At 43.1% G+C, this 54058-nt stretch carries 57 protein-coding genes and 1 other RNA gene (1 of these 58 running past the window's edge); 39 read left to right on the top strand and 19 right to left on the bottom strand.

The genetic code is table 11. The annotated features are described in order from the left end of the window. Positions 1 to 764: rhomboid family intramembrane serine protease (locus BB427_RS07180; protein WP_254663596.1), on the top strand; the 764-nt coding region annotated here is incomplete at its 5' end. A 50-nt stretch (positions 765 to 814) separates the two neighbouring features. On the opposite strand, the gene BB427_RS07175 is transcribed toward BB427_RS07180, so the two are convergent. Further along, positions 815 to 2890, bottom strand: a complete 2076-nt coding sequence (locus BB427_RS07175; protein WP_069019932.1) for a M13 family metallopeptidase — start codon at positions 2888 to 2890, stop codon at positions 815 to 817. Positions 2891 to 3161: 271 nt separating this feature from the next. On the opposite strand from BB427_RS07175, the gene recR reads away from it, so the two are divergent. Both recR and htpG read left to right on the top strand, forming a co-directional pair. Beyond that, on the top strand, positions 3162 to 3761 hold the full coding sequence (gene recR / locus BB427_RS07170) for a recombination mediator RecR (protein ID WP_069019930.1): 600 nt from the start codon (positions 3162 to 3164) through the stop codon (positions 3759 to 3761). 165 nt (positions 3762 to 3926) lie between these two features. After that, the gene (gene htpG / locus BB427_RS07165) at positions 3927 to 5840 is read left to right on the top strand and encodes a molecular chaperone HtpG (protein WP_069019928.1); all 1914 of its coding nucleotides are present in this window, start codon (positions 3927 to 3929) and stop codon (positions 5838 to 5840) included. A 98-nt stretch (positions 5841 to 5938) separates the two neighbouring features. Here htpG and tpx read toward each other — a convergent pair whose 3' ends face one another. Continuing rightward, positions 5939 to 6520 (bottom strand): thiol peroxidase, encoded by a 582-nt coding sequence (gene tpx, locus BB427_RS07160; RefSeq protein ID WP_017217995.1) that lies wholly within the window; start codon positions 6518 to 6520, stop codon positions 5939 to 5941. A gap of 201 nt (positions 6521 to 6721) precedes the next feature. Here tpx and BB427_RS07155 point away from each other — a divergent pair, with 201 nt between their 5' ends. Beyond that, on the top strand, positions 6722 to 7726 hold the full coding sequence (locus BB427_RS07155; RefSeq protein WP_010375391.1) for a response regulator: 1005 nt from the start codon (positions 6722 to 6724) through the stop codon (positions 7724 to 7726). Between the two features lie 2 nt (positions 7727 to 7728). Beyond that, positions 7729 to 8703, top strand: coding sequence for a sensor domain-containing diguanylate cyclase (locus BB427_RS07150; RefSeq protein ID WP_010606425.1), 975 nt, complete (start codon positions 7729 to 7731; stop codon positions 8701 to 8703). A gap of 149 nt (positions 8704 to 8852) precedes the next feature. On the opposite strand, the gene BB427_RS07145 is transcribed toward BB427_RS07150, so the two are convergent. Further along, positions 8853 to 9338 carry a DUF2269 family protein gene (locus BB427_RS07145; RefSeq protein WP_039492454.1) on the bottom strand — a complete coding sequence of 162 codons (486 nt, stop codon included), beginning with the start codon at positions 9336 to 9338 and terminating at the stop codon, positions 8853 to 8855. After that, the gene (locus BB427_RS07140; RefSeq protein ID WP_069019926.1) at positions 9320 to 9979 is read right to left on the bottom strand and encodes a hypothetical protein; all 660 of its coding nucleotides are present in this window, start codon (positions 9977 to 9979) and stop codon (positions 9320 to 9322) included. Before BB427_RS07140 ends, BB427_RS07145 begins: the two co-directional genes overlap by 19 nt. 388 nt (positions 9980 to 10367) lie before the next feature. Here BB427_RS07140 and BB427_RS07135 point away from each other — a divergent pair, with 388 nt between their 5' ends. Continuing rightward, a complete protein-coding gene (locus BB427_RS07135) occupies positions 10368 to 10727 on the top strand; it encodes a DUF4870 domain-containing protein (protein WP_039492452.1) in 360 nt (119 codons plus the stop codon). 166 nt (positions 10728 to 10893) lie between these two features. Here the strand turns inward: BB427_RS07135 and BB427_RS07130 are convergent, their stop codons facing one another. From BB427_RS07130 to BB427_RS07115, 4 genes are all read right to left on the bottom strand, one after another. Next, entirely contained in the window at positions 10894 to 12399 is a 1506-nt protein-coding gene (locus BB427_RS07130; protein ID WP_010606429.1) for a SpoVR family protein, read from the bottom strand. 18 nt (positions 12400 to 12417) lie between these two features. Further along, complete coding sequence (locus BB427_RS07125; RefSeq protein ID WP_010606430.1) at positions 12418 to 13701, bottom strand: YeaH/YhbH family protein; 1284 nt, start codon at positions 13699 to 13701, stop codon at positions 12418 to 12420. A 25-nt stretch (positions 13702 to 13726) separates the two neighbouring features. After that, positions 13727 to 15649, bottom strand: coding sequence for a PrkA family serine protein kinase (locus BB427_RS07120; RefSeq protein ID WP_017217990.1), 1923 nt, complete (start codon positions 15647 to 15649; stop codon positions 13727 to 13729). A gap of 185 nt (positions 15650 to 15834) precedes the next feature. Beyond that, positions 15835 to 16416: a Fe-Mn family superoxide dismutase gene (locus BB427_RS07115; RefSeq protein ID WP_069019933.1), complete on the bottom strand. Its 582-nt coding sequence runs from the start codon at positions 16414 to 16416 to the stop codon at positions 15835 to 15837. A gap of 386 nt (positions 16417 to 16802) precedes the next feature. On the opposite strand from BB427_RS07115, the gene BB427_RS07110 reads away from it, so the two are divergent. The 5 genes from BB427_RS07110 (at position 16803) to BB427_RS07090 (ending at position 25383) form a co-directional block, all read left to right on the top strand. Continuing rightward, positions 16803 to 17147, top strand: a complete 345-nt coding sequence (locus BB427_RS07110) for a Grx4 family monothiol glutaredoxin (protein ID WP_010375406.1) — start codon at positions 16803 to 16805, stop codon at positions 17145 to 17147. A 614-nt stretch (positions 17148 to 17761) separates the two neighbouring features. After that, entirely contained in the window at positions 17762 to 22219 is a 4458-nt protein-coding gene (gltB, locus tag BB427_RS07105) for a glutamate synthase large subunit (RefSeq protein ID WP_069019924.1), read from the top strand. A gap of 9 nt (positions 22220 to 22228) precedes the next feature. Further along, on the top strand, positions 22229 to 23644 hold the full coding sequence (locus BB427_RS07100; protein WP_039492449.1) for an FAD-dependent oxidoreductase: 1416 nt from the start codon (positions 22229 to 22231) through the stop codon (positions 23642 to 23644). A gap of 392 nt (positions 23645 to 24036) precedes the next feature. Then, positions 24037 to 24432: a DUF1801 domain-containing protein gene (locus BB427_RS07095; protein WP_069019922.1), complete on the top strand. Its 396-nt coding sequence runs from the start codon at positions 24037 to 24039 to the stop codon at positions 24430 to 24432. A gap of 159 nt (positions 24433 to 24591) precedes the next feature. Beyond that, a complete protein-coding gene (locus tag BB427_RS07090) occupies positions 24592 to 25383 on the top strand; it encodes an MBL fold metallo-hydrolase (RefSeq protein WP_069019920.1) in 792 nt (263 codons plus the stop codon). A 65-nt stretch (positions 25384 to 25448) separates the two neighbouring features. Here the strand turns inward: BB427_RS07090 and recN are convergent, their stop codons facing one another. The 3 genes from recN to nadK all read right to left on the bottom strand — a co-directional run bounded on the left by recN (position 25449) and on the right by nadK (position 28746). After that, positions 25449 to 27125: a DNA repair protein RecN gene (gene recN, locus BB427_RS07085; RefSeq protein WP_069019917.1), complete on the bottom strand. Its 1677-nt coding sequence runs from the start codon at positions 27123 to 27125 to the stop codon at positions 25449 to 25451. A gap of 95 nt (positions 27126 to 27220) precedes the next feature. Next, positions 27221 to 27799, bottom strand: a complete 579-nt coding sequence (locus BB427_RS07080) for a hypothetical protein (RefSeq protein WP_069019915.1) — start codon at positions 27797 to 27799, stop codon at positions 27221 to 27223. 62 nt (positions 27800 to 27861) lie between these two features. Beyond that, entirely contained in the window at positions 27862 to 28746 is an 885-nt protein-coding gene (nadK, locus tag BB427_RS07075; protein ID WP_017217984.1) for an NAD(+) kinase, read from the bottom strand. A gap of 54 nt (positions 28747 to 28800) precedes the next feature. On the opposite strand from nadK, the gene BB427_RS07070 reads away from it, so the two are divergent. Next, positions 28801 to 29772 carry an HrcA family transcriptional regulator gene (locus BB427_RS07070; protein WP_010375423.1) on the top strand — a complete coding sequence of 324 codons (972 nt, stop codon included), beginning with the start codon at positions 28801 to 28803 and terminating at the stop codon, positions 29770 to 29772. Positions 29773 to 29837: 65 nt separating this feature from the next. Further along, the gene (gene grpE / locus BB427_RS07065) at positions 29838 to 30449 is read left to right on the top strand and encodes a nucleotide exchange factor GrpE (RefSeq protein ID WP_010375425.1); all 612 of its coding nucleotides are present in this window, start codon (positions 29838 to 29840) and stop codon (positions 30447 to 30449) included. Positions 30450 to 30515: 66 nt separating this feature from the next. On the opposite strand, the gene BB427_RS07060 is transcribed toward grpE, so the two are convergent. Together BB427_RS07060 and BB427_RS07055 are read right to left on the bottom strand one after the other, a co-directional pair. Next, positions 30516 to 31556, bottom strand: coding sequence for a tetratricopeptide repeat protein (locus BB427_RS07060; protein ID WP_069019913.1), 1041 nt, complete (start codon positions 31554 to 31556; stop codon positions 30516 to 30518). 177 nt (positions 31557 to 31733) lie between these two features. Beyond that, positions 31734 to 34442, bottom strand: a complete 2709-nt coding sequence (locus BB427_RS07055; protein ID WP_069019911.1) for a CHASE domain-containing protein — start codon at positions 34440 to 34442, stop codon at positions 31734 to 31736. A gap of 696 nt (positions 34443 to 35138) precedes the next feature. Between BB427_RS07055 and BB427_RS07050 the strand changes: the two genes are divergently transcribed. Together BB427_RS07050 and BB427_RS07045 are read left to right on the top strand one after the other, a co-directional pair. Beyond that, entirely contained in the window at positions 35139 to 35501 is a 363-nt protein-coding gene (locus BB427_RS07050; protein WP_069019909.1) for a helix-turn-helix domain-containing protein, read from the top strand. A 10-nt stretch (positions 35502 to 35511) separates the two neighbouring features. After that, positions 35512 to 36063: an ImmA/IrrE family metallo-endopeptidase gene (locus BB427_RS07045; protein WP_069019908.1), complete on the top strand. Its 552-nt coding sequence runs from the start codon at positions 35512 to 35514 to the stop codon at positions 36061 to 36063. Positions 36064 to 36517: 454 nt separating this feature from the next. On the opposite strand, the gene BB427_RS07040 is transcribed toward BB427_RS07045, so the two are convergent. Next, entirely contained in the window at positions 36518 to 37696 is a 1179-nt protein-coding gene (locus tag BB427_RS07040) for a site-specific integrase (RefSeq protein WP_069019906.1), read from the bottom strand. Further along, positions 37648 to 37878 carry a hypothetical protein gene (locus tag BB427_RS24120; protein WP_139119030.1) on the bottom strand — a complete coding sequence of 77 codons (231 nt, stop codon included), beginning with the start codon at positions 37876 to 37878 and terminating at the stop codon, positions 37648 to 37650. Before BB427_RS24120 ends, BB427_RS07040 begins: the two co-directional genes overlap by 49 nt. A gap of 171 nt (positions 37879 to 38049) precedes the next feature. On the opposite strand from BB427_RS24120, the gene BB427_RS24410 reads away from it, so the two are divergent. Further along, on the top strand, positions 38050 to 38193 hold the full coding sequence (locus BB427_RS24410; protein WP_175401253.1) for a hypothetical protein: 144 nt from the start codon (positions 38050 to 38052) through the stop codon (positions 38191 to 38193). Between the two features lie 815 nt (positions 38194 to 39008). After that, positions 39009 to 39179 carry a hypothetical protein gene (locus BB427_RS24405; RefSeq protein ID WP_175401252.1) on the top strand — a complete coding sequence of 57 codons (171 nt, stop codon included), beginning with the start codon at positions 39009 to 39011 and terminating at the stop codon, positions 39177 to 39179. A 39-nt stretch (positions 39180 to 39218) separates the two neighbouring features. On the opposite strand, the gene BB427_RS07025 is transcribed toward BB427_RS24405, so the two are convergent. Next, positions 39219 to 39566, bottom strand: a complete 348-nt coding sequence (locus BB427_RS07025) for a helix-turn-helix domain-containing protein (RefSeq protein WP_069019898.1) — start codon at positions 39564 to 39566, stop codon at positions 39219 to 39221. A gap of 10 nt (positions 39567 to 39576) precedes the next feature. Further along, entirely contained in the window at positions 39577 to 40041 is a 465-nt protein-coding gene (locus BB427_RS07020; protein ID WP_069019896.1) for a helix-turn-helix transcriptional regulator, read from the bottom strand. 145 nt (positions 40042 to 40186) lie between these two features. Between BB427_RS07020 and BB427_RS07015 the strand changes: the two genes are divergently transcribed. Genes BB427_RS07015 through BB427_RS06975 form a run of 9 tightly spaced genes read left to right on the top strand, consistent with a single transcriptional unit; the run spans position 40187 to position 45114 of the window. Beyond that, complete coding sequence (locus tag BB427_RS07015) at positions 40187 to 40390, top strand: transcriptional regulator (RefSeq protein WP_069019887.1); 204 nt, start codon at positions 40187 to 40189, stop codon at positions 40388 to 40390. Between the two features lie 3 nt (positions 40391 to 40393). After that, the gene (locus tag BB427_RS07010; protein ID WP_069019886.1) at positions 40394 to 40630 is read left to right on the top strand and encodes a hypothetical protein; all 237 of its coding nucleotides are present in this window, start codon (positions 40394 to 40396) and stop codon (positions 40628 to 40630) included. Further along, entirely contained in the window at positions 40627 to 40842 is a 216-nt protein-coding gene (locus BB427_RS07005; RefSeq protein WP_069019884.1) for a hypothetical protein, read from the top strand. Before BB427_RS07010 ends, BB427_RS07005 begins: the two co-directional genes overlap by 4 nt. After that, a complete protein-coding gene (locus BB427_RS07000) occupies positions 40826 to 41074 on the top strand; it encodes a hypothetical protein (protein WP_069019882.1) in 249 nt (82 codons plus the stop codon). The genes BB427_RS07005 and BB427_RS07000 overlap by 17 nt, the downstream gene beginning before the upstream one ends. Beyond that, positions 41071 to 43128, top strand: coding sequence for a hypothetical protein (locus BB427_RS06995; RefSeq protein WP_069019880.1), 2058 nt, complete (start codon positions 41071 to 41073; stop codon positions 43126 to 43128). Before BB427_RS07000 ends, BB427_RS06995 begins: the two co-directional genes overlap by 4 nt. Beyond that, entirely contained in the window at positions 43119 to 43310 is a 192-nt protein-coding gene (locus BB427_RS06990) for a hypothetical protein (protein WP_010606451.1), read from the top strand. The genes BB427_RS06995 and BB427_RS06990 overlap by 10 nt, the downstream gene beginning before the upstream one ends. Continuing rightward, on the top strand, positions 43307 to 43876 hold the full coding sequence (locus BB427_RS06985; RefSeq protein WP_069019878.1) for a hypothetical protein: 570 nt from the start codon (positions 43307 to 43309) through the stop codon (positions 43874 to 43876). The genes BB427_RS06990 and BB427_RS06985 overlap by 4 nt, the downstream gene beginning before the upstream one ends. Before the next feature lie 25 nt (positions 43877 to 43901). Further along, a complete protein-coding gene (locus BB427_RS06980) occupies positions 43902 to 44456 on the top strand; it encodes a hypothetical protein (RefSeq protein ID WP_069019873.1) in 555 nt (184 codons plus the stop codon). Further along, entirely contained in the window at positions 44443 to 45114 is a 672-nt protein-coding gene (locus BB427_RS06975) for a hypothetical protein (protein WP_069019871.1), read from the top strand. The genes BB427_RS06980 and BB427_RS06975 overlap by 14 nt, the downstream gene beginning before the upstream one ends. 7 nt (positions 45115 to 45121) lie before the next feature. On the opposite strand, the gene BB427_RS06970 is transcribed toward BB427_RS06975, so the two are convergent. Next, the gene (locus BB427_RS06970; protein ID WP_069019868.1) at positions 45122 to 46093 is read right to left on the bottom strand and encodes a hypothetical protein; all 972 of its coding nucleotides are present in this window, start codon (positions 46091 to 46093) and stop codon (positions 45122 to 45124) included. A gap of 357 nt (positions 46094 to 46450) precedes the next feature. On the opposite strand from BB427_RS06970, the gene BB427_RS06965 reads away from it, so the two are divergent. The 12 genes from BB427_RS06965 (at position 46451) to BB427_RS24775 (ending at position 52060) form a co-directional block, all read left to right on the top strand. Then, the gene (locus BB427_RS06965) at positions 46451 to 47293 is read left to right on the top strand and encodes a major capsid protein P2 (RefSeq protein WP_069019865.1); all 843 of its coding nucleotides are present in this window, start codon (positions 46451 to 46453) and stop codon (positions 47291 to 47293) included. Then, positions 47293 to 47598: a hypothetical protein gene (locus BB427_RS06960; RefSeq protein WP_069019862.1), complete on the top strand. Its 306-nt coding sequence runs from the start codon at positions 47293 to 47295 to the stop codon at positions 47596 to 47598. The genes BB427_RS06965 and BB427_RS06960 overlap by 1 nt, the downstream gene beginning before the upstream one ends. A gap of 2 nt (positions 47599 to 47600) precedes the next feature. Continuing rightward, the gene (locus BB427_RS24400) at positions 47601 to 47747 is read left to right on the top strand and encodes a hypothetical protein (protein ID WP_175401251.1); all 147 of its coding nucleotides are present in this window, start codon (positions 47601 to 47603) and stop codon (positions 47745 to 47747) included. Beyond that, positions 47747 to 47950 (top strand): hypothetical protein, encoded by a 204-nt coding sequence (locus BB427_RS06955; protein ID WP_069019859.1) that lies wholly within the window; start codon positions 47747 to 47749, stop codon positions 47948 to 47950. The genes BB427_RS24400 and BB427_RS06955 overlap by 1 nt, the downstream gene beginning before the upstream one ends. Next, on the top strand, positions 47919 to 48311 hold the full coding sequence (locus BB427_RS06950) for a hypothetical protein (RefSeq protein WP_254663595.1): 393 nt from the start codon (positions 47919 to 47921) through the stop codon (positions 48309 to 48311). The genes BB427_RS06955 and BB427_RS06950 overlap by 32 nt, the downstream gene beginning before the upstream one ends. Next, the gene (locus BB427_RS06945) at positions 48301 to 49248 is read left to right on the top strand and encodes a hypothetical protein (protein ID WP_069019843.1); all 948 of its coding nucleotides are present in this window, start codon (positions 48301 to 48303) and stop codon (positions 49246 to 49248) included. The genes BB427_RS06950 and BB427_RS06945 overlap by 11 nt, the downstream gene beginning before the upstream one ends. Further along, positions 49248 to 49844 carry a hypothetical protein gene (locus BB427_RS06940; RefSeq protein ID WP_069019840.1) on the top strand — a complete coding sequence of 199 codons (597 nt, stop codon included), beginning with the start codon at positions 49248 to 49250 and terminating at the stop codon, positions 49842 to 49844. Before BB427_RS06945 ends, BB427_RS06940 begins: the two co-directional genes overlap by 1 nt. Then, positions 49841 to 50161, top strand: coding sequence for a hypothetical protein (locus BB427_RS06935; protein WP_010606462.1), 321 nt, complete (start codon positions 49841 to 49843; stop codon positions 50159 to 50161). The genes BB427_RS06940 and BB427_RS06935 overlap by 4 nt, the downstream gene beginning before the upstream one ends. Beyond that, positions 50158 to 51066, top strand: a complete 909-nt coding sequence (locus BB427_RS06930; protein WP_069019838.1) for a hypothetical protein — start codon at positions 50158 to 50160, stop codon at positions 51064 to 51066. The genes BB427_RS06935 and BB427_RS06930 overlap by 4 nt, the downstream gene beginning before the upstream one ends. Positions 51067 to 51068: 2 nt before the next feature. Then, on the top strand, positions 51069 to 51335 hold the full coding sequence (locus BB427_RS06925; protein WP_069019835.1) for a hypothetical protein: 267 nt from the start codon (positions 51069 to 51071) through the stop codon (positions 51333 to 51335). 9 nt (positions 51336 to 51344) lie between these two features. Then, positions 51345 to 51812 (top strand): hypothetical protein, encoded by a 468-nt coding sequence (locus BB427_RS06920; protein WP_254663594.1) that lies wholly within the window; start codon positions 51345 to 51347, stop codon positions 51810 to 51812. 113 nt (positions 51813 to 51925) lie between these two features. Then, on the top strand, positions 51926 to 52060 hold the full coding sequence (locus tag BB427_RS24775; protein ID WP_274517155.1) for a hypothetical protein: 135 nt from the start codon (positions 51926 to 51928) through the stop codon (positions 52058 to 52060). A 175-nt stretch (positions 52061 to 52235) separates the two neighbouring features. On the opposite strand, the gene ssrA is transcribed toward BB427_RS24775, so the two are convergent. Continuing rightward, positions 52236 to 52592, bottom strand: a transfer-messenger RNA (tmRNA) gene (ssrA, locus tag BB427_RS06915). A gap of 689 nt (positions 52593 to 53281) precedes the next feature. Here ssrA and BB427_RS06905 point away from each other — a divergent pair. Beyond that, positions 53282 to 54058, top strand: the 5' portion of a protein-coding gene (locus BB427_RS06905) for a DUF342 domain-containing protein (RefSeq protein WP_069019829.1). The gene runs 876 nt beyond the window's last position; only the first 777 of its 1653 coding nucleotides appear in the window; the start codon lies at positions 53282 to 53284; its stop codon lies off the right edge, out of view.

Below are 54058 nucleotides of genomic sequence, written 5' to 3'. Positions count from 1 at the left end.
GCCTTGTTTTCCCTAAATCTTGCTGGCTAGACAAGGAAAAAACTAAGTTGTGCTTTAGCAACAATGAGTTGGAACATTCCTTATCCAAACCTCAGGTTAAGTATGTAAAGTTCACGTGGACTGAGTTTGCAAATCTATTCGAAATAGCGCTTAATAAGGCGCTATTTTTGTCTGTATACGGAAGTAAGATGAGTAAACGTGCACTGGTTTTTCCGCCCAATTTTAAGTTGGTTTTGTACGCGATGGCGGTGATGTGTCTCGTACAGGTGTTAGGTGGTATTTTTGGCTTACCCGTCTACCGTTTTGGGATTGTACCGCATAATGTACATCATTTGAGTGGTGTGTTAACCGCGCCTTTTATACATGGTAGCTGGGGACATTTGCTGAGTAATTTGCTCGGCTTAAGTATTAGTGGCTATTTGGCAGCCCGATTACCGAGGTTTAAGCGAGCAACTTTTTTTATTGTGGTTGCTACAGGACTGTTGGTGTGGCTGTTTTCTGGACATGCAAACCACATTGGTGCATCAGGCATTGTAATGGGTTACTTTGGCTTACTGCTGGGTGCTGCGCTATTCAATCGCGATGTGCTTGGCATTGTTAGTTTTGTAGCTCTGCTAGTTTTGACTTACTATGCCAATATTAGCTTTTTAGCGACATTATTTGATTTTTCGGCGCAAACGAGTAGTTCAAGCCATATTTTTGGGTTTTTAAGCGGATTATGCGGGGCATACTTAACCAAGCAAAAGCGTATTGCTCGGCGTTAAAGCAGCACAACCTACCAGTAACGGCAGGTTATGCTTTGGGATTTAAGTTATTACCAAATACGCACGCGCTCTTCAGGTGCTAGGTAAAGTTTGTCACCCGGTTTTACGTCAAACGCTTTGTACCATGCATCATGGTTGCGAGGCGCAAGCGCTCTAAATTGCCCCGGTGCATGTGTACCTGCGCGTAGCTGGTTTAGCATGCTTTGCTCAGTACGCTTTTCTTTCCACACTTGTGCCCAAGCAAGGAAGAAACGTTGGTCGCCAGTCAAGCCATCAATCACCGGTGCTTCTTTGCCGTTTAGGCTCAGTTTATATGCATGGTAAGCCATCGCAAGGCCGCCTACGTCACCGATGTTTTCGCCAAGGCTGTTGCGACCGTTTACGAAGTTACCCTCGATAGGCTCATATTTGTTGTATTGTGCCGCGAGCTTGTCTGCCTTTTCTTCGAAAGCAGCGCGGTCGGCATCGGTCCACCAATTACGTTGAATCCCGTTGGCATCTGATTTAGAGCCTTGGTCGTCAAAGCCGTGGCCCATTTCGTGGCCTATCACTGCGCCAATACCGCCGTAGTTTACTGCAGGATCTGCATTAGGGTCGAAGAATGGCGGTTGTAAAATTGCCGCAGGGAAAACGATTTCATTAAACGAGCTGTTGTAATAGGCGTTTACGCGTTGCGGTGTCATACCCCAGCGGTTACGGTCGGTTTTTTCAAGCTCTTTGGCGATGCTGTCGTTGCGGAAAAACTCACGTAGATTTTTCACATTCGTCATTAAGTTATCGCGGGTTAAGGTTAACCCATCAAATGATTGCCATTTATCAGGGTAGCCAATCTTAGGCGTAAATGCGGCAAGTTTTGCCTGAGCATTTACTTTCGTTTCTTCACCCATCCAGTCTAAGCTTTCAATCCTTTCACCAAGCGCGGTGCGTAGGTTTTCAACCAATTCTGACATTTGTTTTTTAGAAGACTCAGGGAAATAACGGGCAACGTAAACTTTACCAATTGCAAATCCAAGCGAAGTAGTGCCAGACATTTCGCTGATTGCACGTTTCCAACGAGCACGAGGCTCTTGCTGACCACTTAAATGTTTGCCATAAAATTCAAAGTTAGTATTGAAGATATCTTCAGACAACAGCGACGCATTGCCGCTAATTGCGTGATAAGTTAAGTAGTCTTTCCAAACGGCCAAGTCTTCAGAGTTGATAAGCGCAATCATCGCTTTGATCGGCTCTGGCTGAGACATATTTAGCTGAGGCACTTTATAGCCCGTTTCAGCAAAATATAAATCCCAATTAAAGCCTGGGTACTGTGTTGCTAGCTCGTCACGTTTGACTTGATTTAATGTCAGGTCGCGATTTCTGCGCTTTTCACGTGGCCAGTGGCCTTCAGCAATTTTAGTTTCAAGTGCAAGAATGGCTTCTGCGCGCTCAGTCGGCTTGTCTTTACCCGCAAATTTAAGCATATCTGCAATATGTGCAACGTATGCTTCGCGAGTTTTAGCAAAACGCTCAGCTTGTTCTAAATAGTAAGAGCGATCTGGTAGTCCAAGTCCACCAGCACCCATCGACATTTCGTATTTATTTGGGTCTAGGCGGTTAAACCACATCCCGCCGCCGATCGGCGCATTGACGCCAGTTAACCAAGATTGTCCAAACGCTTTGGTGAGGCCGTCAGTGTTGTTAATGGCGTCAATGTCAGCAAGTAGTGGTTGAATAGGTTTAATGCCAAGCTTATTTAGGGTTTCAACATCCATATAAGCATTGTAAAAATCGGCAATTAGCTGCTCTTCGGCGTTTAGGTTTTCACCGTTAGCTATCTCTTCGATAATGGTTTTTACTTGTTCTTCACTGCGTTCAGCAAGTGCTGAGAATGCACCAAAACGCGTTTTGTCTGCTGGCATTTCGTAGTTTTTGTACCAAGTGCCGCTGGCATACATAAAGAAATCATCGCCAGGTTTTACACTTTCATCGCGTGCACTGAGGTCAACACCAAAACTACCAAGTTCTGCCTTACCTGTAGTTACTACCGCATTTTCTGCTTGTTTGGTTTCACTTGTTGTGACTTGCGGCTCAGAGCAAGCCGTCAGCATGATAGCTGTAAGTGCACTCGCTATTATCGTTTTTTTCATTATGTAGTCTCTATCTAGTTCGAGAAGTGGGCCCGACAGTTGCGTTATTGTACTTACTATCGGGAATGGAGCCATTGTCGAGCGAATACGCTCTTGCTGCAAGCATTTGAGTCGAATTGTTGGGAAATTCGCGATGAATGCATTTTTAAACTGAGAAATGAGTCGAAGGGTATTGAAATAGGATCAAGCTTTAAATCAACAACAATATCCCTTATCATTTCGGCATTGTTATCAGTGTTTTTTCACTGCATGGACCACAAGAAACGAATTTATGCAATTATCACCAAGTTTAACGGCGCTTATTGAAGCGCTGCGTTGTTTACCTGGCATTGGACCTAAGTCCGCGCAGCGTATAGCCTTTCATTTATTAGAGCGAGACAGAGAGGGCGGCAGTCAACTAGGGCACAGCCTAACGCATTCAATGCAAGCCATTGGTCATTGTTCAAGCTGCCGAACATTTAGTGAGGTTGAAGTGTGTGATATTTGCCAAAGTATCAAGCGCCAAGACACAGGGCTGCTTTGTGTGGTTGAATCACCAACGGATGTATTGGCGATAGAGCAAACGGGCCAATTTAATGGCTTGTATTTTGTGCTGATGGGGCATTTATCGCCTCTGGATGGAATTGGCCCTAATGAAATCGGCCTTGATGTTCTTGAGCGCAAGCTAAGTGCTGGCAATATTAACGAAGTTATCTTAGCGACAAACCCAACGGTAGAAGGCGAGGCAACGGCACACTATATTTCTGAGTTATGTCATAAATATCAAGTTGAAGCGTCTCGCATCGCTCACGGTATGCCTGTTGGCGGTGAGCTTGATCTGGTAGACGGTATGACGTTGATGCATGCGTTTAGTGGGCGCAAGAAGCTTTAATCTCACTTTTACTGATGAAAGCCCTGTTTTATTGAGCAATTTATCCAAAAAACAGGGCGATTTGTTAAAAATTTTGTTCAGTCTCTTGAAAGTTTTTTCTCCTCCCCCATATACCTAGCATATTGATAAAGAACACTGCATTAATTGCTTATATTGGAGAGAACAATGTCCGCAGCTCAAAAAGAAACATTAGGCTTTCAAACAGAAGTCAAACAATTATTAAACCTAATGATCCACTCTTTGTACTCAAATAAAGAGATCTTTTTACGCGAATTAGTATCTAACGCTTCAGACGCGGCTGACAAACTACGTTATTTAGCTTTGCAAAATGGTGACCTTTACGAAGGTGACGCAGAGCTACGTGTCCGCTTAAGCGTAAACAAAGATGCAAAAACCATCACCATTTCTGACAATGGTATTGGTATGACGCGTGACGAAGTGATCAGCTCATTAGGTACCATCGCAAAATCTGGTACAGCTGATTTCTTTAAAAACCTAACCGGTGACCAAGCGAAAGATTCACAGCTGATTGGTCAGTTCGGTGTTGGTTTCTATTCCGCATTCATTGTTGCTGATAAAGTAACTGTTCGTACGCGTAAAGCGGGTGAGTCAGGAGCGGTTGAATGGGAATCGCAAGGTGAAGGCGACTTCACGATTGCTGAAATCGAAAAAGCAGAGCGTGGTACAGAGATCACACTGCATCTTCGTGAAGAAGAAAGTGAGTTCCTTGAAACTTATCGCCTTCGCGGTATTGTGACTAAATACTCAGATCACATTTCAATTCCTGTTGAACTTTATAAAGACCCAGTTCCTGAGTCTGAAGGCCCAGATGGCGAGAAAATTGAAGCGCAACCTGGCGAGTGGGAAGCGATCAACAGAGCAACAGCTCTTTGGACTCGCGATAAATCAGAGATCAGCGACGAAGAATATAAAGAGTTTTATAAGCATGTCGGTCATGATTGGGAAGAGCCGCTCACTTGGGCACACAATAAAGTAGAGGGTAAAACTGAATACACCAGCCTACTTTATATCCCTAAAAAGGCACCTTTCGATTTATACAATCGTGAGCGTCAAGCTGGCCTTAAGCTTTATGTACAACGCGTGTTCATCATGGATGACGCCGAGCAGTTTATGCCAAGCTACCTGCGCTTTGTTAAAGGCTTACTAGATTCTAACGATTTACCGCTTAACGTATCTCGTGAGATCCTACAAGACAACAAGATCACTCAAGCTATTCGTAAAGGCTGTACATCTCGTGTACTTAAAATGCTTGAGCGCATGGGCAAAAACAAACCAGAAGATTATCAGGCATTCTGGAATGAGTTTGGTAATGTGATCAAAGAAGGTCCAGCTGAAGATTTCGCAAACAAAGATGCTATTGCAAAACTATTGCGCTTTAGCTCTACGCATACTGATGAGAAAACGCAAAACGTATCGCTTGAGCAGTACATTGAGCGCATGAAAGAAGGCCAAGATAAGATTTACTATGTCGTGGCTGATAGCTTTGAAGCAGCAAAGAGCTCACCGCATCTTGAAATCTTCCGTAAGAAAGGTATTGAAGTTTTACTATTGTCAGATCGCGTTGACGAGTGGATGATGAGTCATCTCACTGAATTCAACGAGAAGCCACTTCAGTCAATCACGCGTGGTGATCTTGACTTGGGTGATATGGATGACGAAGAAACGAAGAAAGCACACGAAGAAAGTGAGAAGGAAGTTGAAGGCCTAGTTGAGCGAGTGAAAACAGCACTTGGCGATAAAGTGAAAGAAGTACGCTTTACGCACCGCTTAACAGATTCTCCAGCGTGTGTGGTTGCAGATGATCATGATATGAGCTCACAAATGCAAAAGCTAATGGAGCAGGTGGGTCAAGCCGTGCCTGAGTCTAAGCCGGTATTTGAACTTAACCCAGAGCACCAATTGGTTAAGCATTTGAATAACGAACAAGACGAAGACAAGTTTGGACAATGGGCAGAAGTACTACTAGACCAAGCAATGCTTGCAGAGCGTGGTAGCCTGAAAGATCCAGCGGGCTTTGTAAGCCGTCTTAACAAGCTAATGCTAGATCTACAAAAGTAAAATTAATTAAGTAATAAATTAGTATAACGAATTGAAAAAGCCGGTCATTGTTAAGTGACCGGCTTTTTTGTGTTTATTGATGAGAGGATATAGTGAGGCTATAGACTCTTCAGTGCGCCAACGACTTCTTCGTAGTTTGGCTCTTTTGCTAAATTTTCTACCAGCTGCTTGTAAACAATTTTGTGTTCCTTATCTAGCACAAAAATCGCGCGACTGAGCAGGCCCATATCTTTAATCAACAAACCATAGTTTTCACCAAAAGAATGCCATACGGCGTCTGATAATGTTTTAACCTTGTCGATATTTTCTGCTTTGCAAAAGCGCTTTTGCGCAAACGGCAAGTCCGCACTAATCGTCAACATGGCAACATCTGGAAATTGGCTTGCTACTTTCTCATTAAAATGTTTTGTTTGTAGGCTACAAGTACCAGTGTCTAGGCTCGGTACGACACTAATTAAAATTGCACGACTTTCAAAGTCTTTCAGGGTAACAGGGCTGAAGTCAGCATCGGCAACCTTAAAATCCGGTGCAGCCTGACCTTGCTTTACACCATTACCAAGCAATACCACCGCTTTACCTTGCGCTTTTACCTTGCCCATATCTACCGAGTTTTCAGGTAAATCATAAGCCAATGATATCGCACTAAACAGACCACTCGCTAAAACTAACGCTTTCAGCATAAAGTATTCCTTTTGAAGTTAACTTAATTGATTTGAGTGTATTATACTGACAGTAACTAACCAAGCTTAAGTGACATTTAGATTGTCAAGATGGCGTCATTTTATTAACATATGTCGCAATTTTAAGCTTTAATCTCATAATTATAACTAAAACTTCCCGACATCGTGCCGATACGCATGGGAAACAGAAAGAGAGCTTGTATGTCAACACTAGTCCTAATTTGTGACGATTCAAAACTTGCCCGTCGGCAGCTGGCGCGTTCATTGCCAGACGACTGGGACATTAAAGTAGAATTTGCAGAGAATGGACTCGACTGTATTAAACAAATCAAAGCACTCTCTCCAGAGATTCTATTCCTTGATCTAAATATGCCGCAGATGGATGGCTACGAAGTACTGCAAGCCATCAGCGAGCAAGATTTATCCGTGCTTACTGTCGTTGTTTCTGGCGACATTCAACCTAATGCGCACCAACGAGTGATAGAACTCGGCGCTATTGATTTTATCCGTAAGCCCTGCGATGCAGCTAAACTTGCTGAAATTATTGAGCATCATGGAATAAAAGACAAAGCAATCAGAGAAAGCTTGGTTCATAAACTTGGTGAGCAGCTAGACCCTGAGATCCGCGATATCTATCAAGAGCTTACCAACGTTGCTATGGGGCAAGCTGGGGATTTGTTGGCGCGATTGCTAAACGTATTCGTCGAATTACCTATTCCAAACGTTAATGTACTCGAAGTTAATGAGCTGCACATGGCACTGCAAGCCATTGATGCTAGCGCAACTACGTCGGGCGTTTGCCAAGGCTTTATTGGTGGTGGTGTTTCCGGTGAAGCGCTGCTACTGCTTAATGATTCCAGTTTCAAAGAGATAGCGTCATTGATGAATTATCATGGCGATCTTAATACCAAAGTTGAGCTTGAACTGTTAATGGATATTAGCAATATCTTGATTGGTGCAATTTTAACTGGGCTATCTAAGCAACTCGATATGTCGTTTAGCCAAGGTCATCCAGTGGTGCTTGGTCAACATTGTGATGTGGCTGAACTTGTGAAAGCCAACAAGGCGAGATGGCAACGAACGCTCGCCATTGAGATTAGCTATGGCATAGAGCACCACAACATCAACTGTGATCTTATGCTGTTATTCACAGAAGACTCACTTAAAACATTAAAATACAAAGTAGCCTACTTATTGGATGATTAACTATGCCTGCAGCCGATTTTGATATGAATGAAATCCATTGGTTAATGGATATGTTTAACACCGTAGATGTTGGCTTGGTGGTGCTCGATCGCGACTACAAGGTGTGTATATGGAATGGTTTTATGGAAAATCATTCAGGCTTATTACCCAGTGCAGTCAAAGATAAAGACATTTTTGATTTGTTCCCAAGTATTGATGAGCAATGGTTTAGATCAAAAGCTGAACCGGTGTTCGTGCTAAAAAATCGGTCGTTTACCATTTGGGAGCAGCAAGCGTATATTTTCCGATTCAAAAACTATCGGCCTATTACAGGCAAGGCTGATTATATGTATCAGAATGCGACCTTTATTCCGTTGACCACGGTGACGGGAGATGTAGGGCATATTTGTGTGATCATATATGATGTTACCGATGAAGCAATCAATAAGTTAGAGCTTGAGTCGTTGAATAAACAATTAGAAAAAATCAGCCGTACAGACAGTTTAACCCAGTTGCATAATCGCGGTTTTTGGGAAGAGAGCCTAAAGCAAGAGTTTAAGCGCTTGAAACGTAATCAGGGCCAAAGTGCACTTCTTATGTTTGATATTGACCACTTTAAGCGAATTAATGATGAATACGGTCATAGTGGTGGAGATGAGGCTATACGCCATATCTCAGACTTACTACGCAAAACACTGCGAGAAACTGATACTGCAGGCCGCTACGGCGGTGAAGAGTTTGCGGTGACTTTGCTCGACACAGACGTAAAAGGTGCAATTACTTTCGCCGAAAGACTGCGCTCGTTAATAGAAAACTCATCGATTTACTACGATGAGCAACAAATCAAGATTACGGTTAGTCTTGGTGTTGCCGTGTACGAAGAGTCTTTTGAAAAACATGAGCAATGGATTGAAGCGGCAGACAGCGCTTTGTATGTTTCTAAAGAGGGCGGAAGAAATCGGGTAACTGTATACTCTGAAGACATGGCCAGCGAGTAAATTTATCTTTATATAGTGGCTTTAGTGCGGCGCGGTTCTATTCATATTGCCACTTTATAATTTTTACCCCACTAACTTTTTAGTATCAGTGTGGAATGAACCGCGGTCTGTTAGACAAATCAGCCGTATTGTTCGGTTATTTCTGCGAATTAAAGTGATGAAAGTGGCGTCTTACTTACCGCTAAATACATCACAATAACAACTGAAACCGGTATGGTTAAGAGTGCAAGTTTAGTAAAAGGGCCGTGATAGAGCGCTAACCAACGCCGTTGCTGAGCGCTTGCAATGCCCAAGTGGACACTTTTAGATGCCTTTGCTGCTAACCAGTTTCCCAAGAAAATATCGACAACTTCTAATGGGATAATCACGAGACCGACCACCAGTAGCTTTTGCTGGAGCCATGGAGATGTAAACCATCCAGCTAAAAAAGCCATAGAAAAGCCTGTTAATAAGAGAACTATAAATGCCACATGTTCCAGTGTGACCATGAGAAAGAATACATGACCCACCTTCGCGGTCACCGGTCCTATATTTTCATTTTCTATTGCTTTTAACACAAACCAAGCACCAAGAGCTGGGCCGAGCCAAAAAATCAAGGCGCCTATGTGCACTAATTTTAAGATTGCGTATTCCATCTAGGCCTCAAAACTTGATGTGCAAAGATAATCATCCAAAGTGTACTAAGAGTCATGCTTGATGCAGTAAATATCTCAGCAGCTTTAAGTTGACCAGCAGCGATAGATACAGACAGCAATAAACCTAAAATCCAAGCGGTGATCCCCCACACTGACACCCATGTTTTAAATATACCTTGCTTAATGGCTAGACAGGTTAACGTAAGCCCTCCTAAATTATAAAGGCCATTACCTAAGTAACCGGTTAGATGGGTTGCAATATGCTCAAACAGTAAAAATACAGATTCTCCCATGGCTAAATGAACTACTTTTGGTAAAACAAAGGCATAAATCACTTCAGCAATTAGATCTGGGGCCACACCCAATGCGACTAATAGCAGGCCAACATGCTTTCTAAAGTCTGCTTTGAGCTCATCTGCTAAAATAACACTAAATACTAACAGACCTAGTGCAGAGAACATCCAAGCTATCCAAGACCACTGCCACAATACTAAGTTTTCGGCAATAAACTCCATACGCATTATTACCGTGTTATCAAGAGGCAAGCCTGGACGCATCGGTCCATTCATTAAAAGACATGCAGCAGTAATTATTGCGGCAATCAGATAAACAACAACAAATTTGGTTTTGTATTGATCCATTGGTTTTACGTCTGGATTGGAGTCTCATGGTTCATCTTAAATCTATACCCAAAATTGGTAAAGCCTTAGTCTGAATAGACATTATTTACTTGGTGAAAATTGAATAACCCTTGTCTTTAAACTACAGCGGTTAACCAGAATTGTTATGTCTACGCTCATGCTCTCGATATCAAAAGACTTGTAAATCATGGCTTATCTAGCTTTAATGGAGGAGTGGGGAGTTGAGTTCTCAATTAGAGGTCTTTAGCCATTTATTTTAAGATGAGGCAGGTGAATAGTAGTTCCTTAAATGATTTTAAGTCATTAGGAAGAATTCCATAGACTTCAGTCAATATGAAACACTTGCTTGAAATGCGTAATCACTTACAACAATAAAAGGGAATGAAAAATGAACGATAATGATGAATACTGGGGGATGCCGCTAAATACATACTGTATGTTATTACATTTGAGTCAACTGGCGAGCTTTGTTGCTCCGGGACTAGGGCTTGTATTACCGGTGGTTATGTGGGCAACCAATAAGGATAAAAGCGAAACAATCGACCAACACGGAAAAGCCACTATTAACTGGTTAATTAGCTTAATCATCTATTCCATAATTTGCGGTATTTTAGTTTTTGTTGCAGTTGGTATTTTAGGGTTTGTTGTGTTAGCTATTCTTAATATTATATTTGCCATCATTGCCGCGATGAAAGCCAATAATGGGGAAGTATGGATTTATCCACTTAGCTTCAATTTTTTTAAGTAACCGACACTTTTAATAGCGAAGCTCTGCAGTTGGAAGTGTTTACGTGCAGTCTAGAATTTAATAGCACACCTCACTGTAGAGTAGTTGAAGCTAAAGAGTCTAAGCATTAGCAAGGAGTCACGGCAAATACAACCTGTTTGCCGGCTCCTAAGTCAAACTAATAGAGTTACGATTCACTTTCCTCTTCAGGGCATTGAGCTATCTGCTCAATATTGCCATTTTCATCTACTTGTTCAAGTTTCACTTTAAATCCCCATAAGCGGTAGAGGTGCTTTATCACTTCTTGCTTTGAAGCGGCAAGTGGGATCCCGCCTTGCGGTACATACCTTAGCGTAAGTGAACGATCTCCCCGCACATCGACGTCATAGACTTGAATATTAGGCTCATGGTTACTCAAGTTGTACTGCGCTGAAAGGGCACTGCGGAGTTGTTGATAACCCATTTCGTCGTGAATAGGGCCAACTTCTAAGTGCGGAGATTTTTGTTTGTCGACAATCGTAAAAAGCTTAAAGTCGCGCATGAGTTTTGGAGATAAAAATTGGCTGATAAAGCTCTCGTCTTTAAAATTTTGCATCGCAAAATGCAGTGTATCTAGCCAGTTGCTCCCCGCAAATTCCGGGAACCACTGTTTGTCTTCTTCCGTTGGGTTTTCGCATATACGGCGAATATCGACCATCATATTAAAGCCGAGCGCATAGGGGTTTATCCCTGAATAAAATTTACTATTGTATGGCGGTTGATACACAACATTGGTATGACTTTGTAAAAACTCCAACATAAAGGAATCACTTAGTTTTCCCTCGTCATATAAGTGGTTCAAAATAGTGTAATGCCAAAATGTAGCCCAGCCTTCATTCATGACTTGAGTTTGTCTTTGCGGGTAGAAGTACTGTGACACTTTACGCACAATACGAATAATCTCGCGTTGCCAAGACTCCAACAATGGGGCATTTTTCTCGATGAAATACAGTATATTTTCCTGGGGTTCCGATGGAAAACGGGCACGGTTGTCGGTTTCTTCATCTTCACCTTTTGGAATGGTTCGCCATAATTCATTAACTTGGGACTGCAAATAATCTTCCCGTTCTTTTTGCCGCTTTTGCTCTTCAAACATAGAGATCCGTTGCGGCCTTTTATATCGATCAACCCCGTAATTCATTAACGCATGACAAGAGTCAATCAGGTTTTCTACCTCATCAATACCGTACTTTTCTTCACATTTGGCGACATAATTTTTAGCGAATACCAAGTAATCAATGATGGATGATGCATCCGTCCAGGTTTTAAATAGATAGTTACCCTTGAAGAAAGAATTATGACCATAGCACGCATGCGCCATCACCAGTGCCTGCATAGGCATGGTATTTTCTTCCATTAAGTACGCAATACAAGGATTAGAGTTAATCACAATCTCGTAGGCAAGACCCATTTGACCTCGTTTGTAGGTTTGCTCTGTCTGGATAAATTTTTTACCGTACGACCAATGTGCATAACCAATTGGCATACCCACACTTGAGTAGGCATCCATCATCTGCTCAGCTGTGATCACCTCAATTTGATTTGGGTAAGTGTCAAGTCTGTAATGCTCGGCTACACGAGCAATTTCCTGATGATAAGTATCAAGTAAATCAAAGGTCCAATCTGGACCATCGTCAATTGGCTGATATGTCATCGCGCAACCTCCCAAAAATTATGCCGCACTTTGCTTATTTTTGTTCTTCTTGAACAATTCTCTAAAGATAGGATAAATATCTTCTACACCTCGAATGTGCTGCATAGCAAAGTTGTCAAATGAGTTGGCTACTCCTTGATACTCCCGCCACAGACTTTGGTGTGCACGGGTCGTTATCTCTATATACGCATAGTAGCGGACAATTTTAAGTAGTTTGTTAGAGAGTATCTGGGTGCATTGTGGAGAATCATCTGCCCAGTTATCACCGTCAGAGGCTTGTGCGGCGTAAATATTCCAATCGCCTTGGGCATAACGCTCTTGAATGATTTCATCCATTAATTTCAGCGCACTTGAGACAATTGTGCCACCAGTCTCTTGCGAGTAGAAAAACTCTTGCTCGTCTACTTCTTTTGCTTGGGTATGGTGGCGGATATAGACTACCTCAATATCTTTATAAGTGCGGGTTAAGAACTGATAGAGCAAAATATAAAAACGTTTTGCCATGTCTTTTGTAGCTTGATCCATTGAGCCAGACACATCCATCAAGCAAAACATAACCGCTTTGCTGGTGGGGTGTGGACGCCTTTCGTAATTACGAAAGCGTAAATCGTAATTGTCGATGAAAGGCACCGCAGCGATTTGCTCTTTTAGCACTTGGATCCGCAGTTCTATATCATTGATTTTCTGTTGAGGAGGAACAGGTTCAGCAAGCATATTCGCTAGTTCTTCTTCCAACTCTCTTAACTCTCTGCGTTTACTCGAGGTCATCGCAATACGGCGTGCCATTGAGCCTTTTAAACTGCGTACAATATCTAAGTTGCTGGGCATACCATCATTACAAAAGCCAGCTCGATGCGTTTTCATTTGCATTAATTTATCTAACTGGCTTTGCTGTAAGTTGGGTAACTCCAAGTCTTCAAACAATAGGTCTAAGTATTCGTCTTTTGAAATAGAGAATACAAAGTCGTCTTGTCCTTCACCTTGGTTACTTGCCTCGCCATCACCTGACCCACCACCTTGCCCTGAAGGAGGGCGCTGGATCCGATCGCCCGTTGAAAATTGATCGTTACCTGGGTGAATGAGCTCTCTGTCCCCCCCTTTTCCCTGATGGAAAGTGGGCTCGCTGATATCTCGTTGTGGGATAGAAATACTTTCGCCACTGGAGATATCAGTCACACTACGTTTGTTGATGGCCTCTGAAACCGCTTTTTTTATCTGCTTTTTGTAGCGGCGGATAAAACGTTGGCGGTTCAGAGTGCTCTTATTTTTGCCGTTAAGACGGCGGTCAATAAAATGCGCCATATAACACCCTCTTCATACTAACAAGTTACTGTGACTTTCTAACTCTTAAATACCATTCCGAAAGTAGGCGAACTTGTTTTTGGGTATAGCCTTTATCAACCATACGATTGACAAAGTCCTCGTGCTTCTTCTGATCTTCGGCAGAGGTTTTTGCATTAAATGAAATTACAGGGAGTAAGTCTTCGGTATTAGAGAACATTTTTTTCTCGATAACCGTTCTTAGTTTTTCATAGCTGGTCCATACTGGATTGTCACCATTGTGATGGGCTCTTGCTCTTAAAACAAAGTTGACTATCTCGTTACGGAAATCTTTTGGATTGGAAATACCTGCTGGCTTTTCAATCTTTTCCAGCTCGCCGTTAAGCGCGGCTCTATCAAACAGTTGACCAGTATCCGGGTCACGATATTCCTGATCTTGGATCCAAAAGTCTGCATAGGTAACATAGCGGTCGAAAATATTTTGGCCGTACTCAGAGTAAGACTCAAGGTAAGCTGTTTGTAGTTCTTTACCGATAAATTCGACATATTGTGGGATTAGATACCCTTTTAGATGGCTTAGGTAGCGCTCTTGTACTTCAGCGTTAAATTGTTCGCGCTCAATTTGCTGCTCAAGTACATAGAACAAATGAACAGGGTTTGCTGCGACTTCACTATGGTCAAAGTTAAACACACGAGAGAGGATCTTAAAGGCAAAGCGAGTTGAAAGGCCGTTCATGCCTTCGTCAACGCCTGCATAATCTCTGTATTCTTGATAGGATTTAGCTTTTGGATCTGTGTCTTTTAAGCTTTCACCATCGTAAACTCGCATTTTTGAATAGATACTGGAGTTCTCTGGCTCTTTAATTCGAGACAGTGCTGAAAACTTCGCTAAAGTTTCTAAAGTGCCAGGCGCACAGGGAGCCTCTCTGAGCTCACTATTTTCAATAAGCTTCTCGTAAATTTTGACTTCTTCAGACACGCGCAAACAATAAGGCACTTTGACGATGTAAACACGGTCTAAAAATGCCTCGTTGTTCTTATTGTTCTTAAAAGTTTGCCATTCAGATTCGTTAGAGTGAGCGAGTATTAGGCCGCTAAATGGTAGGGCGGAAATACCCTCTGTACCATTGTAGTTGCCTTCTTGGGTTGCAGTTAGCAGCGGGTGTAGCACCTTAATGGGTGCTTTAAACATCTCGACAAATTCCATCAAACCTTGGTTCGCAAGGCATAGCGCGCCAGAATACGCATAAGCATCAGGGTCATTTTGAGCGAAATGCTCAAGTTTACGAATATCGACTTTGCCTACCAGCGCTGAGATATCTTGGTTGTTCTCATCCCCAGGCTCTGTTTTCGCGATAGCAATTTGATCAAGAATGGAAGGGTAGCGTTTTACGACCTTAAATTGTGTGATATCGCCATTGTACTCATGTAAGCGTTTGGTCGCCCATGGAGACATTATCGTTTTAATATAGCGCCCAGGAATGCCGTACTCTTTTTCAAGTAGGTCAGCATCTTCTTGAGGGCTAAACAAGCAAAGCGGGTGGTCATTAACGGGTGAGCCTTTTAAAGAATAAACTGGCACCTTTTGCATCAAATACTTGAGCTTTTCTGCGATAGAGGATTTACCACCACCAACCGGGCCGAGTAAATAGAGCACTTGTTTGCACTCTTCAAGCCCCTGTGCGGCATGTTTGAGATACGATACTATTTGTTCAATGGCATCCTCCATACCGTAAAACTCATTGAAGGCAGGGTATCGAGCTATTACTCTATTCGAAAACAGCCGACTAAGTCTGGCATCTTTCGACGTATCGATCATTTCTGGTTCGCCTATTGCCATCAGAAGTCGCTCAGGTGCGCTGGCATAGGCTGATTTGTCATTTTTACAAATTTCAAGAAATTCCGCGATGGTGTACTCTTCTTCTTGCGCGGCTTCATATCTGGCCTGATAATGTTCAAATATTGTCATAACGACCTCCAATAAGCTACTTGGTGTGGTTTGCGGATCACAGATTTGGAAAGGTTACTTAAAGCTTAGTCGTGATATGAAGAATACCCAAAAAAAACTAGATTTTTTATGTATTAATGTTGAGTTACAGGCATGAAAAAGGGCGCTTGTGCGCCCCATTGTTGCATCAATACTGATAGTTGATGTTAAGCTAGGTTGCTGTTAGCGAAATCCCAGTTAACAAGTGCCCAGAAACCTTTAAGGTAATCAGGACGAACATTGCGGTAATCAATGTAGTAAGCGTGTTCCCACAAATCAACTGTGATGATAGGGGTAACACCTTCTTCAGTCAGCGGAGTCGCTGCATTTGAAGTGTTAACGATATCTAGAGAGCCGTCAGCTAGTTGTACTAACCAAGTCCAGCTTGAACCAAAGTTGTTAACTGCTTTGTCGTTGAAAGCTTCTTGGAATGCTGAGAATGAGCCCCATTTTGCATTAATTAGTTCAGCAACTTTACCTGTTGGTTCGCCACCTGCATTTGGCGCAAGGCTGTGCCAGTAGAAAGTGTGGTTCCAGATTTGAGCAGCATTGTTGAAAACACCACCTTCAGAGCTACATACGATCTCTTCTAGTGATTTACCTTCAAAGTCAGTACCTTCGATAAGACCGTTAAGCTTTACAACGTATGTGTTGTGGTGCTTACCGTGGTGGAATTCTAGCGTCTCTTGAGAAACGTGCGGCTCAAGAGCATTTAGTGCATAAGGTAGTGACGGTAGTTCAAATGCCATATTAATCTCCATTTTTTGGTTGATTTGCCAATAACGCATACGAAAGGTAGCTAACATCAGCCCACTTTTCTATACCATTGGCCTATATAGTGATACTATAATTCCTGACTATTTTACTCAAGTTTTGGCAAACAGCAATGCGTGCCAGTGACTTAATGACTTATAATACACATTCTTTGTGAACATATGCCGAATAGCAGTCAAAGTGTAGAACATCATGACAGGCGGTCATGCTTATTTTAGCCATGTATCCCGAGATTCTATCGCTGCTTAAAGCTTGGCATTATGAATGCAACAGGTGTTGTTAAAGTGAGTAGCAAGCTAAAACGCCGATGCTAAACTAAATATTGATAAGCATTGGACGAAACGTCATTTTGAGGTAACTAATGGAAACTATTGACAAGATTAAACAGCAGATCGAAGAAAATCCAATCATCCTATATATGAAAGGGTCGCCAAAACTCCCTAACTGTGGTTTCTCTTCGCAGGCATCTCAGGCTTTGATGGCGTGTGGTGAGCAGTTTGCTTATGTTGACATTTTATTAAATCCAGACATTCGTGCTGAACTACCACATTATGCGAACTGGCCAACTTTCCCTCAGCTTTGGGTAGAAGGTGAGTTAATCGGTGGTTGTGACATTATCATTGAGATGTTCCAAAAAGGTGAGCTTCAACCTCTTATTGCTGAAACAGCAGCTAAATATAAGAAAGACGAAGCAGCAGCGGAATAAGCTAACCGCTTATGGCAGAGTCGATACTCTGCCATGCTTTATTTTTTAAAAAATCTTCTAATATCTTCCTACCTACTTTTCTTAGCAAGTCTTTTTGTCTGATGTTTGGTTGAAAACCAGCAAGTTCATTGAATTTAAGATATCTACACTTTCATTAACGCTATTCGCGTTTATCTAACTTAGAGCTACTCGCTTATTTTTATCAACTCAAGTTGACGTTAGCGTCAAGCTAAAAACGCTCTCTGTTTTGCATACCTATATAAACAGTGTAATCGAACGTGCTTCGATATTGAGTTCTATAAAATCCAAAAAGTGAATAATTATTCATTTTTACCTTGGTTTACGTTTACGTAAACGTTTGCTTTCGGTTGTGTCTCGTTGCATTTTTATTGGTGTGATACCGGTGTCATTTTACAAATTTATATTCACTATTTTCAAAGTGGCAAATTTATTACGATTTTGGCTAACTTGTCTTACCAATGAGAAATATTCAAGTTTATGAATATGTATTCATATTTGTGTTGACTCTACTTTCAATCAAGGCTAATTTTGAATATCTGCCAGCATTTCGTCGTACCGTCATGAGCTGGCCGTTGTAGCAAGGGGAGGAGTCTATGTTATACGACTCAAAATTAGAAAAAGATAACTGTGGATTTGGCTTGATTGCGCATGTAAGCGGTCAGCCGAGTCACAAACTGATCCGTACAGCAATCACAGGTTTAGACCGCATGCAGCACCGAGGTGGTATTTCTGCTGATGGCAAAACCGGTGATGGTTGTGGACTGTTATTACAAAAACCGGATAGTTTTTTCCGTGCCGTCGCAGCTGAAAACGATTGGCATGTGGGCAAAAACTATGCGGTAGGTATGCTATTTTTAAATCAGGACCATGAGCTTGCAGCTGCGGCTGAGAAAGTGATCAGTGAAGAATTAGAAAAAGAAACACTGACGCTCATAGGTTGGCGTGAAGTACCCACCGATCCATCTATGTTGGGTCCTATCGCTAAAGCACAATTACCGCAGTTTAAACAGGTTTTTGTCGGTGCTCCTGAAGGGTGGCGTCCTAAAGATTTAGAGCGTCGTCTATATATAGCAAGACGACGCATTGAAAAGCGTTTAGAGCAAGATGAGCAGTTTTATATTTGTAGTTTGTCTGGTTTAGTGACTATCTACAAAGGCTTAATGATGCCGGCGGATCTACCGAATTTTTATACGGATCTTGCTGATATGCGGATGACCAGTGCGATTTGTGTATTCCATCAGCGCTTTTCAACCAATACACAGCCTCGATGGCCGTTGGCGCAACCATTCCGCTATTTAGCTCACAATGGTGAGATCAATACCATTGAAGGTAACCGTCAGTGGGCGAGGGCACGTGCTTACAAGTTCGCGTCACCGTTGTTACCAGATTTGCAAAATGCGGCACCGTTTGTCAATGAAACGGGTTCTGACTCGTCTAGTTTAGATAACATGCTAGAGCTATTTTTAGCTGGTGGCATGGACTTATTCCGCGCTATGCGTATGTTAGTACCACCTGCATGGCAGAAAAATCGCGCTATGGATGAAGACTTACGCGCATTCTATGACTTTAACTCCATGCATATGGAACCGTGGGATGGACCAGCTGGCATCGTAATGTCTGATGGGCGCTTTGCTGCCTGTAATTTGGACCGTAACGGTCTTCGTCCTGCCCGTTATGTGATCACACAAGACGGCTTTATTACGCTTGCCTCGGAAGTGGGTATTTGGGATTACGCGCCAGATGAAGTTATTGAAAAAGGTCGCGTGGGTCCAGGTGAATTACTGGTGGTTGATACTTTACATGGCAAGATTTGGCAGTCCGATGAAATCGATCAAGATTTGAAATCCAGACATCCATACAAAACTTGGCTTGAGCAAAACGTTAAGCGTTTAACGCCATTTGAAGCACTAGATGAAAAAGCGGCTGGCAAGCGCGATCTTGACGATGAAACCTTGTTGACCTATCAGAAGCAGTTTGGTTATACCAACGAAGAGCTCGACCAAGTTATTCGCGTGATGGGTGAAAATGGCCAAGAAGCAACTGGTTCAATGGGTGACGATACGCCATTTGCAGTGCTATCTGAAGGACACCGCTCAATATTTGACTACTTCCGCCAGAAGTTTGCTCAAGTCACGAACCCACCAATCGATCCGTTACGAGAAAATCATGTAATGTCACTGGCGACTTGTATTGGTCGCGAGCAAAACGTTTTCAACGAAACCACAGGTCATGCTAAACGTTTACAGTTTGCCTCGCCGGTACTGACTTATTCTGATATGCAGCAGCTATTAACCGCCGATGATGACCATTACTGTGCGTGTAAAATTTCATTGATTTACGAGATTGAAGAGTCTTTGCAAGATGCAATCAAGCGTATTTGTGATGAGGCTGTTGCAAAAGCAGGCTCCGGGTGCGTGATGTTAGTGCTCAGTGACCGAGAAATTGCTGCAGGCAAGCAAGTTATCCCAGCGGCGATGGCCGTGGGGGCAGTACAAAGGCGACTGGTGGATGGCAACCTGCGCTGCGATACCAATATTTTGGTTGAAACAGGTAGCGTAAGAGATCCGCATCAGTTTGCTGTTCTGTTAGGTTTTGGCGCAACAGCGATTTATCCTTATCTAGCTTACGAAACCCTTGTTGCAATGTGTGATAAGAAGATCATTAAAAAGTCTTACCGCGAGGTGACTTTGTCTTATCGCGGCGCGATTAACAAAGGTTTATACAAGATCATGTCGAAGATGGGGATCAGCACCATTGCTTCCTATCGTTGTTCGATGTTGTTTGAAGCCGTCGGTTTATCCGATGAGGTGGTTGAATTGTGCTTCAAAGGAGTTGCGAACCGTATTAAAGGTGCGTGTTTTGACGACTTTGCCTTGGAGCAACAACAACTCAATAAATTGGCATTTAGCAAGCGCAAACTACTATCACACGGTGGATTATTAAAGTATGTGCATGGTGGTGAATATCATGCGTATAACCCTGATGTCGTGCAAACTTTGCAGACCGCAGTTCGTTCGGGTAACTATCAAGACTACGTTAAATATGCGGAGCTGGTAAATAACCGTCCAATTACGAATCTGCGAGATATGCTTAAGCTTAATACGGCGCAACAAGCAATCGACATCAACGACGTTGAGCCTGCGACTGAGCTATACAAACGTTTTGACTCAGCCGCGATGAGTATCGGGGCTTTATCACCGGAGGCACATGAGGCGTTAGCGATTGCGATGAATCGCCTCGGCGGTTGCTCTAACTCTGGTGAGGGTGGTGAGGATAAGCTACGTTTTGGTACAGAAAAGAATTCGCGTATTAAGCAAGTTGCTTCTGGCCGATTCGGTGTGACACCACATTATTTGCGTTCAGCTGACGTTATTCAAATCAAAGTTGCGCAAGGGGCAAAGCCGGGCGAGGGTGGTCAGCTGCCGGGTGAAAAAGTCACCCCTTATATCGCGAAGCTACGCTATTCGGTTCCTGGTGTTACTTTGATTTCGCCGCCGCCGCATCACGATATTTATTCGATTGAAGACTTAGCTCAGCTTATTTTTGACCTTAAACAGGTTAACCCTGAAGCGATGATCTCGGTCAAACTGGTTTCAGAACCAGGTGTTGGCACGATTGCGACTGGTGTTGCTAAAGCGTATGCCGATCTCATTACCATTGCCGGTTATGACGGTGGGACTGGGGCGAGTCCGCTGACATCGGTAAAGTATGCAGGTAGCCCTTGGGAGCTTGGCCTTGCTGAAACGCAACAGGCGCTGGTTGAAAATGGTCTACGCCACCGCATTAGGTTGCAAACAGATGGCGGCTTAAAGACAGGATTAGATATTATTAAAGCTGCAATTTTGGGTGCTGAGAGCTTTGGCTTTGGCACAGGCCCTATGGTAGCGCTTGGCTGTAAATACCTGCGGATCTGTCACCTCAATAACTGTGCAACCGGTGTTGCGACGCAAGATGATACGTTGCGTCAAAAGCATTATCACGGATTGCCAGAAATGGCGATGAACTACTTTAAGTTTATTGCGCAAGAGGCTCGTGAACTGATGGCGGCTCTGGGAGTCACAAAGCTCACCGATTTGATTGGTAGAACGGATTTACTTGAAGCCATTGAAGGTAATACTGCGAAGCAGAAAAAACTTGACTTAAGTCCGCTTCTAGCGAAGCCGAACAATCCGTCAAATGAAGCGTTGTATTGCACCCATACTAATCCATCACATTACAGTGGAGCGTTGAACGAAAGCTTACTTGCGAAAGCGAAGACGGCAATCGACGAAATGACAGGTATCTCGCTGGTGAGCCGTATATCCAATACGGATCGCTCTATCGGTGCAATGTTGTCTGGTTATATCGCGAGTAAGCATGGTAACCAAGGTATGGCAGCGGATCCAATCGCACTTGAGTTACATGGTACAGCAGGGCAATCGTTTGGGGTTTGGAACGCCGGTGGCCTTGAAATGACATTAGTCGGTGATGCTAACGATTATGTTGGTAAAGGGATGGCTGGTGGAAAGCTAGTCGTGCGTCCTCCTGTCGGCTCAAGCTTTGCCTCTCATCAGGCGGCTATCATTGGTAACACCTGTTTATATGGCGCGACCGGCGGTAAGTTGTTTGCGGCAGGTCGAGCTGGCGAGCGTTTTGCTGTACGTAACTCGGGTGTACAAGCGGTTGTTGAAGGGCTTGGTGATAATGGCTGCGAATACATGACGGGAGGCGTAGTGTGTGTGCTTGGTCAAGTTGGCGTTAACTTTGGCGCAGGCATGACCGGTGGTTTTGCCTATGTACTTGATGAAGAAAGTGATTTTGATAAGCGGATCAACCCTGAGTTGGTCGAGCTGGTAGACCTCAAAGCGCTGGCATCGCACCAAGAGCATCTACGCGGTTTGATTGCAGAGCATCTAGATTTAACGAGCTCAACTCGAGCTGAGCAGATCTTAGCTAACTTTGAGTTGTATTTGCCAATGTTTAAATTGGTAAAGCCAAAGTCGAGCGATTTAAACAGTTTACTTGGCCACCGAGCGCGTAGTAGCGCTGAGCTAAGAATTCAGGCGCAGTAGGAGAGAGCAATGAGCGAGAACGTTTACCAATTTATCGATGTACAACGTGTAGATCCGCGCAAAAAGCCTATTTCTACGCGTAAGCAATCTTTTGTTGAAATTTATGAGCCTTTTTCTGAGCAGCAAGTTCATTCACAGTCCGACCGTTGTTTAGATTGTGGTAACCCGTATTGTGAATGGAAGTGTCCAGTTCACAACTATATTCCGCAATGGCTCAAACTTATTCGTACGGGCAGAATCATTGAGGCAGCGGAACTGTCTCACCGTACCAATAGTTTGCCTGAAGTGTGTGGGCGAGTATGTCCGCAAGATAGGCTTTGTGAGGGGTCGTGTACGCTGAACGAAGAGTTTGGTGCAGTGACTATAGGAAATATTGAAAAATATATTACCGATACGGCGTTTGCACAGGGCTGGAAGCCTGATCTTTCTTACGTTACTTGGACCGATAAGAAAGTCGCAATCATAGGTGCGGGCCCAGCGGGGCTTGGTTGTGCGGATATTCTAGTGCGAAACGGCGTGCGCCCAGTGGTGTATGACCGCAACCCTGAAATTGGCGGTTTGCTGACCTTTGGGATCCCGTCATTCAAATTAGAAAAATCGGTAATGGAAAACCGTCGCGAGATTTTCACCGAAATGGGCGTTGAGTTTAAACTCAATACCGAGGTTGGTCGTGATGTTTCAATGGACGAGCTATTGTCGCAATACGACGCCGTATTCTTAGGTGTGGGGACGTACCAAAGCATGAAAGGTAATCTTGAAAATGAAGATGCCGATGGTGTTTATGATGCGCTACCATTTTTGATTGGTAACACCAACCGAGTTATGGGCTATGACGAAAGTCAGCATAGCTATGTGAACATGGCTGGGAAGCGCGTAGTGGTACTAGGTGGTGGAGACACAGCGATGGACTGTGTTAGAACGTCAGTCAGGCAAAATGCGCAATCCGTGATCTGTGCTTATCGTCGTGATGAAGAAAACATGCCAGGCTCCGTTCGAGAAGTTAAGAATGCCAAAGAAGAAGGGGTTGAATTTAGATTCAATTTACAGCCGGTTGGTATTGAAATTGACAGCTCAGGCAAAGTCACGGGCGTTAGAATGGTGAAAACACAATTAGGTGAACCCGACAAAAATGGTCGCCGTAGTGCTGAAACCGTGGAAGGTTCTGAGCATACACTAGAAGCTGACGCGGTGATTATGGCATTTGGTTTTAAGCCGCACAACCTTGACTGGTTAGCACAATACGATGTCGCAATAAATCACTGGGGCGGTATTGTTGCACCAGAAAAAGGCGCATTTACACATCAAACGAGTAATCCGAAAATCTTTGCTGGTGGTGACGCCGTACGAGGTTCTGATTTAGTGGTAACGGCGATTTTTGAAGGCCGCAACGCCGCTGAAGGCATTTTGGACTATTTAGAAGTTTAATGCTTTTGTCGTTCACAAACCCCAACTACATTCGTTGTAGCTGGGGTTTTTTATTTGAATTTTGTGTAGGGACTGTTTATCTTTTAAGTTTGTTTTTGCAGCAGTTTGATTGGTGTTTATACAAGGCAGAGTCTGCGTAGCATAGTGGTTCTATGTGAGTCAGGCGAGAACACAGTAGAAATGCCAATCAAGCGCTGCCCTTTGTGTTCACCAGAGTGTGCTTTGTTCATTGTTGCTCAACTTTTACCTAGATTACTAGGCGGCAAGTCGAGCGTCGCGACCAAAACGCACTCAGAAGAACAAAAATCAAACAGCAAAGGTCAACAGACCCTTGTTAGCCGCTAACTTAATTTCACTTAACATGTATTTATCAATAATATTAAGGAAAGATCATGAATGAAACAATAAACTCAGGCGCTGATGCGGTCACTGCAAAGATAGCGAGTGTAAACGATTGGCGTGCGGCGGTATTGCAGCAGATCAGAAGTCTGATCCTAAGTGTTGATAAAGATGTAGAGGAAGATATCAAATGGCGTAAGCCAAGCAACCCAACAGGAGTGCCCGTATGGTCAAAAGCTGGCATGATCTGCACGGGCGAAGTATACAAAGATAAGGTCAAACTTACCTTTGCATATGGCGCAAAGTTTGAAGATGAGCACCAGTTATTCAATACAGGGTTTGCTGGTAACACTAGACGGGCGATTGATATTAAACAGCAGGACATCATCAATGAAGCCCATTTTTGTACATTGATCCGTGCAGCAATTCAATTCAACCTTGAAAAATAAAACGTAAAACGGTCTGGTTTAATGTAGCATTCATGCAACCGCTTTGGGTAAGGTTGGCTCAAAGTTTGGTGGCAAAGCTTCAGGGTTTCAATGTGGCGTCCTTGTGACGTTCGCATTAAGCTCGATAAAAGAAAAATAAAAAGGAATGAAAAATAAAGAATGCACAAAACCAAAATAACGACGAATTTATATCTCTATCAATTTCCTCCTTTTGCTGGGGATCATGTTGGCTACAATATCTATGCATTTTTTCACAACAATACCGCCATGCTGCTTGACACTGGCTTTGAAGCGCATGGACAAGCTGTTCGCGAAGATCTAAACAGTCTTGATATCACCATAATACAAGTTTTATTTTCACACTTTCATCCGGATCATATCTCTGGGTTGCCAGCGCTTGCAGGACCAAAACTGTTTGGAAATCATCATTATAAAAACACATTAGATAAATATACTGCTAAAGAGAAGCATCACTATTTTGAGGGGCTTAATGAGCTGTATGAAAACTCTGTGCTACATTTCGGTGAGTTCGAGCTTAAATTTGAGTTGATTACTGGACATGTAGAATGTGGTTTATACACCATCATTAATGATAAATATATTCATGTAGCTGATGATATCATGACATCAAACGAGGGAGAGGCGCTTCTGCCTGCGGTCCATATTAGTGGAGCTCAAGCACATTTTAATTCCCTAGAAAAATTAAAAAAGTATGCCGATCTCACTTTACTGCTCTCTCATGGTAATCCAATTTCTGGTACGGAACCGATTTTAACCGCAATATCTCAAAGGCAAAGTTATTTAGAGGCGATAACCCAAAGCGAGTCACCATTGAGTCTTGAAAACGCCTTGTGGCTGGATGTACGGCGGAGTTTTTACATACAGAGTGGCATAACTACGTTTACCGTTAATCATGTTACATCACATAAAATTGCCTTTCGTATTTGCTAACAGGCTATGTTTATGGGTTGTCTACAAATATAACCTGTCAGGACTGATGACAGGTACTCAATGTTTTACGCACTTTGTAATTGTAATAACTCCTTGGCACTCGCTCTTGTCGTGTCACTTATTTTATCTCCACCAATTAACCTTGCTATTTCATCAATGCGTTGGCTTTGTGCCATTGGGGTCATTTTGGTAAAGGTTTCGCCATGTTCTACCCGTTTTGCGACAAAGAACTGGTTGTGACCACTGCATGCCACTTGCGGCAAGTGGGTAACACAAATAACTTGCGTGGACTGACCAAGTTGGCGTAGTAATTTACCTACGGTTGCAGCCGTTGGACCTGAGATCCCAACATCAACCTCATCGAAAATCAAAGTGGGTGTCGTAACACGTGTTGCGATAATCACTTGAATGGCTAAGCTTATCCGAGATAGCTCACCACCCGAGGCAACTTTGCCCATAGGCTGTAAAGGTTGTCCTGGGTTAGTCGAGACGTAAAATTCAATGTGGTCATACCCAAGAGGGCTCGGTTTTGCGCCAAGATTAGGCGTTAACTGGATCTCAAATTGACCATCACCCATCGCAAGCTCTTTCATACTTGCAGAAATACGTTCGTTTAGAGATGCACTGGCTTGCTGGCGGCTTTGACTTAATCCTAGTGCAGCTTGGTTATAAGCGTTGATGGCTTCAGCAATTTCTTCCTCTAGTGCATCCAGTCGTGCAGAATCAGAGCTAATAGACTCAAGCTCGTGTTGCAGTGCTTGATGGTGCTGATATACCAATTCAGGCTGAACTTGATGTTTTCTAGCTAAATCTAGAGCTTGAGAGAGTCTATCTTCTAGCTCTTGTAATCGCATTGGATCTTGTTCGACTGAATCAGAATAACTGCGGATCTCTCTACTTGCTTCTTCCACTTGTACTGCAGCTTCTTCAAGCACTTGCGCAATATTCTCAAGGGTTTTGTCAAAACTGGTGAGTTCAGAGAACACTTGTGCACTTTGTTGTAGTTGCGATAACACAGTCTGCTCGTCATTTTCATAAAGGCGAGAGAGCTCACGGTGGCATTGTTCTAAAATGGTTTGACTATGGCTTAGGCGCGAGTGTTCGGTCTCAATATCTTCATATTCGCCTTCTTGTAGGGCAAACTCGTCAAGCTCTGCTACTTGGTACTCAAGAAGTTGTTTTTTTGCGGCTTGTGCCTGTTGTGACTTTTGTAGTTCGGCATATTCTTTTTGCAGCTTATGGTAGTGATTATATTGGCCCTTAACTGCTTGTAACAAAGTCGTGTGGTTTGCGTAAGCATCAAGCAAGTGCAGTTGATATTCTGGTTTTAGCAGTAGCTGATGGGCGTGTTGCCCATGAATAGCAATAAGGTGTTGCCCAAGCTCCTTTTGTTGGCCAGCAGTGACAGGGGAGCCATTGATGTAGCTTTTACTACGCCCACTTTTACTAATAACACGACGAAGAATACATTCATTTTCTTCGTTATCTAGCATATGCTCCGTTAGAAAGCGTTTGGCAGCAGGAAGATTTGAAACATCAAACTGAGCAGAGATATCCGCTTTGTCGGTACCTGGACGAATAGCAGAAGGATCAGCACGCTCACCGAGACATAAAGAAAGCGCATCGATTGCAATAGACTTACCCGCGCCTGTTTCACCTGTAATTGCGGTCATGCCGCAATGCCAGTCAATATTTAGCGCACTAACAATAGCAAAATTTTGAACATTTAAAGCTAAAAGCATACTGTACACCCTAACAGAGAATTACTGTTAATTTATACAGTATTTTATTGTTTAGCAACTCAAATCAAAAAATTTTACTAAAAATAATAGCAAGATTAACCGACGGCGTGCTCTTTTACTAAGGCTGCTTGCATTTGTTGGTTGGATGGCTCTGAATTACCTAGCTCTTGCGAATCCAGCACATCTTCATCTTGCTGTATTGCTGGTGTATCAGGTGTTTGAATGCGTGCAATGAGAGCTGGAAGCATCTCGCGATAGAAGTCACGATTATAGGCAATGCCCGCCGTGGGTAATTCAGCAACAAAATATTGTAATTGCTCAGCAAGCAAATCCATATTGCCATTTGAGCGACACTTATTGAGCTCGTTTGTCACTGAATAGATAAATAACTCAGACACTTTTTCCAGTTGCGCCAAGTTCTCTTCCGAGTGCGCTTGAACAACAAAAAAGTTGCCAACAATTGCATTGATCTGCGGTGCGTATTTTGGCCTTAAAATCTTCACTTCAACGAACTCAGTAACTTTAAGCTTAAAGTTGCTACTAATCACTTTTAAACGGTCGTTAAAGGCTTTTTTTTCCGCTTCACGGGCTTTTCTTCTATTATTTTCAATCACTAAATACACTGAAAGTATAGTGATAAGCAGCGCCAATGTGAAAAATACAACGTAAGCCATTTTATTGTTATTTACCTAAATTAGAAAATTTAACCAAGGTTATTTTGCGTAACTTTGTGGACTTAGTAAAGCCTACTGCCCCAATTTAATTTCTGTCTAAGAACATTGTAGTAGGAGTAGCATTTGGGATGGATCAATCTTAGTCTTTTCTCCGCTTTTTTAATGATAACTTCGTCACCGGGTAGCACTGCCAGTACAACATGACTGTCACAACTCACTTGTAAGCTGTCGGTGTTTTCTAGACTTAACTTAAGTTTGACTTCTTTTTCTGCATCCACCACTAAAGGTCTGCTAGATAAAGTATGCGGAAACATAGGCACCAGTGAAATAGCGTCGAGTTCGGGGGTTAAAATAGGCCCACCACCCGAAAGCGAGTAAGCGGTTGACCCCGTTGGCGTCGAGACAATTAAACCGTCTGAGCGCTGAGAAAATACAAAGTCGTCATCGATAAAAGCCTCAAATTCAATCATATGCGCAACTTTATCAGCGTGTAATACGGCTTCGTTCATTGCTAAATTTGCGCTTTTGAGTTGGTGATGTCGGTATACTGCCACCTCCAACAGAAATCTCGATTCTTCAATAAATTGGCCGCTCAACACCGCTTCTAGTTGCGCTTCAAAGCCTTCGGGGTTCAAATCTGTCAAAAAGCCTAAGTTACCGCGGTTAACCCCAATCACGGCGACATCAAAACGAGCCAGTACTCTTGCTGCACCAAGCATGTTGCCGTCACCACCAACAACAATAGCAAGGTCGCAACGTTTACCTAGTTCAACTAACTCGACAACAGCGTCTTCGTCTAACGACTTTATTTGCTCCGCAACGCGATCTTCTACGAGTACTTCATATCCTAATGCTTGCAAAAATGTGTAGAGTCGTTGTAAGGTCGTCCCCGCGCCTTCGTGGTTGGGTTTGCCAATTAAGCCGATGGTGTTAAACGTGGTCGTCATTCAGTCATTTGTCCTTGGTATCTTTGTTGCAAGATTATATTAAAAGCGTAGTGCTTGAAACTGGCAATTGACACCCATATTAAAATAATTATGAAACTAAATCCCAGAGATGAACAAATTCTGTGTGCGGTCATGCGCCATTATTGTAATGGTGAAGGGCAGCCTGTTGCATCCAGCAAAATAGCAAAGCAGGACGGCCTTGCTATTTGTTCTGCAACCGTACGCAATGCAATGGCAAGACTTGAAAATCAAGGCTTATTGTATTCGCCGCACACGTCAGCTGGCCGCGTGCCCACCGATCAAGGTGTAAAATTCTGGCTACAGGAGTTTTTTCCTCTGGCTGATGTTGCCGTTCATTGGCAACCTGATCAATCCGCAATAGTCTCTTTTGCACATTTATTGAGCCAAAACTTTCAGGTCTGTTGCTGCGTGGGATTACCACAAGTTAGCAGCAAACAAATGTTCCGTGTGGAAGTGCTCGATTTTGATCGTAAAAATTGGCTGGTTCTGCTGTTAGACAGAGCGGGGCAGTCACACAATATTTGTATTGATAAACCCGTAGATGACTCCGACGCGTTGCGATACCAGTTTGCGGCTTGGATGAATACCGTATTCAGTCAACAAACTTTAGTTGAAGGGTTGCACCGAATGCGCGCCATGGCGCACAGTGCACCACCGAGTTGTCATCATATTTTGGCCCAGTGGACTAAGCAGTTAAGTCAGCAATTAGGCTCAGATAATGCAATTGTTGTCGGCGAGCGCTACTTATATAACCGCTTAGAGTTGGATAGAGAGATTAATCTTGGCGTCGGATTTTTAGACCAAGTTGAAGACCGCTTGGCGTTTAAAGACGGTGTATCCGTGTTACTTGGTGAAGAGCTAAGCATGCTCGGTTTACATCGTGTAGTGGTGCTCAGTGTACCGTATTTCTCCAAAGGAGAATATCAAAGTCGCTTTTGCGTCATTTGCCCTGCGGATTCAAAGATCGAAGCCATCTTGTCAGAATTCAAAAAATTGCCGCAATAAAGGGTTGAAACTCTCATTTCAATCCCCATAATTACCGCAGTTGTAAAGAATCGGAGAATCACCACATGTCTGAGCAGACAAAAGCCCCAGAGCAAGAGCTTGAACAAACACAAGCGGAAGCAGAAGTTGTAGAAGCACAAGCAGAGCAACAAACTCAGGAAGAGCAGGCAGAAAATGCGGGTGAGTTAAGCCCAGAAGAAGAAATCGCTGGTCTGTACGCTGAGCTAGAAACCGCTAAGCAAACTATCGACTCACAAAAAGATAGCGTTGTTCGCGCCGCCGCTGAGCTTGAAAATGTTCGTCGCCGTGCAGCGCAGGACGTTGAAAAAGCACACAAATTTGCGCTAGAAAAGTTCTCAAACGAATTGCTACCTGTAATCGATAACCTAGAGCGTGCGATTGAGTTTTCTGACAAAGAAAACGAAACGCTAAAGCCTGTGCTTGAAGGTATTGATATGACTATCAAGACATTTGCCGATGCCCTAGCTAAATTCGGTGTTGAAGCGGTAAATCCACAGGGTGAAACATTTAACCCAGAGTTACACCAGGCAATGTCAATTCAGCCGAGCAATGATGTATCACCAAATACAGTGCTTGCTGTGATGCAAAAAGGTTATACCTTAAACGGCCGTCTATTGCGCCCAGCGATGGTTATGGTGTCTAAGGCTGCTGAATAAGCAAATCCAATTTGAAAAAGCCGCTCATTGAGCGGCTTTTTTGCGTTTAGGAACAAGTGTATTCGCTTACCAACTACACTGTTTCACTTTATCAAACCACGGACTGGAAAAAGATTTAGCTGTGATGGGGAGGGGGGCAGTGACTTCAACACCTAACTCTTTTGCCAAATATCTATGTACTAGCAGTTTTACTTTATCGCTTTCTAACTGGGTATATGCCAGTTGTAACGCTTGCTTAGTGCTTTGGTTGGGCATTTCTCCTTCGAGCTGTTTATAGCGCACCTCGAGCCATTGTAGCCAAGCTTGTTTTGATTCGTTTGGAAAGGCTGTGGTTAGGGTAGATGTGGGCCCTTGTAAACGTTCGTAGTTGACGATTTGCTTTTGAATAAGAAAGACAAACATCAAGTTAATGCCCGCTGAGATTTGACCCGAGCGTTTATCAACGGCTTGATAACCCAGCAGGGCATGACGAAAATACTGCTCGGCTTCAAATATTCGGCCTTGATCAAGCGCGAGGCTACCTAAGTTGCTTTCGATCATCGCCAGTACTGGAGTTTGTTTTAACTCCTCAGCCAGTTTGCGTGCTTTGGCATACAATGTTCTCGCTTTTTGATAGTCATCTTGGTTGCGGGCAACTAATGCCATACTGTTAGTCAGCGTAAGCCGCTGGCGGTCATTTTCTGCATATTTGTAGGCACACTTGAGGCTAGTATCAGCGTCATCAAGGTACTCCTGTCGACGTAACCAAATCCCAAGTGCGCTCAAAATGGTAGGGAGGTTTGCTTTAAAAAACATGTCATCTGGATACAAAAAGGCCGCGTTTATTGAGGCATAGAGCCTATCTACTTTATTTGTTGGTACAGAGGCTCGAGCGCTCAGCAAATGCCACTGAATAAATAAAGGTACAGGTACATCTTGCAATTGATCTAAACCGTCGAGAATAATCAGTGATTGTGCAGGGTTAACTGTTAAATAGTCGCTGGCCTCGTCTAGCTTACTTTCAAAATATGAAAAGTCTTTCGCCAACGCGTGTTGGCAAAAATAAAATGTACAAGTTACAAAGAGTAAAAACCGAACCAAGCAAACCCCAACCACATTTTGGCGTATCTATTAACTGTAGTCGGCAGTAACAAATAGTTCCAAATCAATTACGATAAACAGCATTATACAAAGATAAGCAACAATGTAGAGGTCGCCACTTTAGTTATAAATGGGGAGCGGGAACTTGATTAAACGATTAAGTTTGTAACCGCTAATCGCAGAATGTTCTCATATCTGTAAAAGCTACTGCATATTACGGCTATGTGCGAGTACGGTCGCGATGGTATTGATAAGCTCAAGCTGCTCTATGGGTTTGGCAACATAGCCATCAAATCCGACGCGCTCATACAAGGCTTTGTCTTCAGGAAAAGCATTTGCAGTTAATGCGATGATTGGGATATTGGGATCTTTACTCTTAAGACGTTTGCAAGCCTCAACGCCATCCATCTCAGGCATTTGAATATCCATAAGTATTAAGTCGGGTTTGTTTAGCTCAAATTGTTCAATAGACTCTTTACCATTATTCGCAATCGCAATATCACCATTGGCTTTACTGATCATAGAGCGAACTACCAGCTGGTTTACTGGGTTATCCTCAGCCAGCAATATAGATGTGCCGCTCAAGTCAGCTGCTTTTAGCTGGTCGCCTTTTGGTTGTTCTGACGTAACCTCAGATTTTTGCATGGGCAGTTCGATGCTAAATAGGCTGCCTTCACCTATGGTACTTTCTACTTTAATTGTGCCGCCCATCAAGTCAATTAAAGAGCGGGTAATGGAAAGACCAAGCCCCGTACCACCAAATTTTCTGGTGGTGGACTTATCTGCCTGCTCAAATCGTGAAAAGAGTTTTTTGATTGTGGCTTCTGTCATTCCTATGCCGGTGTCGGCAACGGTGATAAGCATACCTGAATCATTTTGAAGTGGTTTTATATGGGTAATAATGCTGCCCGTTTCAGTAAACTTAATGGAGTTTGACAAGAGGTTAAGCAACACTTGCCTGACTCTGACCTCGTCTCCAAGCCAAAACTTATGCTCAAGTTCAACGTGGATCTTAAGCTTTAACCCCTTGTTTTTTGCCAACACTAAGAAGTCTGAGCGCAGATGTTCAACCAGCACCTCAATATTAAATGGCCGTTCTTCAAGCTCAATTCTACCGGCTTCAATTTTAGAGAAATCCAAAATATCGTTGATGATGGTGTTAAGCGCCTTAACTGAGTAGGTGGCCTTCTCAAGCAGATTAGTGGCGGTGCTGTTAAGTGGCTCCGACTTTAAGAGTTGTAATGTGCCATATAAGCCGTTCATGGGGGTTCGTATTTCATGACTCATATTCGCCAAAAAGACGGCTTTTGCCTTAGCTGCTTGCTCAGCTGCTTCTTTGGCGTGCGAGAGTTCTCGTTCGTGCTTAAGTTGCTCTGTGAGGTCTAATGCTATACCTAGAAAGCCGTCAACATTGCCGCGTTCGTCGGTCAATGTCGTTACGTTCAGCTTAATTTGCACGTATTGGTTTTGCTTAGTGACGTAAGTCCATCGGCTAGTATCTACCACACCTTGCTTGGCTTTGGCGACAAAGACTTCAAATCCAGGTTCAATGACTCTGCCAAGCTCTTCCGTTAACGTTTTTGCTCTTGCTACGACCTCTTCCTCAAGATGAAAAATGGCAGGGGATGATTTACCAATGAGTTCATCTTTTTTGTACCCTAATAGACGTTCAGCTGCGGGGTTAAACTGGGTAATGATACCGTCAGGATCGGTGGCAACAATGGCATAACCCGAACCTTCAACAATACTGGTGTGAAGTTGGCTGTATTTTACGATTTCTTTAGTTCGTGCTTTGACTTCCTGTTCTAATGACGAGTTTAGTTTAGCAAGGGATTGTGCTCTTTCTTCTTCTGCTGCTAGCTTTTCCTTTTCTGCTAGACGCTGACGGGTAAAACTTAAAAGCAAAATATAAGTGATGATTGCCAATAGCGCAGAGACCAGCAACGCGACCTGTAAAATGGTATTAGGAGAGACGAGATTGAGTGAACGGATAAACTGCGGAGTTGGCCAAATTTTTACTTCCCAAGTGCGACCAAACAAGTTGACCTGTTTAGCCACTGAGTTATCCAACTCTTTAACATCTTCTTTTAGCACCTGATAAAATGGCGTGTTTTCATCGTTATTGGTTACATCGGAAATTTGAATCGAAACATCTTGTCGAAAAGACAGCAAAGTCGATAAGATCTCATCGATAAGTAACGGGGAATAAGTCCAACCAACTAAGTTGTCTAAGCGATTTTCTTCATTTTCCGCCATACCAATAGAGCTATAAATTGGGGCGAGTATCAAAAAGCCATATTTAATTTTATTGTCGGCTTGCACTAAGGTAATTGGGGCGGTAAGTCTCGGTTCATTGGCAGTAGCAGCTTCTATCGCCGTCGTTCTGCGACTAGCTTCGGAGCCTATATCCAAGCCCACGGCTTTATCATTGTTTACTTCAGGCTCAATATACTGGATAACAAATTTGCTGGTGTTATGTGGGTTTAGCGTTTTTATGGAGAACGTTCTGTCAGTACGCTCAGCTTGTGCTTGTTGCACAAAGCTGCTTACGTTATCGACGGGGACATATTTGATGATCCCTACGCCACGAGCCCCAGAATATTCCGCTTGGAAGTCAAACGACCTGATATAACGCTGCATCGCTTGATAGTCAAAGCTGTGTTGCTGGTTCGCATAAATTGCAGTGCGAAGCCCCAAAATACCGTACCAATACAGCGTAACGCGCTCGTTCACACCCTCAGTCACATGGTCAAGCCGTGAGGCAAGTGCCGCCGCTACTTTTTCAGCATGATGCTCCTTTTCTTGCTCATATAACACCAGCCCGTAAAGCATACTGCCAACCAACACAAGTAGTGCAGCAACTAGTGGCAAAAATCGGCTCTGGCGAACTGTGTGAGCATTCGCTAACGACACGCTATATTCCTTACGCTTTAAATCTAACCAATATGTTAGTCCAGATAGCATTGAATTGATAGTGATTGCTTTGAAGTGACAACGCTGAATTTATGCCTAAATTGGCTCATAAAAGACATATTATGAATTGTTATTTGGATAAATTGTAGATTGAAATCGGCTAAGCCATGTGGCCATAAAAGCTAAAATAAATATGCGGATTTTGGGCTTTATATAAATGTGGTCACTATGTGGACACTTTTTAGGATGAAATGTGGATGTTTGCCCCGAAAACAAAAAAGCCAGTCAAAGCATGTTGCTCTAACTGGCTGTTTTAAAACGCTAAAATTTGGTGGAGCTGGGGGGATTTGAAAGTAAACCTGAATCTAATTTAATGATATGAATTTAAATGCTTTTTGAATGTGGCAGTCTTTCTGGGGGCAGTCACAGGGGCAAGATTCAATGAAATAACCAACCTTGTATACTCCCAAATTAAACCACCGTAACACTAAATTCAATTTTTCAATTAATTTAAGGTATTGATTTTTATGTTGTTTATTTTTTTGTGTTAAAAGTTTCCAAAATTGGTTAATTTTAACTTGCTGTAAGGAAACTTCTTGTCTATCATTGAAAAGGTAAGGTCAAAATTATAATTATAAATTTACGTTTTGCGCTCACTTTTAATGGTGATCACTACTTCATTTGTTAGGGCTACTTATGTTAACGAAATTCGGAATCGCGGTGCGAAAAATACGCATAGAAAGGAGCATGAAGCTTACAGATATGGCCAAGGGGCTTGATGTTACTTCTGCATATCTTTCTGCAGTTGAGAACGGAAAGAAAAAGCTTACAACGGAGTTTGCCGAGAAGACAATTCGGTTTCTTGATTTAGATGATGATGGGGGGCAAGAAGTTCTTGATGCCGCTTATGAGTCTCAAAAAGAGTTTAGTATCAAAATTAAAGATGACGACAGTGATTTAATTCGTACCGTAGCAGGAGCTTTTGCTAGAAAAATTGAATCATCTGATTTAAGTGATGAAGATGCTGAAACAATAATTAATATTTTGAAAGGTAATTAGGATGTAAATCGTGGCATTGAGAAGAAAGGGTTATAAAACAACACCAAGGAATAAAAAACAGATAAGGAAAGCTGTTGAATCATTGTTTTCTTCATTCGAGATAGATACGTCAAAAGCAGTTGACGTAGTAGATTTCATTGATATTTATTTACCGAGTAAGCTGACTAGTTTTTCTTACGAACTAAAAAGCGACAAAGCAATGGGAGAGTATCTTGGGTTATATGATCCTGAAGAAAAAAAGATTTATCTTAGAGCTTCGATTTATGATGGTGCGTGTGATGAGAATAATCCTAAGTCTGGCTTTTGCAGATTCACGATTGCTCACGAAATAGGCCACCTTTTGTTGCATTTTGAAGGCGTGAAACTTGGAAAAGGAATTACAGGGGAGCACGCAGCATATGAAGACACGGAGTGGCAAGCTGACCAGTTTGCTGCTGAATTGCTTATGCCTTTTAACGAAGTTAAGAAATTGAAGTCTGCAAAAGAAATTGTCAAAAAGTTCAATGTCTCTTTGCCAGCTGCAAATACAAGGTTAGAGAAGATTAAGCGCGAAGCAGCTTAGCAAACTGAACGCGCCTTAAATAATTTGGAAATGAGTGGTGAGTTGTCCTCGCTCCACACAAGAATCAAATTACTTGATATGTGACAGTTGAGAGTATATGCGGAATTCTTGTGAAAATCTATTCAACTCAAAACTTTTTTTGAGGATCTCTTTATGAGTAATTCGAGAGCTAAAGTCGTTCCTGTACGCAAGTACCGTCGTTACAGACACGGACAATGGGAAGACGTATGCAAACACAAGAGAAGTTTACCTAGAGGTAGATAGTACATTACCGAGCGGTGACTTAGTTAAAAGTAGCACACATTTTATGTGTGCTATACCTCAACTGATTACGAGCCATAGGAGTTTTTATGGTAGTAGACAATAAATCTGAAAGCGGTTTTCACGCTTGGAGAAAACGAAAAGTAAAATTCGTTTCTAAATATGGAAATTAATAGAACCTCAAAGCCGCTAATTAGCGGCTTTTTCGTGTCAATTTTAAATCATGCTCTTTAATGTAATTACCATAATGTCTAAAGAGCATTTCGGGTCCATCGTGTCCCATTTGGTCAGCAACCCACCATAGGTTGCGTCCCTCACTAATGAGCATGGTGGCGAAAGTGTGTCTTGCTTGGTAAGGGTGGCGGTAACGAACGCCGCTTTTCTTAAGTACGGGAATCCAAATATTTTTGCGCAGTTGTGCTGCACCGGTTAACTGTTTTTTGCTGCGTGGTTCAATAAACACATACTTGCCGTGGCCTGTAACTGCTTTTTGTGACTTGAGTGCTTCAAGCGCCAAAGGGGGCAGTTCAATAACGCGATTACCTGATGATGTCTTAGTGCCTTTGGTAATGGCCTTTTTATTGGTGGAGTCCCAAATCACAGCTTCACACACTTTGATTTCTTCGTTGATCAAGTCAACATCAATCCATTGCAGTGCTGCTGCTTCTGACGGCCTAATACCCGTGTAAAACAGTACAGTGAGTAAATGGCGCTCGGGCTGGTTTCTGCAAGCATTTAAAATTGCTTCAATCTCTTTTGGCTTAAATGGGTCTACGTCCTCATGCTGGCCGCGAGTAGACACCTTTTCGACTTTATCCATATACTGATGTGGCTTTACTGAGGTGCATGGGTTTAGCGGTAATACACCGTCAACTACAGCTTCATTCATTGCTGAATTTAATACGCTTAAACGGTTACGCATGGTTTTTAACGAGACAGTCGAGTCTTTTACCAGTTGCTTAACATTGGCAGGAGTGAGGTTGGCGGCTTTGATGTGGTGTAAAGGCGATAATGCTCTAATCGCCTTTTCATAGCCCTCAATGGTAGAAACGCTTAAACCGCGCTTTCTACCATATTTAACGTAGTCGTTGAGGTAATCTAAAACCGTGGCCGTGGACTTTGCAGCAAACTTTTTGGCCTTGGGTGAGTTTGGGAAGTAATCACCATAATTAAACTTCCCAAGCGTGATCATGCGCTCAATTTCCTTTTTAAGCCCAAAGGCAAAATCCCAATCACCTTTTAATTCAGGATTTAATCCTGGTAAAGCTTCACGGCAGCGTTCGTCCTGATAAAAGAACGTTATATACAGGCATTCACCTGACTTTAGTTGGCGTGTAAATACGCCGACGCGCTTGTTTGTCCCGCTGCCCACTTGTTTACCTCTTCAATATTAATCCAACGACCTTTTGAACCACGCGGAACGTTATAGTGTGTTCCCTTTATCCAGTGTTTACGCCTGATCCGTTCGTCTAATGTGCCTTTCTCCTCCCCGTATAGCCTTAAGTACATATCCTGCGGTATCCATGAACCGATACAACCCATTTGATTTAACATATCTGTTCTCACTATTTAACATTGTTAGTCTCTGATACTATTGACAGGCTATCTGTCTATAAAAACCACTTTTCAAGTGTTTTTTATAGGTTGTTACACGTTAAGTGGTTTGTCAAGATGGTTTTACTTGAAAAGTTGTTATCTTGTAAGTTAAAGTGACTGGAGGTTTATATGAAAAAACGTTTTATTGTAATTTCAAAAGAATGCTTGAAGAGAGTTTCTGGTGGTACTGGTGGGAATGGCGTCGAGCCACCAAAGACTGAAGCTGTTGATATGCGTTACTCAGGTGGAGTGGCGAAGACTAACGAAGGTTAAGTTTAATGGCAGATTTGCTTTTTAAAATTGGTGATTTTGTAGTGTTCATTAATTTTGTTGCACTAATTTTGTTTGTTAAAAGCGGATCAAAGGATGAAAGTATACTTTGGTCGTTAGTAGTGCTCTGCATTTTTAATGGAATGATGCATTGTTGGGGTTACTTTCTTAAAAGTAAATTTGGCGTATATGATAGAGAGCTTATGAGACATTTGTGGTATCTATCTTTCTCAATTTTCTATCTAGCTGCTACATCATTTTTATTTACAATTCATGTGTTTAGGGAGGTTCGAGCCAGTAAGTTTGCTATGCTAGTATCTGCTAGCTTTGTTGTGATAGCGATGGTAACTGTCCTTAGGTATGTAAGTTACGTTTTGTTAAATGTGGATAGTGATCTGTTAAGGAAAGTTTATCAGTATAGCATACCTTATGTTAATATTTGTGTGGCGTTTAGTGCTGTTTTTGTTACAATTAAGAACAGAGTTTTTAAACGGAGTTTGTAATGTTGATGGTGTTTCTGTTTGTGCTTTCTATCCTTTGCTTGCTTGGGAGTATGACTTTTTGCTTTAGGCTTTCAAATTACATGCCTGAACCTAGAGAAGTGGAGCAGGAAACTAGAGATATAGGAATTGCCGAAAATAGTCTGTTGAGTGATTGTGTCGATATATTAGTGGAATCCAGAGCTATAGAAACTAGGCTGGCTCGCGGTGAGGATACTATTGCTCTCCACATAATTCATTCATCTAAAAGAGACAATCTACTTAACCGAGTTCAACGACTAAAAAAGGCAAGTTGAATTTGAAAAAAGGTAAAGGAAAATGATAAAAATAAATCTAAAACAATGTGTTAAAGTCAGTGGTGGAACAAATGGAAGCAGGATAGAGCCAGCAAAAGTAAAGCCGCAGACTGGTGGTAGTGGCTTAGACCCTGTTGACCCTGTAATGGCACAGCCCCAAACAAGCGGAAGTGGCCTAGATCCAGTTAACTAAAAAGAGCTACAAGGCTCTTTTCAATTCTTTGTGTAATAGTTATTTTTGCTTATCTGTGAGGGAGCTTATAATTAAGCTTCTTATGATATCAGGGGTTGTTTCATATCGAGCAAGCCCTGTTTTCGAGAGTTTTGGAATCCAATCGCTTAGCAGCATATTTATCTCATCAATTGAATAACGCTCATCACGAGTGTCGTAGTAATCTATTCTAGTTCCTAACTTCTTAGAAAGTGCTTCTAGTTGCTTTACGTTGATTGACTGTCTACCCGAAAAGTAATGCCCGACAGCTCCTCTGGTTGTTACGCCAAATACATCTAATAAGTCGCATTGTTTGATACCTAAAGCTTTCATGCGCTTTTTAGCAGCTGCCACCCAGTAAGTACTCATACAATATGACCTATGCCTTTATACTTTCCAGCTCTATAAACTTTTTAGCTATTCTTTCGTAATCACCACTCAGTTCGACAGCAATACTCGCGCCTAAGAAACTAGCGATAATATCTTGGTGTTTCACTATGTCTAGCTTTCCGATGTTTTGTGCTTGAAACTGCTTTTGTAGTGCAACGATTGTTCGTTCTAATGCTACAGGTATTACTTCTTCGATCTCATCACAAGTAAAAGAGTCTGAAGTACTTTCCTTGACGACTGATAGCGATGAGTTGCCTTGTTCACCATTGTAGATATACCCAACATCGACTCCTAACGCTGCTGAGATCTCGTAAATTCGTTTTGGTGGAGTGTCTTTTTTTTCCAAAGAAGCAAAGGCTTGTTGGCTCATACCAACAAGCTCTGCTAGTTGCAGTTGGGTTAAACCTTTGGACTTTCTTAGTCTCGCTATTCTTTGTCCAATACTTTCAGTCATGGCCAATTCCTGAGGAAAATACTTTTATGTCACTAGCTTACAAGTAAAGAGATATAGCGGCAAACATAAAAACAAGTTAAATTTAACTTGAAAAGTTGTCTTTAACTTGTTTTAGTTGTATTGTTCAGAAAAAAGGAGAGCAATTATGTCTGCACTAAAACAAGCTATTAAGAATGTAGGTGGTCAGAAGCAACTAGCGGAGGCTATTGGCGGTAAGGTTACTCAACAAAAAGTCTCTTATTGGTTGAAAAAAGGAAAGGTGCCTGCCGAGTTGGTTCTCAGAGTCGAAAAGGTCACTGGTGTGAAGCGTACTGAGTTACGTCCAGATGTTTTTCTAATCGAGGACTAAACAATGAGCCAGTACATTGTCGAAGTGGATCAGCTAATTGACCCAAACGAAAACCCCGAACACTGGCAGCGTCAGGCTAGAAAAATTCGTGAAATTTACAACGAAGCAAAAAGCCGTTTTCCAAACCCAATGCCGAAAGTGCAACCAAAGCAAGAAGTAAACATTCCGCGCATTCACGGCAATAGCCCGTTACAAGGTTTGGCGTATGCTCGAATTCTCGCAAAAAAGGGTTGTATATGACTCGCACCGAATTTGTAAACGATACCGCGCAGCTCAATGCGTATTCAAACAACCGCAGCCAACCAAACGAGGCAGACTTTGCCTTTGCTGAAATTGTTACCCAACAACACGAAGAAGCACGCGCTGCAAACGGCCGCACTGATGGTATTTGGTTAGCCGCACCAGTTAACACCTGTTACGTAGAGGAAATTGATTATGTGCACGTCAGTTGAAGGTTTCAATGATTCAAAAAGAAGAAGTGCAAATAGCTGTCCGTTTTCAACGATAGAAAAGCAGCAAGCGTTACAGGTCATTGAATGGCGTTTGCCGTCTTCCTCTTTAAATGAAAATGACAGAAAGCACCTAAAAGGCATTGCCAAGAAGTTGAGGCTAATTATTGAGTCAGAGCTTGAGGCTAATAAAAGTGATGAAAAAATAGGTACATCGTCAGACGACCAACAATGAAAAACCAAGTAACAGATTCTATTCTCCATGAAGCAATCCAAAGCGCCCAGCAAGGCGCTTTTTTTCGTGACTCAATTCCAGACGTCTCTGAAACGGATATCGAAAACTCGATAACGTGGCAGGAGTACGTTGAATCATTTGCTCGATCTAATCGCGAAGCGCAAGCCCCGCAGGGGATTGAAAAAGCTAGGCTTGTCATAAGCTGCAAAAGTCAGACACGGCCAAAACCGCATGAAATTGCCACTCAGAAGCAAATCAAAGAGCGCCAGAAGCAGCTCAAGCTAGACTCGTTACGAAGCGGTGTCATGCGTACTCTGAGCAAAGAAAAACGCGCAGAATACTTAGGGATCCACGATGGGGAGTGTTTAGATTTTGATACGGGCGAAGTTCGTCCGATTTATGAGTCATTCGTTGATGTCGGTCATTTTGAATCGCCCGTACTTGGCAGGATTGAACGCGAGCCAAACACCAAGTCGAATGCCAAGCCAAAAATCGTAAAGCCGCATTACCAAAACAACCGCGCTCATTTCCAGTCTAGAAACTGGAGTGATGATTTTCGCATTGTTTGCACTCAAATGACCTCAACCAGTGACGCTCCTGACGCAAACACAGGTGAACGGATTACGCGATCCCTTACCAGCCGAGCTCGCGGAAAAATTATTGATAGTGGTTTGTATATGCAAGCCGTAAAAGGCGGATATAGCGCATTTTTAACCGTGACACTTGATGAAGCAGCCCGTAAAAAACTCGATGAAAAGCACTATAAAAAAGACCGTGGCGGGAAAGAGGGTGATGTGATTTCCCCTTGGTATAACGCGAACGGTGAAAAACTAGAATTTGAATGTGCCGAGAATGACGAAATCATTGCTGATGGTCGTTTCACTTATGTGAAGTTTGACTTTGCCACGATTGGTGAGCAACTGAGCCCATTCTTAGATTCGATGGGAAAAATGCATAAACGGGGTTGGATGTCCACCCGAGGTCTATTTAAAGAGTTTGTGAAAACAGACGTATTCCACAATAACGAGCGCCTTTATCCGTGGGGCATAGTTGAGTGTATTGAACAGTGCGAAGCACGCGCAATTACGAATAAAAAAATGGAAATCTGCAAGATTGAATGCGCGCAAGATCCGAAGAAAAAGCCTGTGTTCGATTATATGTGGGTTGCCGAAGCGCCACGGAAAATCCATGAGTCGCGCCTTTACCCATTCGGTGAAAATGGCGAATTAGTCGAAGTTCAGTCTATCGGGTATCAAAACTATCACGCGCACATGCTTATGCGCTGGAATGTGCCGCACCACCATTTTAGAGAGTGGGCGGAACGTGTGGAACGCCTTTGGGGTAAAGGCATGGTGCATATTGAACGCATTAAAAGTCCTGCTGCGGCCAGCTCTTATTTGCTGAAAGCGTTGGGCTATATGTCCTCAGATAGCAAAGGTGATCAGGGGGAGATTAGAGGCAATCGCTACAATATTTCAAAGTATGCCCGAGCCGAAGCATGGGAGAACTGCGCCACTCATGAAAGCCAGCACATGTACACGCTAATACAGGAGTATTTGCAATACCTTGAGGCAAAGCGGAAGCGTAAGCGCAAAGTACAAAACGAGTTAAAAGAAACCATCGCTTTTCGTGAGCGGATTAAGCACCAAGAAACTACCACCAAGCGTGAGCGTTTAATTGAGCGCCTTACCGCCAAGATAGAGGCAATTAGCAACAGAGTTGAGTCTATGAGCAAAGAGCTAAACGGCAACTTTGCCCGTGGTGGTGTTGCTAAGTTTGCTAATGCCCGAGAGTTTAAGCGGTTTATGGATAACGCGATTGGCGTTCGTGGCTGGCGGCTACAAACCATATTTAGCGCTGATTGTGATCAGGAACATATCAAGCAGCAGCGCAAAGAAGAAAACGCAGTGACAAAGATGCTTATCAAGACGCAGCAGGTGATTGATGAGTCGATTGATTCAGTGATGAGTTTTTATAGCAGATTTGAGCGTATCAGCCCGCATGAAAGCGATGTTGATGCCCATTCTTTAGTAACGGGGGATATATGGACCTGATTTTAGATAACTTTAAACAATGTGTTCAGCTCAAGAAAAAGGCCGATTCACTCGGCGCTTGGGATATGAAAGAAAAGGTACAGCTGGCCGACAAGGCGGTTAATTTATCGTTTGGCGTTATAGGCGGTTTGATTGACAAAGTTGCCCAGCTTGAAAAACAAGTAGAGGAATTAAAATCATGAAGACCGTACCACTAAACGGCGGCACTGTGCCGCTTAGAACCAGCAAAAACCCTGTATTAGGCGTGTTCCGTCATCACTGCGGGGAGATTGCAACCGTTCACCAACCTCAAGGCACTAAAAAGGCGCATTTGCGTTATTTGATTTGTGATAAATGCAAATGTGATCAGAGTAGCGGGGATGAGTATCAAGCAAAAATCCGTGCAAACATGCAGCCAAACATTGAAGCGCTGTTGGCCGCTGAGGGTGAGCCTGTGTCGGTTAAATTAACCGAAAATACCGTGACTGAAATTGAGCCAGAAACCAGTAGCGATGCGGTATTAGACCAAAACCAACTGGTTGAGAAGTTGGATGAAGTGACTGAACTGGTAGCTGTTACCGAACAACCGACAACAACCCCATCAAACGTGGTTGCCGAGGTTGTTGAGCAATTAGCGCCTGAACCTAAACCACAACCAATAAATACCACGCCTCAAAAAGCAGCTAACGACCCAATTAAACCCCTAAAACTCGTGTTAAGCGCGATAGGTGGCGGTGTTGTGGGTTGCTTACTCGCACTTGCAAGATAACTAATATTTTTTTAAAGGACAGACCATGACTGATGTAACCAATACAGAATCGACAGAAACCAACAATGATGCGGTACTAGAGCAAAACGAGCCAATCCAAACAGAGCAGATTAACGAGTATTCTGCGGCTGCAATGGCCGCTGAATTAAAAGAGTTTGATGCAGAGCAGGAACTCGACTTTGACCCAATGTCCGCCATTGATGCAATGCCTGAAGAAATGCAACAAGCCGCGCTCACACAAGTAAAAGATGCAGTGATCAGTGACGAGGGAGCAGAAGCCACCGCCGCCGATGCAATGGATATGCTTGAGTCGTTACTTCAAGACCATGGGCATGAGCGCTTTAGCATTGCAGACGGTAAGAAAAAACAAGGTGCAAAGCGGTTAAAACCAATTATTCAGAAGTATGCGCCAGCGGCATTAGATATGTTTGGTAGCTACAAAGATGAGATCATGGCCGCCATGTTCTTTGGCTCATTCTCTTTTAATGCGACTAAACAAATTAAAGCGCTTAAAATGGCCGATGCTCAAGCGAATGCGGAGGCTGAACCTGCGGAGGAAGCAGCACATGCAGCCAATTAATGGTAACGATAAGCTGTCAAATGAGAATACGCTTTATGTCGCGGGTTCTGATGGTGGTAAAACGTCTGCTGTTCAAAAGCTCGGGCGTATCAAACCCACTGATCAAGTTGTATTTTGGGACCCGCATAAATCTTTTAAGCAGATTCAGGGGCGAGTAGTAAGACGTTACACAACGTTCGGTAGCTTTTTTAAAGCACTGCGAGCAGGTAGGGCAACTAAACAAGGGTTTAAGATTGCGCTAACAGTACCAGAAGAACGCGCTTATTTTTTGAAGTTTTTAACTGCTGTAAAAGGGTTTGGAGACGGTTTACACCCGAAACGCCTACATGTTGTTTGTGAGGAAGTCCCAGAAGTGACAGAGACAGTCGGGCGTGATAATACGGTGTTTGGCTGGTTTATGAGAATTGGCCGCAAGTACGGTTTTATCATGCACTGCATTGGTCAACGGGTGGTTGAAATGAGTAAAACAATCACCTCTCAATGCCCTTATAAATGGGTAGGGATTCAACACTCACTGGATGATGCAAAGCGTATGTCAAAAGAAATTGATGTGTCTCTTGCCGATATTGTCGCACTCAACAAGCTTGAATATTACTTTAAATCACCGGGTATGGGGAACGTGGTGAAAAGCAAATTGGTATTTAAAAAAGCCGCTTAAAGCGGCTTTATTGTAGAGAAGTTTTGAGGTAGTAATAGTTTGAAAAAATGGGTATATCCTGCCCACTTGCTGCAGATGGCTCTATAAGTTGAATAATAAGTGTGTAATCTTCAACCTCTACTGGTAATTTAAACTGCAATTGCTCATCAATTATATCTTTACTCCCATAAAGGTTCCTTACAAAAGCAGGTTCATCTTCATCCCTTGAATGATCGTACAGTAAAACAAGAACCTGCTGATCATGGTCAAGAAATTGGTTATGTAAAGAAAACTCATGAACTTTGTTTCTATAAACATTTATTGTGTCTTCTGGTTCATAACCAATATTGCCGAAGAATAATTTGCCAAGAGCATCACTAAAACTTGATAGATTTGTTTCTTCTTGAGTTTTCGTGGGTTTGGTGGGAACTTCAGACTTTTCATATTTTTCTAACTGTGTAGTTAATTTTGCTATTTTGCTCTCCGATATAGTTAGTTTAGCTTGATTTTCTTTGCTTTCTTCTTTGTACTGACCAACTTGCATACTTAACTCTGATACTTTCTCTAGGTTGGCTTGTTCTGAGTCGTGTGCGGTTCTTGCATCAAGAGCCAATTGCCTATTCTCATCTTCAAGCTTCATTTTTTCATCATGCAATTTGTTATAAGTAGCTTTATCCACAAACTCTTTCCAACCTATATACATGAGAAATTTGGCATATAGATAGTCCCAAAAGCGTTTACATATTTCTGCGAAGTTATTTAAAGCATGGGCTATAAGCAAGAACAAAAAGGTAAACATCAGAGGCTTTAAAAGGTAGACCTCCAAACCTGTATACTCGAAACGTTGCAACTTTAAACTAAAAGTTAACGGCTCAAATAGAAACCACCCGACAGCTTTCCAATTACAGACAATAAAAAGCCAAGAGTATGTAAACATAAAAGGGTTTGATATACGCTCTTTTAGTGAGTCGATAATCCCTTGAGCATCTTGAAACGACATTTGATTCCTTTGTAAATGTAAATTTCTGTTAATTTAACCTAATAGGTTACCCCTGCCAACTCCCCATTGACGCTAACCGAAACGCTTCTCTACGTTAAAAAGCATAAACGGAACAACGAGAGAACACTTAACCAATGAATCAAATATATCTAGCAGTAAGTACGGGCTCTGCGGTTGTGGCGTTTGTACTTGTAAAACTTCTATCAGGAAAGCAACAACCAAAGGGACATGAACCAAATGAATAAAGCGATGAAAGGACATTTGATTACTGCTGGTATTGCGGCGGTTATCGCGGCGGCAGTGGTATGGGCATCAAACAACGTTGATGCAGTTGAAGACGTAATTGGGTAATTCATCATGAGTGTAATTAAGCATTTTCGTCCGTCGGTATTGCAGTTGCCATCGCCAACGGGCAGCAACTACAGTGAAGAATGGACAATCAAGCTTCAGGCGGGTTTAACCTATCATTCGATTGAGTTAGAAACCAACCTAAAGCACGTTGAGACCATTAAAAAAATCACGCTGGATATTGGCGGTACACCTATCGTGCAAGTGACTAACAAAATGTTGGATTTGCTAGACACGATGTATGAAAAGTTCAAAAAGACAGGACGTTTTGTATTGGACTTTAGCCAACACGAGTACCGTACACATGGCGGTATCTTTATGACTGAGCTGGTTACGTTGCTAACTGATGACGTCACCCTAAAAATTGAAGTCGGCACTAAAGGCGCTAGTGACCCAACGTCACCCGTGATCATGGGTAAGGCGTTTGTGACGGACACTAACCAGCTAGGTCGTATCTTTAAACCAACACGATACGAATTAACGCAACATGCTGCGGCTGCGGGTGAGCACTCTTGGACAATGCCAAACACGGGTCCTAATCGTTGGGTGCAAAAAATGGTGTTTGATGAGTCAGAAGTCAAAATCACCAAAGTGCGCGTTAAGCGTGGTGGCCGAACCGTTGAAACGCTAACCCGTGAAGACATCGACTATCAATTGCAGCGCTACAAAGGCGTGAAGCCTCAAGCGGGTTTCTTACTGTTGGATTTCACACTATTTCGCTTTGGCTCTGCCAACGCAATGCCAACACTCGGCCTTAACTTTGAATTTGAAGTGGACAGCAACGGCGCGATTAAAACCTATGTTCAAGGTTTTGACCAAGTAAAGCCGTTTCCCGTTCCTAAGGGGGCGTAATGTCTAACTTTTTGCCAGACCTCATATCAGACGGATTTGAGAGCGTATCAGGCTGGTATAACGAGTATGTTGATCCACACCTAGGCAAAATTGACGAGTTACTTGGGATTGGTCGCACAGCATACGAGCAAGAAGCCGCGAAAGACCCTGAGGTGTTGAAGCGAGCTGAGCCAGTCAAAGGTCGAAATAAGGATGGTTCGACTGTGGTCGCGCAACCAAGCGTACAAATGCCGTTTAGCCAAAACACCATGATTTTTGGTGGTATTGGTGCGGCAATTATATTGGTCTTACTACTAAGGAAATAGTTATGCCTGTATTTATTTGGCCGCTTGTAACAGGGATTGGGGGTTTAATCGTGGGTAGCTCAATGGGCAGTTTGATGCGCTCCGTGGTTAAAATCGCCACCGTTGCAGGGCTGGCCTATGGTGCGTTTTTGTTATGGGGGCAAGGCTAATGCTTCCCCTGCCACAAAACTTTACCAATACGGGGCAAATGCCGATTAATGGCGGTCATGCTAAGTCGGGGAACGGTGACACTGTTTATAACAATCACACCCGATTTGGCGGCATGACCTACAACAAAGGCATCCCACAGTGGGCAATTTTTGCGGCCGTTGGTGTGGCGCTTGTACTGGTATTTGGCCGTGCAAAGCGTTGAGCTAACTGATTCGGTTTTACGTGTTCTGCGCCCCGCGCTTTTTAATGCGAAAGGGACAATTAAACGCGAGATACGACAAGGAATATCACAACTTCACCAAATAGGGCAATTGTACGTGGTGACGCGCAAGGAAGCGCAAGAGTTGGTGATAGTCGCAGTCGCGGGGCGCAACCTTTTAGATGCAGTACCATCGCTTATTCGCTATGCGCAAGAGTTGCAATGTAGCTCAATACGGTGGCATACACGTAACCCTGAATACATTCGGCACGGATTTGCCAATTTACCAGCACAGCTGGTTGAAAAACGAAGAGGGATTTTTCATGACGAATACGTTTATAGGTTGGTGTTAAATGGGCGGTAAATCCAAAAGTAGTCAAAGCACTTCAACCAATCAAACCTCTACCAGTGTCGTCAACGATGGTCAGTTTGCAGGGGCGAGCGATGTTGATGCAAGTCGTACGGATATACGTAATGACTACGACATAGACAACTCAGTTCGCAACGACTTTGATATTGATAACTCAGTGCGTCAAGACATTGATAATTCAGTCGAGCAGCGCTGGAGCGATTCATTTAACACTGACAATTCAGTCACAAATGACATTCAGCAAGATATTGATAACTCAGTCACCAACGAATACGACCAATCACAGGAATATAGCGACTCATTCAACACTGACAACTCTGTTCACAATAACGGTGAATTTGCGGGTAACAGTGGTGTTGTCAATATTCTAGATGGTGGCGCGATAGATAGGGCGTTTGATACCGCAGACATTGCTATTCAGCAAATGGCAGGGCTAAACGCAGACCTAGCCGATGTGTACAGCAAAGCGCTGAGCGGCACAACCGAACTCAGCATTGAGCATTTAGCACAAGTGACAGGCCAAAGCATTGGCGCAGTGACCGACCTAAGTGCTGATCTAGCAGACACACTATCTCAAGGCTATAACAACGGCCTCGCGACAGTGAGTGAGCTATCTAGCGATGTGATAACAGCCAATCAAGAGTTAGTAGCGGCAATGTCGGGTGACTTAACGGCGGTGCATCAGTCCAATATTGAACATTTAACGGGGACGCAATCAAGCGTGACCGAGTTCCTTACCAAGTCGCAAAACGAGAATGTGAAAGCAAACTCGTTGGCTCTGGATAGAGTGGCTGCGCTTGCAAAAAGCACATCGTTGCAGGGGCAAGATTTAGTCGCGCAATCGGCTAGCAGCATGATTAAGTATATCTCAGTCGCGCTGGGCTTAACGGTTGCTGTAGTTGCAGTGGCATTAATAGCAGGGAAAAAGTAATGGCAAAAATTACGATTGCGGCCAATTCTTCACGAGCTGTTAGTGTTGCGGCGCGTTGGTTATCCATTATCAATGCGTCAGACACCTTTGCGATTGAGTGTAATGAATTTACGGACGTAGTGGGCGCAGTTGGCCGTCAATACGACTTAGAAAAAATTTCTACGGTCACGTTCATCAATGAAAGTGATGAACTGCTAGAAGTTGAATACGAAGTGGCGAACCTGCGCATTACCTCTACTGCTTCGAACAACGTCAAAATCACGAATGCACTGACCATTGCCCGAGTGCTGGACACATTAAACGTGCGTGCGGTCAATGTATCGGCCACTCGGTTTAATTCATTGGATGACATCATTATTGAACCCCATAGTCGCAAGCGGTTGGTCGTAGACAATGAATTACGGCATGAGCTGATAATCAAAAATATCAGCGTACACAATGAAACCGTTCGTGTTGGCGGTAGTGATTGCGGGGCAACCAACGGCTTGCCAGTTGTTAAAGGCGGCACGCTAGCGCTCACTAATGGCGCTGAGATTTACGCCTATAACACAGGGGATAGTCAGGCAAAACTTAGCATAGTTGAGGTGTTGCAATGAGCTACTTAGTTGAGCCAATGAATACCGATGTGCTTGCACAAATACTTATGCAGATTGACCCCGCGCAAACTGATGCGGTGACACTCATGCACGGTATTGCCAATTCACAAACGGCACTCGCAACGGCGGTAACTGGACTACTCACCCGCGAGCTGCAAACGTGGCGTGATAACAATGTACTGACCAACATTGTGAGCCAAAACGCAGCACAAAACCTAACGCTAGGCGCTGATCTGAATGCAGCAACGGAAACACTAGTCGAGCTATCAACCGTTCGACTAGAACAGATTAACGAACAAATTAAGGATGATGTATGAGTGATTTGCAAAACATGGCTGATTTAGTCAGCACCGGCAATCAACTACTAGACGACATTCGCGGCGGCGCAATCTCGCGCATGGCGCACGAACACCAAACGCAACAAGCTGAGTTCAAGAGCGAGCATGATACGAAACAAGCTGAGTTCAAGAGCGAGCATGATACGCAGCAAGCTCAACATGCACAAAACCATGCTGAGCAGGTTGCTTTATATGGCTCAACGCTAGCAACACTAAAAGAACGCTATAACGGAATGACAGCAAACGATTTGCTGACCATGCCATTAAACAAAAATGCGTTTTTACAGCCTGTTGATGGAAAGTCGCCACTAGATGGTTTTGGGGCGATGGGGTCTGTAGAAATTGAGGCTGTGCATCCATTTACAAAGGGATTTGAGGGACCCTATTTAAGCGATGCTCCTGCTGAAGTTGCTGAAACCATTGATGAAGCAACACAGGAAAAACCGTTTTATTATGGCAGGTACTACAAAGGACCACGGGCGTCCAGAGGTGGATTGTCAGATGGCTATGGTGGTGTGCCTAACGGAAATATTCTTAAAATATTTAAGCCAGCTGGTGAGCATCATTTTTGGAAAAATAGTGTATTTATCAATGTAGATAGCTTTAAGCATAATCAGCTCAGATTTCGAGCTTATGTCTATGTTGCGAGGGGACCTGCTTCTTTTGATGTTTCTTACCTTGATGATGGAGGGCAAATAACGATCCCTTCAGTTGGTCAGTGGCACTTTATTGACGAAGTAATTACAAAGTCAGAGGTAACTAAAGGGTTTTTAACTTTGAATATTGACCATGCTGACGAGTGCGAGCTTTATATTGCAATGCTTAACATTCATGCAATCCAAGGCGCTGGTAACGATGCCACAATAATTAATAGAAAGGACTAACGATGAAAGTAATGCTAAACGATTTAAGTTTAACGCTCTATTCAATTGAATCTCCTGAAGTTGCCGCAGCACTAATTGGTGCTGAGTCGATAAATGATATTGAAATCATTTACACATTGGATGAGGTAATGACTCTGCGTTCGCAAGCATACGCGGCTGAATCTGATCCGCTGTATTTGTCGTGGCAATATGACCAAACGCCGGAAGCGGAACAGGCATGGCGTGACAAGGTTGCCGAAATCAAACAGCGTTACCCAAAACCCGCTTAGGCATAGACCATGCCTAAGCATCTAATCGCAATAGGATTTGCAGTAGTAGCAATAGGGATATTCTTAATGGAACGACCAAACTTAAACGTTCGGAACAATAACCCACTCAATATCCGTGAAAATGGCACGGATTGGGAGGGAAAGGCAGGGCATAGCGGTGGGTTTGTGAAATTCACCTCTCCTGAGTACGGCTTTCGGGCTGCATACCGCACATTGATGACGTACCGCAATCACTACGGACTCGACACAATTGACGGCATTGTCAGCAGATGGGCGCCAGATAACGAAAACCACACAGAGGGTTATATCAACTACATTCGTGAGAAAATGGACTTACAACCAACAATCACGAATTTCTGGAGCGACACCGTACCACTCGAGCGCTATGCAGAACTCATGTTACACATGGCCAACATGGAAGGTGCAAAAGGTGCGTTTACCATTGAACAGGCAAAGCATGGGATTGCATTGGCATGAATGGAAAATGGCTGATCACAACTGTCTGTGGTGCGGTGTTAGGTGCGTTTGTTGTCTATCAGATAAAGAAACGCACAAAGGGAATTTTAGACGACAATTAATAAGGAAATGTCATGACAGAGAAAGTGAAAAAAGCTGCAACATCGAAAACGTGCACAGCTATTGTTAGTGCTGTGGGTGGTGCTCTGGCAGTAACTAACCCAGAGATTGCAGCAGTGCTGAAAGCAGTGTTACCACTGTTCTTCTAAACCGAAATACTTGATTGGAAGCCGCTATATGCGGCTTTTTTTGTGCATTATTCTCGGGGGCACACTGGGGACATTCCACGCCCAGATCTACCCCATATTGAACCAATTCCCAAACCATAGATAAACAAAAACCCCATCAAAAACAGTGTTTTGATGGGGTTTCAGTGTCGCTATTTGGTGGAGCTGGGGGGATTTGAACCCCCGTCCGGAAAGCGTCGACCTTCGGTCCTACATGTTTAGTATCGTCTTTTGGTTAACCTTTAAATCTCGGACGAACACGATAAGTAAAGGCGAGGCCGCTTAGTTTTAGCCCTTCAACCCCGGCCAGGGTTTCCGTAGCGATCTTGTGTAGGGTGACACTCCAGAACCAGATCCACAAGAATATCATGGAGGAGTGCTAGCGGGCTATTATGCCGCTAGAGCGTAGTTATCGTCGTTTGCGATTACTTTAAATACGGCTTTTTTACGAGGCCAGCCGCACCTCGACATGCACCTTAGGCTTCTTGAATCCCGTCGAATCCTAATCAGCCCCTGAATAAATTCAGTACTGTTAGTGTTTATACATCTAACAACTAACTATGTCTCGCATTATACATAGGATTAATGCCATTACAATGGCTTAGCATGTGATTTACGCTGGGAGATGTGTATTTGCTTAATATCTCACCGATAAATACACATAGAGACAAATATAGGGTGAGGTAACTGAGTTTATTGTTTGGATTTGTATGATCGTTAACCCTAAATCCGCTGCACTCACATCAAGTTGATTTACACAGTGCGTGATGAGATTAAGCTTTGGCTAGCCCTTGAGCTGTCGATAGCAAACGTTTACGTGTGGGTAGTTATTAGAGTCGGTAAAACAGAGATGTATGTATTTTGTCGTGGTTGTCCCCAAAAAATTCATTTTCTTTTCGCATGGATTGAAATTACCCTATCTGTGGCCAAACGCAAACGCTGGTGAGACTTAGCTATTAATTTGTCGAAGTTAAGCTTGAAATATCTTAATTTACCTAAAGCTTTGCACCGTAAAGCCGATAAATCTAAAGAAAATAATAAGTTGTCTTTTTAATGCACAGGTTGATTTACATTCATTTATAATTTGTAGCAGTTCAGGTGATGTTAAGCTTAACAATTTGGCGAAGTTATGCTCAAATGAGTTCGCTGCATTAAAAATAACAACATAACAATAAGATCGTGCATACTTTTCAGGGTTGATGAATGTCATTATTTCGTTTTGATGAGGATGAGGGCTATGTCTACTTACTCTCTCATCCTGTGGAATCCGGATTTCCGGCGAGCTCGTCTCAGCTAGTTGAGATGATAGAGGGGTCGCCATATGCGGATTTTGAAATCATTCATGCCAATATCGGCCAATTATTTACCGCAAGTGAGGCGCCCGAGCAGGACTCGCTGATTGTGGCTCGCGCTATCGATGCTTCTATTTCGGTGCGTATTGAAGAAGGCAACATGCTTGCTGAAGCGAGAGTGACCACAGCCCGTGGTGGTAAGCTGGTTTGTATGAACAAGGCCAAACAAGCATTAAAACAAGCGGGTATTAAAAAAGGCGTCAGTGGCAAAGCCCTCGATAATCTTCTCGGTCAGCAGTTAGAACTCCCTCCTGGACACACTTACAATGGTATTGTTGCGCATGGTCAACGAGCCAAAGATGGCAATGACGCACGTTTTGTGCGCCTGTGTATGACAGCGCAGGACAGAGTGCTCAGCCCACAAGAATCGAGCGGCGGTAAGGTCGATATGCGCAATTTAGGTGCTATCATCACCGTAAAACCGGGCAGCCCATTAATGAAAAAAGTCCCGCCAACTGAAGGCGAGCCGGGCTATACCGTGTTTGGTGACGTGATTGACCCTAAACCAGGCAAAGACGCGCCACTTGAGGTATCAGAAGGCACCAAGCTCGATCCCAACGATAAAAACCTGCTTATTGCCGATTCAAAAGGTGTGCCAGTAGCCATTCCTCGAGGTATGCGCGTTGAC

The sequence above is a fragment of the Pseudoalteromonas sp. BMB genome, assembly GCF_001709235.1.
In the GTDB taxonomy this organism is placed as follows: Bacteria; Pseudomonadota; Gammaproteobacteria; order Enterobacterales; family Alteromonadaceae; genus Pseudoalteromonas; species Pseudoalteromonas maricaloris.
This window is presented reverse-complemented; position numbering and strand designations above follow the sequence as displayed.

Bases quoted from the DNA above. Each gene is read 5' to 3' on its own strand.
- BB427_RS07175 (WP_069019932.1), bottom strand. From the start codon at position 2,890: ATGAAAAAAACGATAATAGCGAGTGCACTTACAGCTATCATGCTGACG.
- recR (WP_069019930.1), top strand. From the start codon at position 3,162: ATGCAATTATCACCAAGTTTAACGGCGCTTATTGAAGCGCTGCGTTGT.
- htpG (WP_069019928.1), top strand. From the start codon at position 3,927: ATGTCCGCAGCTCAAAAAGAAACATTAGGCTTTCAAACAGAAGTCAAA.
- tpx (WP_017217995.1), bottom strand. From the start codon at position 6,520: ATGCTGAAAGCGTTAGTTTTAGCGAGTGGTCTGTTTAGTGCGATATCA.
- BB427_RS07155 (WP_010375391.1), top strand. From the start codon at position 6,722: ATGTCAACACTAGTCCTAATTTGTGACGATTCAAAACTTGCCCGTCGG.
- BB427_RS07150 (WP_010606425.1), top strand. From the start codon at position 7,729: ATGCCTGCAGCCGATTTTGATATGAATGAAATCCATTGGTTAATGGAT.
- BB427_RS07145 (WP_039492454.1), bottom strand. From the start codon at position 9,338: ATGGAATACGCAATCTTAAAATTAGTGCACATAGGCGCCTTGATTTTT.
- BB427_RS07140 (WP_069019926.1), bottom strand. From the start codon at position 9,979: ATGGATCAATACAAAACCAAATTTGTTGTTGTTTATCTGATTGCCGCA.
- BB427_RS07135 (WP_039492452.1), top strand. From the start codon at position 10,368: ATGAACGATAATGATGAATACTGGGGGATGCCGCTAAATACATACTGT.
- BB427_RS07130 (WP_010606429.1), bottom strand. From the start codon at position 12,399: ATGACATATCAGCCAATTGACGATGGTCCAGATTGGACCTTTGATTTA.
- BB427_RS07125 (WP_010606430.1), bottom strand. From the start codon at position 13,701: ATGGCGCATTTTATTGACCGCCGTCTTAACGGCAAAAATAAGAGCACT.
- BB427_RS07120 (WP_017217990.1), bottom strand. From the start codon at position 15,649: ATGACAATATTTGAACATTATCAGGCCAGATATGAAGCCGCGCAAGAA.
- BB427_RS07115 (WP_069019933.1), bottom strand. From the start codon at position 16,416: ATGGCATTTGAACTACCGTCACTACCTTATGCACTAAATGCTCTTGAG.
- BB427_RS07110 (WP_010375406.1), top strand. From the start codon at position 16,803: ATGGAAACTATTGACAAGATTAAACAGCAGATCGAAGAAAATCCAATC.
- gltB (WP_069019924.1), top strand. From the start codon at position 17,762: ATGTTATACGACTCAAAATTAGAAAAAGATAACTGTGGATTTGGCTTG.
- BB427_RS07100 (WP_039492449.1), top strand. From the start codon at position 22,229: ATGAGCGAGAACGTTTACCAATTTATCGATGTACAACGTGTAGATCCG.
- BB427_RS07095 (WP_069019922.1), top strand. From the start codon at position 24,037: ATGAATGAAACAATAAACTCAGGCGCTGATGCGGTCACTGCAAAGATA.
- BB427_RS07090 (WP_069019920.1), top strand. From the start codon at position 24,592: ATGCACAAAACCAAAATAACGACGAATTTATATCTCTATCAATTTCCT.
- recN (WP_069019917.1), bottom strand. From the start codon at position 27,125: ATGCTTTTAGCTTTAAATGTTCAAAATTTTGCTATTGTTAGTGCGCTA.
- BB427_RS07080 (WP_069019915.1), bottom strand. From the start codon at position 27,799: ATGGCTTACGTTGTATTTTTCACATTGGCGCTGCTTATCACTATACTT.
- nadK (WP_017217984.1), bottom strand. From the start codon at position 28,746: ATGACGACCACGTTTAACACCATCGGCTTAATTGGCAAACCCAACCAC.
- grpE (WP_010375425.1), top strand. From the start codon at position 29,838: ATGTCTGAGCAGACAAAAGCCCCAGAGCAAGAGCTTGAACAAACACAA.
- BB427_RS07050 (WP_069019909.1), top strand. From the start codon at position 35,139: ATGTTAACGAAATTCGGAATCGCGGTGCGAAAAATACGCATAGAAAGG.
- BB427_RS24120 (WP_139119030.1), bottom strand. From the start codon at position 37,878: ATGTTAAATCAAATGGGTTGTATCGGTTCATGGATACCGCAGGATATG.
- BB427_RS24410 (WP_175401253.1), top strand. From the start codon at position 38,050: ATGAAAAAACGTTTTATTGTAATTTCAAAAGAATGCTTGAAGAGAGTT.
- BB427_RS24405 (WP_175401252.1), top strand. From the start codon at position 39,009: ATGATAAAAATAAATCTAAAACAATGTGTTAAAGTCAGTGGTGGAACA.
- BB427_RS07025 (WP_069019898.1), bottom strand. From the start codon at position 39,566: ATGAGTACTTACTGGGTGGCAGCTGCTAAAAAGCGCATGAAAGCTTTA.
- BB427_RS07020 (WP_069019896.1), bottom strand. From the start codon at position 40,041: ATGACTGAAAGTATTGGACAAAGAATAGCGAGACTAAGAAAGTCCAAA.
- BB427_RS07015 (WP_069019887.1), top strand. From the start codon at position 40,187: ATGTCTGCACTAAAACAAGCTATTAAGAATGTAGGTGGTCAGAAGCAA.
- BB427_RS07010 (WP_069019886.1), top strand. From the start codon at position 40,394: ATGAGCCAGTACATTGTCGAAGTGGATCAGCTAATTGACCCAAACGAA.
- BB427_RS07005 (WP_069019884.1), top strand. From the start codon at position 40,627: ATGACTCGCACCGAATTTGTAAACGATACCGCGCAGCTCAATGCGTAT.
- BB427_RS07000 (WP_069019882.1), top strand. From the start codon at position 40,826: ATGTGCACGTCAGTTGAAGGTTTCAATGATTCAAAAAGAAGAAGTGCA.
- BB427_RS06995 (WP_069019880.1), top strand. From the start codon at position 41,071: ATGAAAAACCAAGTAACAGATTCTATTCTCCATGAAGCAATCCAAAGC.
- BB427_RS06990 (WP_010606451.1), top strand. From the start codon at position 43,119: ATGGACCTGATTTTAGATAACTTTAAACAATGTGTTCAGCTCAAGAAA.
- BB427_RS06985 (WP_069019878.1), top strand. From the start codon at position 43,307: ATGAAGACCGTACCACTAAACGGCGGCACTGTGCCGCTTAGAACCAGC.
- BB427_RS06980 (WP_069019873.1), top strand. From the start codon at position 43,902: ATGACTGATGTAACCAATACAGAATCGACAGAAACCAACAATGATGCG.
- BB427_RS06975 (WP_069019871.1), top strand. From the start codon at position 44,443: ATGCAGCCAATTAATGGTAACGATAAGCTGTCAAATGAGAATACGCTT.
- BB427_RS06970 (WP_069019868.1), bottom strand. From the start codon at position 46,093: ATGTCGTTTCAAGATGCTCAAGGGATTATCGACTCACTAAAAGAGCGT.
- BB427_RS06965 (WP_069019865.1), top strand. From the start codon at position 46,451: ATGAGTGTAATTAAGCATTTTCGTCCGTCGGTATTGCAGTTGCCATCG.
- BB427_RS06960 (WP_069019862.1), top strand. From the start codon at position 47,293: ATGTCTAACTTTTTGCCAGACCTCATATCAGACGGATTTGAGAGCGTA.
- BB427_RS24400 (WP_175401251.1), top strand. From the start codon at position 47,601: ATGCCTGTATTTATTTGGCCGCTTGTAACAGGGATTGGGGGTTTAATC.
- BB427_RS06955 (WP_069019859.1), top strand. From the start codon at position 47,747: ATGCTTCCCCTGCCACAAAACTTTACCAATACGGGGCAAATGCCGATT.
- BB427_RS06945 (WP_069019843.1), top strand. From the start codon at position 48,301: ATGGGCGGTAAATCCAAAAGTAGTCAAAGCACTTCAACCAATCAAACC.
- BB427_RS06940 (WP_069019840.1), top strand. From the start codon at position 49,248: ATGGCAAAAATTACGATTGCGGCCAATTCTTCACGAGCTGTTAGTGTT.
- BB427_RS06935 (WP_010606462.1), top strand. From the start codon at position 49,841: ATGAGCTACTTAGTTGAGCCAATGAATACCGATGTGCTTGCACAAATA.
- BB427_RS06930 (WP_069019838.1), top strand. From the start codon at position 50,158: ATGAGTGATTTGCAAAACATGGCTGATTTAGTCAGCACCGGCAATCAA.
- BB427_RS06925 (WP_069019835.1), top strand. From the start codon at position 51,069: ATGAAAGTAATGCTAAACGATTTAAGTTTAACGCTCTATTCAATTGAA.
- BB427_RS06920 (WP_254663594.1), top strand. From the start codon at position 51,345: ATGCCTAAGCATCTAATCGCAATAGGATTTGCAGTAGTAGCAATAGGG.
- BB427_RS24775 (WP_274517155.1), top strand. From the start codon at position 51,926: ATGACAGAGAAAGTGAAAAAAGCTGCAACATCGAAAACGTGCACAGCT.